This is a genomic window from Brevibacillus invocatus, assembly GCF_003710915.1.
In the GTDB taxonomy this organism is placed as follows: Bacteria; Bacillota; Bacilli; order Brevibacillales; family Brevibacillaceae; genus Brevibacillus; species Brevibacillus invocatus.
In genome coordinates, this window is the sequence record NZ_RHHR01000060.1 from 1 (window position 1) to 41,350 (window position 41,350).

38 protein-coding genes, 1 rRNA gene, 1 pseudogene and 1 riboswitch are annotated in these 41,350 nt (G+C 50.6%); of the genes and pseudogenes, 14 read left to right on the plus strand and 26 right to left on the minus strand.

The window, feature by feature from the left end:
- Window positions 1–165 (minus strand): 16S ribosomal RNA (locus EDM52_RS22985); the annotation flags it as partial.
- Between the two features lie 249 nt (window positions 166–414).
- Window positions 415–1,284 (minus strand): hypothetical protein, encoded by an 870-nt coding sequence (locus EDM52_RS22990; RefSeq protein WP_122911239.1) that lies wholly within the window; start codon window positions 1,282–1,284, stop codon window positions 415–417.
- A 122-nt stretch (window positions 1,285–1,406) separates the two neighbouring features.
- Between EDM52_RS22990 and EDM52_RS22995 the strand changes: the two genes are divergently transcribed.
- Entirely contained in the window at window positions 1,407–1,778 is a 372-nt protein-coding gene (locus tag EDM52_RS22995; protein ID WP_122911240.1) for a YgzB family protein, read from the plus strand.
- 77 nt (window positions 1,779–1,855) lie between these two features.
- On the opposite strand, the gene EDM52_RS23000 is transcribed toward EDM52_RS22995, so the two are convergent.
- The 3 genes from EDM52_RS23000 to nth form a co-directional block, all read right to left on the minus strand.
- On the minus strand, window positions 1,856–3,592 hold the full coding sequence (locus EDM52_RS23000; protein ID WP_122911241.1) for a glycosyl hydrolase family 18 protein: 1,737 nt from the start codon (window positions 3,590–3,592) through the stop codon (window positions 1,856–1,858).
- A 252-nt stretch (window positions 3,593–3,844) separates the two neighbouring features.
- Entirely contained in the window at window positions 3,845–4,279 is a 435-nt protein-coding gene (gene perR / locus EDM52_RS23005) for a peroxide-responsive transcriptional repressor PerR (protein ID WP_122911242.1), read from the minus strand.
- A gap of 148 nt (window positions 4,280–4,427) precedes the next feature.
- Complete coding sequence (gene nth / locus EDM52_RS23010; protein WP_122911243.1) at window positions 4,428–5,114, minus strand: endonuclease III; 687 nt, start codon at window positions 5,112–5,114, stop codon at window positions 4,428–4,430.
- A gap of 138 nt (window positions 5,115–5,252) precedes the next feature.
- Here nth and EDM52_RS23015 point away from each other — a divergent pair, with 138 nt between their 5' ends.
- Window positions 5,253–6,158 carry a complex I NDUFA9 subunit family protein gene (locus EDM52_RS23015; protein WP_122911270.1) on the plus strand — a complete coding sequence of 302 codons (906 nt, stop codon included), beginning with the start codon at window positions 5,253–5,255 and terminating at the stop codon, window positions 6,156–6,158.
- A gap of 66 nt (window positions 6,159–6,224) precedes the next feature.
- Here EDM52_RS23015 and EDM52_RS23020 read toward each other — a convergent pair whose 3' ends face one another.
- Genes EDM52_RS23020 through bcp form a run of 5 tightly spaced genes read right to left on the minus strand, consistent with a single transcriptional unit; the run spans window position 6,225 to window position 9,959 of the window.
- Window positions 6,225–7,013, minus strand: coding sequence for a GNAT family N-acetyltransferase (locus EDM52_RS23020; RefSeq protein WP_122911244.1), 789 nt, complete (start codon window positions 7,011–7,013; stop codon window positions 6,225–6,227).
- Between the two features lie 21 nt (window positions 7,014–7,034).
- Entirely contained in the window at window positions 7,035–7,583 is a 549-nt protein-coding gene (locus EDM52_RS23025; RefSeq protein ID WP_122911245.1) for a cob(I)yrinic acid a,c-diamide adenosyltransferase, read from the minus strand.
- Between the two features lie 44 nt (window positions 7,584–7,627).
- Window positions 7,628–8,389, minus strand: a complete 762-nt coding sequence (locus EDM52_RS23030) for a class I SAM-dependent methyltransferase (protein ID WP_122911246.1) — start codon at window positions 8,387–8,389, stop codon at window positions 7,628–7,630.
- Window positions 8,390–8,411: 22 nt separating this feature from the next.
- Window positions 8,412–9,461, minus strand: coding sequence for a M42 family metallopeptidase (locus EDM52_RS23035; RefSeq protein ID WP_122911247.1), 1,050 nt, complete (start codon window positions 9,459–9,461; stop codon window positions 8,412–8,414).
- 33 nt (window positions 9,462–9,494) lie between these two features.
- Window positions 9,495–9,959 carry a thioredoxin-dependent thiol peroxidase gene (bcp, locus tag EDM52_RS23040; RefSeq protein ID WP_122911248.1) on the minus strand — a complete coding sequence of 155 codons (465 nt, stop codon included), beginning with the start codon at window positions 9,957–9,959 and terminating at the stop codon, window positions 9,495–9,497.
- 182 nt (window positions 9,960–10,141) lie between these two features.
- Between bcp and EDM52_RS23045 the strand changes: the two genes are divergently transcribed.
- The 5 genes and pseudogenes from EDM52_RS23045 (at window position 10,142) to EDM52_RS23065 (ending at window position 13,894) form a co-directional block, all read left to right on the plus strand.
- Window positions 10,142–10,759 carry a winged helix-turn-helix domain-containing protein gene (locus EDM52_RS23045; protein WP_122911271.1) on the plus strand — a complete coding sequence of 206 codons (618 nt, stop codon included), beginning with the start codon at window positions 10,142–10,144 and terminating at the stop codon, window positions 10,757–10,759.
- 104 nt (window positions 10,760–10,863) lie between these two features.
- Window positions 10,864–11,154 (plus strand): annotated as a pseudogene (locus tag EDM52_RS23050) (HAD-IA family hydrolase); the annotation flags it as partial.
- A gap of 12 nt (window positions 11,155–11,166) precedes the next feature.
- Window positions 11,167–12,168 carry a cation diffusion facilitator family transporter gene (locus tag EDM52_RS23055; RefSeq protein WP_122911250.1) on the plus strand — a complete coding sequence of 334 codons (1,002 nt, stop codon included), beginning with the start codon at window positions 11,167–11,169 and terminating at the stop codon, window positions 12,166–12,168.
- 107 nt (window positions 12,169–12,275) lie between these two features.
- Window positions 12,276–12,839 carry an RNA polymerase sigma factor gene (locus EDM52_RS23060; RefSeq protein WP_245997335.1) on the plus strand — a complete coding sequence of 188 codons (564 nt, stop codon included), beginning with the start codon at window positions 12,276–12,278 and terminating at the stop codon, window positions 12,837–12,839.
- The gene (locus EDM52_RS23065) at window positions 12,830–13,894 is read left to right on the plus strand and encodes a hypothetical protein (protein ID WP_122911251.1); all 1,065 of its coding nucleotides are present in this window, start codon (window positions 12,830–12,832) and stop codon (window positions 13,892–13,894) included. Before EDM52_RS23060 ends, EDM52_RS23065 begins: the two co-directional genes overlap by 10 nt.
- Before the next feature lie 55 nt (window positions 13,895–13,949).
- Here the strand turns inward: EDM52_RS23065 and proS are convergent, their stop codons facing one another.
- The 8 genes from proS to EDM52_RS25560 form a co-directional block, all read right to left on the minus strand.
- Window positions 13,950–15,416 carry a proline--tRNA ligase gene (gene proS / locus EDM52_RS23070; protein WP_122911252.1) on the minus strand — a complete coding sequence of 489 codons (1,467 nt, stop codon included), beginning with the start codon at window positions 15,414–15,416 and terminating at the stop codon, window positions 13,950–13,952.
- 311 nt (window positions 15,417–15,727) lie between these two features.
- Window positions 15,728–16,336 (minus strand): ECF transporter S component, encoded by a 609-nt coding sequence (locus EDM52_RS23075; RefSeq protein ID WP_122911253.1) that lies wholly within the window; start codon window positions 16,334–16,336, stop codon window positions 15,728–15,730.
- A 253-nt stretch (window positions 16,337–16,589) separates the two neighbouring features.
- A riboswitch (FMN riboswitch) is annotated at window positions 16,590–16,744 on the minus strand.
- Window positions 16,745–16,833: 89 nt separating this feature from the next.
- Complete coding sequence (locus EDM52_RS23080) at window positions 16,834–18,876, minus strand: molybdopterin-containing oxidoreductase family protein (RefSeq protein ID WP_122911254.1); 2,043 nt, start codon at window positions 18,874–18,876, stop codon at window positions 16,834–16,836.
- A gap of 138 nt (window positions 18,877–19,014) precedes the next feature.
- Complete coding sequence (locus tag EDM52_RS23085; RefSeq protein WP_183185319.1) at window positions 19,015–19,821, minus strand: ABC transporter permease; 807 nt, start codon at window positions 19,819–19,821, stop codon at window positions 19,015–19,017.
- A gap of 3 nt (window positions 19,822–19,824) precedes the next feature.
- A complete protein-coding gene (locus tag EDM52_RS23090) occupies window positions 19,825–20,619 on the minus strand; it encodes an ABC transporter permease (protein WP_122911255.1) in 795 nt (264 codons plus the stop codon).
- Window positions 20,612–21,622 carry an ABC transporter ATP-binding protein gene (locus EDM52_RS23095; RefSeq protein ID WP_122911274.1) on the minus strand — a complete coding sequence of 337 codons (1,011 nt, stop codon included), beginning with the start codon at window positions 21,620–21,622 and terminating at the stop codon, window positions 20,612–20,614. Before EDM52_RS23095 ends, EDM52_RS23090 begins: the two co-directional genes overlap by 8 nt.
- 152 nt (window positions 21,623–21,774) lie before the next feature.
- A complete protein-coding gene (locus tag EDM52_RS25555) occupies window positions 21,775–22,179 on the minus strand; it encodes a hypothetical protein (RefSeq protein ID WP_338068342.1) in 405 nt (134 codons plus the stop codon).
- Window positions 22,134–22,484, minus strand: a complete 351-nt coding sequence (locus EDM52_RS25560; protein WP_338068343.1) for a hypothetical protein — start codon at window positions 22,482–22,484, stop codon at window positions 22,134–22,136. Before EDM52_RS25560 ends, EDM52_RS25555 begins: the two co-directional genes overlap by 46 nt.
- Window positions 22,485–22,544: 60 nt before the next feature.
- Here EDM52_RS25560 and EDM52_RS23105 point away from each other — a divergent pair, with 60 nt between their 5' ends.
- The 5 genes from EDM52_RS23105 (at window position 22,545) to EDM52_RS23125 (ending at window position 31,540) form a co-directional block, all read left to right on the plus strand.
- Window positions 22,545–23,834 (plus strand): glutamate-1-semialdehyde 2,1-aminomutase, encoded by a 1,290-nt coding sequence (locus EDM52_RS23105; protein ID WP_122911256.1) that lies wholly within the window; start codon window positions 22,545–22,547, stop codon window positions 23,832–23,834.
- Between the two features lie 471 nt (window positions 23,835–24,305).
- Entirely contained in the window at window positions 24,306–28,841 is a 4,536-nt protein-coding gene (locus tag EDM52_RS23110; protein WP_122911257.1) for a glutamate synthase-related protein, read from the plus strand.
- Between the two features lie 224 nt (window positions 28,842–29,065).
- Entirely contained in the window at window positions 29,066–29,746 is a 681-nt protein-coding gene (locus EDM52_RS23115) for a zinc metallopeptidase (protein WP_122911258.1), read from the plus strand.
- Between the two features lie 97 nt (window positions 29,747–29,843).
- Entirely contained in the window at window positions 29,844–30,653 is an 810-nt protein-coding gene (locus EDM52_RS23120) for a pyrroline-5-carboxylate reductase dimerization domain-containing protein (protein WP_122911259.1), read from the plus strand.
- Between the two features lie 29 nt (window positions 30,654–30,682).
- Window positions 30,683–31,540 (plus strand): NAD(P)-dependent oxidoreductase, encoded by an 858-nt coding sequence (locus tag EDM52_RS23125; protein ID WP_122911260.1) that lies wholly within the window; start codon window positions 30,683–30,685, stop codon window positions 31,538–31,540.
- 54 nt (window positions 31,541–31,594) lie between these two features.
- Here the strand turns inward: EDM52_RS23125 and EDM52_RS23130 are convergent, their stop codons facing one another.
- Complete coding sequence (locus EDM52_RS23130; RefSeq protein ID WP_122911261.1) at window positions 31,595–32,152, minus strand: helix-turn-helix domain-containing protein; 558 nt, start codon at window positions 32,150–32,152, stop codon at window positions 31,595–31,597.
- Window positions 32,153–32,276: 124 nt separating this feature from the next.
- Between EDM52_RS23130 and EDM52_RS23135 the strand changes: the two genes are divergently transcribed.
- Complete coding sequence (locus EDM52_RS23135; RefSeq protein WP_122911262.1) at window positions 32,277–33,494, plus strand: MFS transporter; 1,218 nt, start codon at window positions 32,277–32,279, stop codon at window positions 33,492–33,494.
- 163 nt (window positions 33,495–33,657) lie between these two features.
- On the opposite strand, the gene EDM52_RS23145 is transcribed toward EDM52_RS23135, so the two are convergent.
- From EDM52_RS23145 to fabL, 7 genes are all read right to left on the minus strand, one after another.
- Window positions 33,658–34,200, minus strand: a complete 543-nt coding sequence (locus tag EDM52_RS23145) for a flavodoxin family protein (protein ID WP_122911263.1) — start codon at window positions 34,198–34,200, stop codon at window positions 33,658–33,660.
- 77 nt (window positions 34,201–34,277) lie between these two features.
- On the minus strand, window positions 34,278–35,471 hold the full coding sequence (locus EDM52_RS23150) for an MFS transporter (protein WP_122911264.1): 1,194 nt from the start codon (window positions 35,469–35,471) through the stop codon (window positions 34,278–34,280).
- 124 nt (window positions 35,472–35,595) lie between these two features.
- On the minus strand, window positions 35,596–36,813 hold the full coding sequence (locus EDM52_RS23155; RefSeq protein ID WP_122911265.1) for an MFS transporter: 1,218 nt from the start codon (window positions 36,811–36,813) through the stop codon (window positions 35,596–35,598).
- Window positions 36,814–36,896: 83 nt separating this feature from the next.
- Window positions 36,897–38,654 carry an ABC transporter ATP-binding protein gene (locus EDM52_RS23160; RefSeq protein WP_122911275.1) on the minus strand — a complete coding sequence of 586 codons (1,758 nt, stop codon included), beginning with the start codon at window positions 38,652–38,654 and terminating at the stop codon, window positions 36,897–36,899.
- A gap of 158 nt (window positions 38,655–38,812) precedes the next feature.
- Complete coding sequence (locus EDM52_RS23165; protein WP_122911266.1) at window positions 38,813–39,349, minus strand: DUF402 domain-containing protein; 537 nt, start codon at window positions 39,347–39,349, stop codon at window positions 38,813–38,815.
- 47 nt (window positions 39,350–39,396) lie between these two features.
- A complete protein-coding gene (locus EDM52_RS23170; RefSeq protein WP_122911267.1) occupies window positions 39,397–39,810 on the minus strand; it encodes a GNAT family N-acetyltransferase in 414 nt (137 codons plus the stop codon).
- A gap of 110 nt (window positions 39,811–39,920) precedes the next feature.
- On the minus strand, window positions 39,921–40,679 hold the full coding sequence (gene fabL / locus EDM52_RS23175) for an enoyl-[acyl-carrier-protein] reductase FabL (RefSeq protein WP_122911268.1): 759 nt from the start codon (window positions 40,677–40,679) through the stop codon (window positions 39,921–39,923).
- 199 nt (window positions 40,680–40,878) lie between these two features.
- Between fabL and EDM52_RS23180 the strand changes: the two genes are divergently transcribed.
- The gene (locus EDM52_RS23180) at window positions 40,879–41,103 is read left to right on the plus strand and encodes a hypothetical protein (RefSeq protein WP_122911269.1); all 225 of its coding nucleotides are present in this window, start codon (window positions 40,879–40,881) and stop codon (window positions 41,101–41,103) included.
- Window positions 41,104–41,350 lie beyond the last annotated feature (247 nt).

Here is a 41,350-nt window from a genome sequence, read left to right on the forward strand (position 1 = left end):
ATCCGGTATTAGCATAAGTTTCCCTATGTTATCCCGGTCTTATGGGCAGGTTGCCTACGTGTTACTCACCCGTCCGCCGCTAGGGTCCGAAAACCCTCGCTCGACTTGCATGTATTAGGCACGCCGCCAGCGTTCGTCCTGAGCCAGGATCAAACTCTCCAATAAAGTTTGTATCTGGTTCAAAGCTGGCAAAACATTTCATGATAGACTCATCAACGCTTTCGCTGTTCAGTTTTCAAAGAGCATTTTGTTCTTCAATCGCCCAGAGGCGACTTTCTTAATTTATCACACATCCACTTGTGAAATCAAGTGTTTTTTTCATTTTTCTTGTTGCCATTTGTTTCAGGTGTTTAGCAGCAACGTTTGTAACTATAGCATGTTTCCTCAACAGAAGTCAACGGTATTTAAAAAAATTTACTCCGACAATATAAATCCGATCTCTTCGTTCCCATCTCCATCTAATGAAAGGGAAACTTCACGGAGCAAGGATCGCTGCACCATTTTCTCCAGTAACAAAGGAAGCTCGATATCAGCCCGCTTGATTTCATCATGCATCATCAACTCAGAAAAGCGCCACGGTCCAGTCTTCGTCTCCATAATCTCCATAACATAGCGCACAGATTCCTTCATTGAAGAAGATAGCCAGAATTCAATGGCAAGCTCCAAAAGTTCTATGCGCTTATCCAGAGCCTCTGCATTGATCGACAGCTCTTCGTACAGCTTGTATACAGAGGGATCGATCAGCTTTACCTGCGACCAAAGCCCACAGACTGGCTGCTCCCCCGCTTCATAGATAATACACCTGGCCCAAGCATGAAGGGACTGGATCACCGCATGATAAGCATCCAGATTCATCCCACGATTCAAACATTCCTTGGTTTGACAAAAAAAGCGGAGCAATCGGGAATACTCTCTGCAGATGTACATTTTTTGGAGTGGTTTCGGCATTTGATAAAGGCGTTGCTTCATCATACTCATGTAGCCGTCTTTCTCCCAAACGACAACTGCTGTCTTCAAAATGGCCGAGAGCTGTTCATCCAGACCACGTACCGCAGCTTGCTCCAACTGCCAAGTGCTCACTTGCTGCTCTACGATTGATTTTCCCTGAATCAGTATTCGCCTGGTCATACTCTCTGTCTGTGGCTGATTCACCACAATCAAATAGAAAGTCCCATCACGAAACGGAACAAGCATGTAAGGATCAGGCAACATCAAAACTGCTTCTACATCCAAACGCTTTCTCAAGGTTTGCAGGTACATTTCATTGCAGTCATCTGGTCCCATGCCATGCCCTCCTTTCAACTGATCCCAAGGTTGAATGTATGGATTCTACAAGCAGCTCAGGTTTCCTGCTTGTAAACAGATGAATCCTTTGTGTGCTATACTAGTGTGCAGGAGGAATGATGATGAAAAAAACTGAACGCCTGAGTAAAATAAAACGCATGCGCACATGGGGCAACTGGAGCATGGTTATTGGCCTTCTTCTTATGTATACAGGCTATGCGTTCTTTGCTGGATACTTGGACTTTATACCTTTGCTCGGACCTTTGCTCAAAGGCTCTCATATCTTTATGACGCTCCTGTTAATCATCGGCTTTTTGCTCACAATGGCGAGTACGGTACTCTTTATGATTTCCGGAATGGTATCGACTTCTGCCCCCCAGGTATCGTGCCCGTCTTGTCAGAAAGTGACCAAGATGCTCGGCAAGGACGACGCCTGTATGTTTTGTGGACAGCCTTTGCGACTAGAAGACGAGCAACCCCAAAACCAGACATAATCCTTAAACACATACAAGCCACCTGACTTGCCGATGTAACTCGACTAGCAGGTGGCTTTCTTCTATCTACTTGCGCATTATTTGTTTAAGCCTTCTTGAATTGCATCCCAAATCTCCGGCTCTTCAAAACCGCGGCGCCACGCAGCTATGCCCGCCAGGTTGTACTTCTCCACCAGTTCGACCCGTTTTTTCATAGAGACAGTGTCCTCAATCCACATTTTGTACGTATTGCCATCCTTCGGGTCTTTGTACTCTACATAATTTTGTCCAGAAGCCTCGTCCAGCTTAGGCGTCAGCTTACGCTCCTCGATCCATTTCTTCGCGCCAGACATATACAGCGCCCTGGAGCTTACCTTTACTTTTCCGTCAGCCTGCTTTGCTTCTGTCCACAAGCGCGTGTAAAAAGGGACACCAAGCAGCAGCTTTTCGGCCGGTACTTCCTCCAGCACGCCTTTCAGACCGTTCTCTGTCCAAGGCAGAGAAGCAACAGACCCTGCTTTCGGACTCGCAGCCCAATGCTCGTCGTAAGTCATGACTGCTACATAGTCCACGATTTTTGCGAGTGCTGGCCGATCCAAAAACATCGACCACGTCTCAGCCGTTGATTTGATCGTCACATCGATGCTGACCGTAAGTCCTTGCTCATGCAGATACGGAGTCAATTCCCGCATGAATTGAACCAGTCGTTCCTTGTCCGCCAGATAGACATTCTCAAAGTCAATGTTAATCCCGTCAAGATCGTATAAATGGGCATAATGGAGGAGCTGGGCAATCACTGTTTCACGCTTGTCAAAGCTGCTCAGCACGGAAGCGGTCCAATCCGGGTTGAATCCGTTCGTTACGAGTCCCCAGACCTTATAGCCCCGCTGATGCGCCCATTTTACATAGGCAGGGTCGGCTTTATTCGTCAAGTTCCCCTCTGAATCCTTCATTTCAAACCAGGTCGGGGATACGACATTGACGCCAGGCAAGGCGCCGATCTCAGCTGTATTGGGATTACGGTTCACGACATGCTCCCACACCAGATTAATCTTTTGTCCGAGTGGCTTCCAGGCAGCCTTTTTCTCAGTGGAAGCCGGACGTTCCAGCTGTACCTTGCGCACTTCAGTCAGCGTGACAGCCCCTTTGGGAAGAAAACCGCTTGTACCTTTTGGCGTCAATACCCGGTACCAGCCTTCCTTTTCACCCAATATATCGACTTTGTCTCCTGAAGAAAGCTCTGCAACGATCGGCTCGCGATGGGAAGCTCCGGTCCTCACCAGGCCCGCTTTTTCTTCGGCTACAATCTCAGCCTGCTGTACGGCATAGCCTTCCTTTTCTACCTGCAGCACACCGGAATCCTCAAGCTTCCGGAACGAGAATGAATACAGCTTTTCTACCGGTTCGAGCGGCACATAGCGTACTCCCTCCACGTCCTGAACAGGCACCTGCAGATTGAGAGGCTTTTTGTTCAGATAGGCCACCACCTGATCGCTCTGCATCCGGAGAACCTTGTCCTTGGTCGTGACAATCACGGATTTGGTCGGTTCATCCCAGAATAGATCCGGGTCGATGTGTTCTTTTATAAAATCAAAAGGGAGCAGCACCTGCTGCGCATCCAGCAGGTAAGGCGTGTCGATCTGCTCGCCCTGGAATACGATGACTTGCTTCTCTCCATTGTATGGTTCAACATGCTCCGTAGACGGACGCAGAAAAAAGTACCAATACATAGCGCTGAATATTGCGACGATAAATAGCATGAGCATGAGAAAAAAGCTGGCCAGACGGCTTCGTTTACGTCTTGGGCGAGTAGTCACTCCTCTTTCCGCTCTCATGGTCTCGACCCCCTTGTTGACGAACCATCACCACGACATAATAGGATGATATTCCGCTAGACTTATTTCTACGATCATATAGTGAATTCAATTCGTTCACAACCTTTTGTCTATTGGCAAATCTTGAACAAACTCCTCCCAACCAAAGACGTTTCAACTGATAAAACGTTACACGAAACGACAGAAAAACACCTTCCTCATCAACAAAGAGCTCATTCGTTGAATCAGAAGGTGTTTGCAGACAAAGCTGTTTTAGTGAGTAGTCTTTTGACAGGCCGTACAGATGCCGTAGACTTCCATTCGATGACCAGTGACCTGAAATCCGACGTCTTTTGCGGCAGAAGTTTCAGCATCCTTCAGGTAAGGGAAGTGAAAATCACTGATGGAGCCGCAGTTCATACAGATTGCGTGGTAGTGATCTTCTTCTACATTGGCATCAAAACGGCTGGAAGCATCACCGTAAGTCAGCTCCCGCACCAGGCCCGCATCCTTGAATACCCGCAGATTGTTGTAGATCGTGGCCACACTCATATTCGGGAATTTTCCCTCAAGCGCCTTGTATATTTCATCAGCAGTTGGGTGGGTCATCGTATCAAGCAGATAAGTCAAGATGGCATGACGCTGAGGTGTCATTCGGACTCCGGTGTTTTTAAGGATCTCGACAGCTTTTTCTACACGCTGTGTCATTTTGATACACCTCTCAGTCTTTCGCAAGACAACAGAACTTGTTTCTAGTGTCATTGATTAGAATTACTTTAAATAAGTGTACGTCTAGTCAACGAATACTGTCAATATGCATTACACGTATTTGGAGAAACTGGCAACAAAAAATTCTCTATGAACTATTCGTTGTGGTCTTCGGCTTCTTTTTCGATGCTGCTTTTTTGGCTTCCGTCTGAGCGAAACGGCACATCGACTGCAATGGACAAACCCCGCACTGCGGATTGCGAGCCGAACAGATTCTTCGACCGTACCAGATCAGCCAGTGATGAGCATCCGACCACTTTTCCCGGGGAATTCTTTTCATCAGCTGGCGTTCCACTTCGTCTACGTTGTCGCTTTTGGCCAAGCCCAGCCGGTTGGCTACACGAAACACATGTGTATCGACTGCGATTGCGGGTATGCCATAGGCGTTGGACAAAACGACATTGGCCGTCTTTCTGCCTACACCCGGCAATTCCTCCAGCTGCGCGTGAGTCTGCGGAACTTCACCGTTGTACTTCTCAAACAGGATTCTACAGGTCTCCAGGATGTTCTTACTTTTATTCTTATACAGCCCAAGCCCCTTTATATGCTCTTCCATTTCCTCTTGTGTCAAATGAAGATAATGCTCGGGTTCGTTCAAGCTTTCAAACATAGGGGCGGTAATTTCATTCACTCGTTTATCTGTACACTGAGCTGACAGAATCGTCGCGATCAACAGCTCGAATGGAGATCTGTAGTTCAATTCACAATGCGCGTCTGGATAAAGCTGCTGCAGGGTATCCAGGATTTCGGTTACAGGTACTTTCCGCTGTGCCATTGGTATAACCCCCTTCTCCCTCCATTATACAGGGAGATGCCAACTCGACAATCATCTATCGCCGATTCGAATAGCATCCGGCAATGGAAGTAAGGTAGAATGGAGGATAAATGGATCAGATTGACAGGGGGGATCGAGATGAAAGTCTTCCTGACTGGATCAACGGGTTTTGTGGGAAAAGGAATGATGGCCCGCTTGCAAAAAGAGGGGCATGAGATCGTCTGTCTCATCCGGCCGGGATCGCAGGGCAAGATCGGACAAAACGATGGTAGTGCCGCAAATATCTCGTGGGCGACAGGCGATTTAATGGATACACAGTCACTTGCATCTGCCATGCGGGATTGTGATGCGGTCATCCATCTTGTCGGCATTATACGGGAGAAGCCTGGCAAAGGTATCACGTTTTCCCGCATTCATGTAGAAGGGACCAAAAACGTGCTTGCCGCAGCCAAACAGGTCGGAATTAAACGCTTTGTCCACATGAGTGCATTGGGTGCCCGGGAAAATGCGACAAGCGCCTATCATCGAAGCAAATACGAAGCAGAACAGTTGGTGCAGAATAGCGGGATCCCGTATGTAATCTTCCGTCCATCCGTGATATTTGGCCCTGGTGATGAATTCGTCAACATGCTGGCCGATTTGGTCCGTCTGCCTGTCACACCTGTCATCGGCGATGGCTCCTATCCGTTGCAGCCCGTAGCTCGGGAAACCGTAGCAGATGTTTTTGTCCAAGCGCTCTCGCTGGAAGCATCCACCCAGCAAATCTATGAAACAGGTGGCCCATCATCCATCACGTATGGTCAAATCCTGGATGATATCGGAGCTGCTATTGGAAAGCATCGCGTGCGCAAATTCCATATCCCGCTCGGACTGATGAAGCCTGTCATTAACACGATGGAGGGTTTCTCCTTTTTTCCGATCACCAACACACAGCTGACGATGCTGCTGGAAGGAAACGACTGTAAAGACGCTCAGCGATTGTACGACACGTTTTCAACTGCCAAGATCCCTTTCCGTGAAGGGATTTCCACCTATTTGTCCTAACAGCGAAAAGCCCTGCTCGCGACCATGCAAGCAGGGCTTTATTTGCTTTCATACCATCGTATCAACTCAGCGAAGCTCCAAAATGCCTTTTCCACCTCGATAAGCATGCTGAAAATGGATTTTGTCCATCGTCACAAACCCGTAGCGGCTGTATACCTTTTCGACCTGCTCGTTGATCGGGCAGACCCAAAGCTGCGTTCCTCCCGACAAGAGAAACTGCTCCTGTACATGTCGGATCAGATGACCGATCAAGCCTTGGCCGCGAAAAGCAGGAAGGGTAGCCACATTTTCTACCCGTACGATCGGTCCTGCGAGCAACAAGCACAAGGTCGAAGCTGGTTCCCCATTGACGCGAAGCAAAAAATGCTGGAAAGCCGGATGGGCGAACTCCTGTGCGAAAGCTTTTTCCCGGATCTCTCTTCCTCCAAGCTCCGGTACGGATTCGACCAGGAGACAATCCTCGTAGTTCCCTGTGGTTACAGGCTCAATTTCAATATCAGCCCGTGGTTTTGTCTCTGCCAATTGTCCCTGCCAGAGCTGAATGGGAGAAGGCAAGGACTCCGTTTTGAAGCCCTGCTTCTCCAATTCATCCAAAAGAGCCTGTTGCTTGGCTGGCTGATACAAATAAACACGTGGAAAGATTCCTTTGGGCTCAAAGAAGTCGACCACTTCTGCTACAATTTGCTTTGCTTCCGACTGATCGATGACCGCTTGGCTCAAATGTGCATGGTTGGCATCGTAGTGAAGCGGATTTTCTTCATTTACAAACAGATATCCCCAAGCTCTCTGCTCCATGCTAGAAAATACACGTTTGTAGGCAATATCGGATTCTTCCACAATAGACAGGATATTCATGTACTCTTCCCTACTTTTGCATCAGTCATGTAAATACTGTTCTGGAGCTCCAGTCTGATGATTGACATGACGAGCTACTACAAACAGGTAATCAGACAAACGATTCAAATATTTGACAACAGCAGGGTTCACCTTCTCCTGCTGCGCCACGTGCACCGCTTTTCGCTCTGCACGCCTGACTACCGTGCGCGCCACGTGGAAGGTCGAGGATGCCGGATGCCCGCCAGGCAAGATAAAGTTGGTCAAAGGCGGTTGATCCGCTGCCAGGTTGTCGATCTGCTCTTCCAGGTAGGTGACGTCTTCCTCCACGATCGGCCAGCCTACATTTTTTCCTTCTGGTGTAGCCAGCTCAGCACCGACGTGAAACAGCTTGGTCTGGATCACATGAAACACTGCACGCAGTTCTGCCCACTCATCTGTCTGGGGCAATAGCGACAAAGCGAGTCCGATCTGTGAATTGGCTTCATCACAAGTGCCGTAAGCCTCGACCCGATCTGCAAATTTGGGCACGCGCATGCCATGAACCAATGAGGTTTCCCCTTTATCCCCTGTCTTCGTGTAAATTCTCATCCCGATCCCTCCTACATAGCTATTATCAAACTAAAAAACAACCCCTACAGTGCCTCTGCTACCAGGATACATTCATTGCTACTGGCATCAAGAGGCGTTTTGGCAAAGGTTCCGTAGCGCTCCACGACTTTCAAGCCGTTCAGACGCAGCAGATGATGCAGCTCCGCCGGAAAAATGTAGCGCAGCGTAAACGTTCCCTTCACGCGCTCTGTCACGACACCTGCCGGATTGCTGCGCTCGTAGATGCGTGTCACTTCCGACCATTGCTGGAAGTGATCATAGCGGGTGTAATCCCACATCGCCAGTTCATCCCCGTCATCCATTCGATACGTTCCGCGCAGTGACATTTTCTCGCTTTCTTCAGCAAAATGACTGATCTTGGGGACGAAGACGTTCATCACGAACTTGCCGCCCGGCGCCAGATGCTTTCGTATGCAAGTCAATGCTTTCATCTGCTCGTGAATGTGCATCAGGTGAAGAAAAGAGCGAAACGGAATCATGATCAGTGAAAACGACTGTTCGAGCTGAAATTTTCGCATATCCCCCTGCAGCAGCTTCAGGTTGTCGGCTACACCAGCTTCCAATGCTTTGGCTCGTGCCTTCTCCAACATGTCTGATGACAGATCGATCCCTGTCACCTTTACCCCTGCTTGAGCAATCGGAATACTGATTCGACCGGTTCCGCAGGCCAGATCTAAGACCGGGCCGCCTGCTTTTTTGGCCATTTCCAGATAAAACTCTACATCTCCTGCCACTCCGCGCTGCGTCAAATCATAATAATCCGCCCAGCGGTACATGTCACTCATGCTTGTCGTCTCTCCCTCTTCATTACGCTTGCAAGGCTTCAGACATCAAATAAGCCATGACCAGCTTGGCCGTGTTGTCCAGCGCTTCCTTGTGAGTCCGTTCATGTGAATGCGACGCATCAACCCCTGGTCCAATCAATCCATGTACGATGTCGTAGCCTGCTCGCAGGGCTGCACTAGCGTCAGAGCCGTAGTAAGGGTAGATGTCGACTTGATAATGGAGGCCATTTTTCTCTGCCAGCTCAGTCAAATGACGGCGTAATCCGTAGTGATATGGACCGGAGGAATCCTTGGCGCAGATCGAGACACAGTACTCGTCGGTCGTCTGTCCATCCCCGATCGCCCCCATATCCACAGCCAAATATTCGACGACTTTGGAGGGCACACTGGAGTTGCCGCCGTAGCCAATCTCTTCGTTATTGCTTACGAAAAAGTGAGTCGTATACGGAAGAATCTCGTTGGACTCTTTCAAATGCTTGATGACTCCCAGCAAAATCGCGACACTCGCCTTGTCATCGATGTGGCGGGACTTGATGAAGCCGCTCTCTGTGACGGTTACGCGGGGATCAAAGGATACGAAGTCTCCCACGCTTATTCCTAAGTCGATTACGTCCTGCTTGCTCTTTACTTTTTCGTCCAGACGAACTTCCATGTTCTCTTCGCTTCGCTCCATTTTTCCGGATTCCCGGTAAACGTGAACAGACGCCTTGGTAGAAAGAATCGTCCCTGTTACGATTCGGCCGCTGGAGGTTTCTATCGAGCAATGCTCTCCTTCCACAGCGTTAAACGTAAACCCGCCAATCAAGGTCAGCTTCAGACGCCCGCTTGCCTTGATTTCCTTTACCATTGCTCCCAACGTGTCGACGTGTGCGGTCAAGAGACGCTCCTTTTCCTGATTGCGTCCAGGCAAGGTGGCGATAATGGCCCCTTTGTTCGTGCGTTTGTGTTCGACGCCCAAAGAAGTCAGCTCTTGAGCGACCCACTCCATCACTTTGGCGGTATTACCTGATGGACTTGGAATATTGGCCAATTGGCAAAAAGAATCTACCATATAAGGGACAGAAACAGTCATGATCACATGCCTCCTCAACCGTATGTATTCGTTTTACAATTCTTCCTTGATAAATTGAAGGACTTCTTGCACGTGTCCTTTCACCTTCACTTTTTTCCATTCCTTCGCGATCTTCCCTTCCGGATCAATCACAAACGTCGACCGCTCAATGCCCATATACTCCCGGCCATACATTTTTTTCAATACCCATACGCCATACGCTTCTGCAACCTGATGATCGGGGTCTGCCAAAAGCGGGAATGGCAATTCATGTTTGGCGATAAACTTGTCATGGGATTTGACATCATCCGGACTGATTCCGAGGACCACCGTGTTCAATTCGGAAAACATCGGATGATAGTCGCGAAAATCGCAGGCTTCCGTCGTGCATCCGGGGGTCATGTCCTTCGGATAAAAATAAAGTACCACATGTTTTCCGTGATACTGGGATAGCGAGATGGTCTGGTTGTTGTTGGCTTGCAAGGTAAAATCAGGCGCTGCTTGACCGACAGTCGTCATGGATATCCCTTCTTTCTACTCAGTTCCATTCCTTGATAAATTCCATTTTATCACAAGCTGCCAGTCACTTCATCCAGTATACGCATTGCGCTTTTTGTCAGAAAACGCTAGAATTGATTGATAGTATTGAGAAAGAGGAATTATTAAAAATTGGCTTAGTCAGTTGGATGGTGAATGATGGCATGAAAGAGTTTTTTGAAGTAACCGACCCAGAAGCGCTAAAATCCCTTGCCATACCGGAACGCGTAAAGATTTTGGAACTCTTCGAAGACCTGGAGCCCCGAACTGCCAAACAAATCGCTACAGAACTGGGCGAAAACGCTGCCCGTCTTCACTACCACGTGAAAGAGCTGGTACGAGTTGGTTTGTTGGAACAGGTAGATACGCGAGTAAAAGGTTCTATCGTAGAAAAATACTACGAGCCTGTTGCCAAGGTGATTCAAGTAAAACTTCAGCTTATGATCGAGGAAAACGCACAGCAATTGAGTGACATCATGTTTACTCCTTTCCGTACGACAGAACAGGATTTACTGCGTACACTGAACCGTTTGGTTGCCAGCGATACAGATGTTCGCAAGGAGTACAAGAACACATTTGCTTTCAACTTGTCTGAATTTTACTTGAGTCAGGAAGAACGAAATCAGATGGTTGAAGAAATCAATGAGCTGATTCAGAAGTACAAAGCTTTTAAAAACGAGCCCGGCAGACGAAAATTGAAGTATTTTAACATTCTCTTTCCGCACACTCCTGCTGATCCTACGGATGATGTTGACGATGGATTCGAGGATACGCTGGATTAGAGATGTTCGTCGCTGCATAAGAATTGAAGATCAACACGAAAACCATCGGGCGAGGATGGTTTTCTTTTTTTATCCCTATTTAAGGATGGGAATCGTCACAGGAAAATGCGGATATCTCGTTGCGGGAATGGGGACTGGAACGCTTTTTCGAAGTGGTGATCACTGGTGTCGAGGTTTCCACTCCCAAGCCGCATCCTGAAGGGATTCTACTTGCAATGGAGCAGATGAAAGCTATTCCTGCCGAAACCATCTATGTAGGCGATAGCCATGCAGATGTCATCGCCGGAGGATCTGCCGGGTTAACCACTGCGAAACAAACATTCAAACAATTACTTGAATGTTTGTTTATAAGCCACTATAATCAGAGCTACATTAGGAAATATTATCCGATTTAAGGAGGGCTTACTATGGGGCTCCATCACGGACATTCCCATGATCATGGACACACGCACGGAAAAGGTGCGAACAAAAAAGCACTGCTGATATCCCTATGTATCACGACTACTTTTCTCATCATCGAAGTCATCGGAGGGTTTCTCACCAACAGCCTTGCCCTACTGTCAGACGCAGGGCACATGCTGAGTGACTCTTCCGCGCTCTTTCTCAGCTTGATCGCGATGTATTTTGCCTCCAAACCACCTTCGCCTGCCAAAACCTATGGATTTTATCGTTTTGAAATTCTGGCAGCTCTTATAAACGGTGTGACTCTGGTACTGATCTCCCTCTACATCTTCTGGGAGGCAATCGAGAGACTGGCTGCTCCACCTGAGGTATCCAGCCTGTCGATGATGGGGATCGCTTTCGTCGGGTTGCTCGCCAATATTGCCGCTGCTTTTGTGCTGATGCGCGGCGACTACAAAAACAATCTCAACATGCGAAGTGCTTTCCTTCACGTACTCGGGGATATGCTTGGCTCAGTCGGTGCGATCGCGGCCGGATTCCTGATGTGGATGTTCGGCTGGTATATTGCCGATCCTATCATCAGCATCGTCGTCGGGGTCCTTATCATGATCAGTGCATGGCGGGTAACCAAGGAGTCCGTGAATGTTTTGATGGAAGGAACGCCATCTAGTATCGATACCCAAAAGGTATCTGAGACATTAGGAATGATAGCGGGTGTTACATATGTGCATGACCTGCATATATGGACGGTTACTTCTGGCTTCGATGCACTGACAGTCCACCTTGAGGTGAAGGACGATCTTCCGAGCTATCCTGTGCTGCAAGAAGCTTTACACGTACTACGCGATCAATTCGGGATCACCCATGCAACCGTACAAATTGAAAACTCAGCCGTCCGGCATGATGAAATGATGTGCCAAATAGGACCAGGACTTGACGCTCATGATCATAGCCATGACCATGCGCACGACCATTCACATCCCGCACACAAACATGAGCACGATTAACACATCACGAAACCATCCTGGCTGTAGAAACTTCCCTATCTTTTTTTAAGAGCATCTGTAAGGTTTTCCCTCCAGATGTATCTAATAAGGGAAGGGAGGAACGAAGGTTGGAAGAAAAATCGATGTTGTCGCCACCGGTCACCCTGCTTGCACAAACAGACACCTACGCTTTTGAAGAATTGATGAATACGCATATGCCTGACGTATACCGACTTTGCTGTTGGCTGGTCAAGGACCCGGTGGCTGCCGAGGATCTGACTCAGGAGGTTTTTCTACAGGCGTATAAGCATATCGGTTCCTTTCGCGGAGAAAGCCAGTTGGGAACGTGGCTCTATCGGATTGCTGTAAACGAGTCGAAACGGTATCTGCGTTCCTGGAGCTTTCGCAAGCTGCTGTATTTCTCCCCATCCCACAATGCCTTTGAGTCTGTCACTGCCAGGCATGTGCCAGACAGAGAAGACGAGAGCATCCTGGTTCAACTGGAACAGCTCGTCCACGCCCTTCCCTTTCGCCACAAGCAGATCATCGTCCTGTACTACTATGAGGACTTGCCTGCTGAGTGCATTGCCGAAATTTTAAACATGAAGGTCGGGGCGGTGTACACCCGTCTGCATCGGGCGAGGGAAGCATTGAAGAAAAAGGCTGTGGAGGTGGGCAAGGAATGGATTTGAATCAACGATTGCACGATCTCGGAGCCGAAAAACGACAAGAGGCTTTGTCTGATCGTGAACAGATGGAGCGAATGAAAAAGGCGGTCCAGAGTAAAATATCTCATCGCATGGTTAACAAGCGATGGATGCCTATGCCGGTGGTTCTCAGTCTTCTGCTCACATGCTTCGGAATGTGGTTTATTCTGCCCAGCATACATTTGGATCAGAAGCAATTGCCCTCTTCGACTGAGGCACCTACCTCGGAAGTATCGAGATTAGACACAGAATCGCCGACGTTGGAAAAATCAAAGTTCCTTGTATTGGATCAACGCTTCTCTTTTGCCTCTGATTTTGTAAAATGGATGCAAAGATACACAGATTATGAAATCAAGCAGGTAACGGATTCACCTTTTGCTAACGTTTTCCAATCTACGGATCAGGCTGTTCTGTTAGAAACAAACAAAGGTACGGTGCATGTCGTTTTTTTTCCCAACTCTGGAGAAGCAGAAAGGGTGGAAATAGACGAGGATTTTACAGTTCGCGGTCAGATTACCTTTACGTTTACCGGAACAAAACTGAACGAAGGCGCAGCTCCACTTCACGCAACCGGTCCTACCTACCAATACAGCCATAACAATCTACTGATTCTATCATCCAATAGTGATTTTGTAACAACCTTCCGCAGTCGGTTTGCAGAATTTGATACTTATAGGAGCATCTTCGAGAACTTTGAACTGAACTTCTCCGAGTATACATACCTAAATGATCTTAAACTGAAAAAAATCAAAGTCACACCTGAAGAAATTAAACAAAAACCGGAACGAGCAATATTTAGATTACGCTCTTCTTGGTGGGCAAACCCACGTTTAAAAGATAATCCTTTCATCCCGAAAGTAGGAGACCGCACCCCCGGTTTGTTCGTCCGAACTGGAACCTACGACGATGTTCTCAGCATCTACGCTGCCGCTGACGGCACTCACCATTTGTTTCGGCTGAGTTGGGACCACGAGAACTGGATGTGGGCGCCAGTCGAGCACAAGCAAAAGCCTGGAAAAACCAAACAAAGCTCCTCATAGCCGCAAAAAGACCACCTGATCCTTGCATGAACAGGTGGTCTTGCTCGTTTTCTAATCAATAAGCCCTTCCAAACCAAGCCGTATGCTTCGCGTCCGCTCCGCACGTGATGCACGTCTTCTTCTCCATAGGCGGCTCAAACGGTATATTGCGGGAGGTGAACTTCGTGTCTTCCTTCACCTTCGCCTCGCAAGCATCCTCACCGCACCAGCCTGCCAATAACCATCCACTCGGCTTGTTTTCGCTCTCACAATTGGCGATATGGGCGTGCAGCTGCTCCAGCGTGTCGATCTCCAGGTGGGAGTGCTCATCGCGGAAGGCGACGGCCTTCTCATACATGTTCTGCTGAATCTCCGCCAGCAGCTTGGTCACGGCTTCTGCAGCACCCTCAAGCGGCACCGTTACCTTCTCTCCCGTATCACGCCGTGCTAAAATCACCTGTCCGTTCTCCACATCGCGTGGACCAATCTCCAGTCGAATCGGCACGCCACGCATCTCCCACTCATTGAATTTCCAGCCTGGCGTTTCTTCGCGCAGGTCAGCTCGCACGCGGATTCCCGCTGCTTTCAATGTATCAAAGAGCGGATCAAAGGCCGTCATCACCTGTTCACGCAGCTTCATCGGACCTACTGGGATCATCACCACCTGAGTCGGCGCCATGCGCGGAGGGAATGCCAGCCCTCTGTCGTCTCCATGCACCATGATCATCGCCCCGATCAGACGGGTAGAACTGCCCCAGGACGTCGTGTGCACGTACTTGAATTGATTGTCGCGATCGAGGAACTTGATCTCGAAGCCTCGTGCGAAGTTTTCCCCCAAATAGTGCGAAGTTCCCGCCTGCACAGCCTTGCCATCCTTCATCATCGCCTCGATGGAATACGTATCGACAGCACCTGCGAATCGCTCACTCGGTGTTTTTTGCCCCTTCCAGACCGGGATCGCCAGCTCCTGCTCCACCACCTCGCGATAAATCTCCAGCATCTGCATGGTTTCTTCCCGCGCTTCTTCCTCCGTAGCGTGAGCCGTATGTCCCTCCTGCCAGAGGAACTCGGAGGTGCGCAGGAATGGCATCGTCCGCTTTTCCCAGCGAAACACGTTGGCCCACTGGTTGATCAGCACTGGCAAATCGCGATAGCTCTGTATCCACTGGCTGTACATGTGCCCGATAATGGTTTCCGAAGTCGGACGCAGCGCCAGCTTTTCTTCCAGCGGCTCTCCACCCGCCTCTGTCACCCAAGGCAGCTCTGGATTGAAGCCTTCGATATGCTCCTTCTCTTTTTGGAAAAAAGACTCGGGGATCAGCATCGGGAAATAGGCGTTGCGATGGCCCGTCTCTTTAAATCGTTTATCCATCGCCGCCTGAATTCGCTCCCACAGCTCAAATCCATCAGGCTTGAACACGATACAGCCGCGAACCGGTGTGTAGTCCATCAGCTCCGCTTTTTTGATCGCATCAATATACCATCTGGAAAAATCCTCGGACTGCGGCGTAATTTCCTTCACAAACGCTTTTTCCTGCTTCATTCCATGTCACTCCTTTTCAGAATAAAAAGCAAAAATCCCCCATCCCAAAAGGGACGGAGGATTAACTTCCGCGGTACCACCCTGATTAACGATTGGCCATAAGCCCCTCGCTCACTCAACGAACCCGATAACGGCGGGTATCCGGCACAGTTCTTCACCAGCGGCTTCAGGATGGGGTGCAGGTATGCCTGTGTATCAGCCTTCCAGACGTGGGCCGACTCTCTGGGACATGGCGAATAGCTGCGAGTCCTTTCATTGCCTTTTCAATCAGTGTTTTTAAGTAAACATCTTAGCAAGCTGATGACGCGTTGTCAATTAATGGTTCTCACTTGCAAGCGCAGCGCCAGCTTGACGTACACCGGATAAGCGACCAACGCAAGCATGGCTCCCTTAAAGATATTGAACGGAACGATACCGTACAGGATCAGCGACCAGACACTGTCAGCTCCAAAGCTGGCGAGCAGCTGCTCCATCGGCATTTGATAGAGTGCTGCATAGGCAGGCAGCAGGAACCAGGCGTTCATGAATGCCATCACGACTGTCATCAGCAAAGCTCCGAGTGCCAGACCGGTGAGGAAGCCTTGCTTCCCTTTTCCGATTCGCTGCATCAGCACAGCTGACACAACGAAAATCGATCCAGCCAGCACATTGGCGATTTCACCAATGATCAGACCATCTGTATTTTTAAACAGCATGTGCAGTGTGTTTTTCATAACCTCAATAATAATTCCCGCGACCGGACCGTACATCAGCCCGCCGATCAGAGCTGGCAAGGTGCTGAAATCCAGCTTCAAAAACGAAGGCATCAGCGGAATCGGAAACTCCAGGTATTGCAGAATGAACGCAACTGCAGCCAGCATGGGGATTGTCACCAGCCGTTGGGTTGACGTTCGCGATGAGTGCATCGCTGTTTCTTTCATGTGTACCATCTCCTCATTTTTCCTACTCCTTCTTGAGGAATGGCAACAGCTGCCGTACTTCACGCCTTGATCACCAAGCAAACGAACGAAAAAGCCCTGAGGAATATAAGTCCCCAGGGCGGTTTTGCAGGCGTCTGACAAAGCATGTACAAAAAAGGGTACAAGAAACCAAGAGGGCTATCCAAGACGAAGCTCCCCCCTGCTGCTTCTCCCGTTTGCACAGGCAAACAAGCACGTGTCATACCGTACTGTCGTCATCCTTCTCCCATCCAGACTGTACTGTCGGCTCTGGAATCACACCAGATCCTGCACTCCGTCGCTTTTGACAGCTCGGGAGGCTCGCGGGCTTAACATGCACAAGGCACGATCACCGCCGGTCGGGAATTTCACCCTGCCCCGAAGGAATGTGTAGTTGTTTTACAAGGTTTATTATATAGCGATTGTTTTTCATTTGACAATAGCTGAATGTTACCTATTTCCGATCAAAGTGTATGGAATTAATTCCGCTTCTCTACATCCACGCGTCCCGAGAAGAAGGTCGCCCCGCCTCCCATATCTGCGACGCGCCCCGGCGTAAGCGCGTTGACGAAGTGCTTTCCTCCCGGCACGTCCGCCCACAAGCCTTGGCTAACTACGACACCCGGCAGTACACTTTCCCCGACAGAGACCGTAAGCTCGCACTCCCCACGATCGTTCCAGACTCGCACCAGATCCCCGTCATGGATTCCAGCAGCCTGTGCATCCTCCTGGTTCATGTACAGGCGCGGAATCTTCTCCATGCGGACATGCTTTTCGTTATTGGAAAACGTGGAATTGAGGAAGTTGTGGTTCGGCCCTGGAACAAACAGGTATGGATAGTCGTTATCTTCTGGCAATGGAATATACGTCGGCAGCGGCGGATAGCCTGCTGCTTCCATCCGGCTCGAATACAGCTCGATTCGACCGCTCGGTGTCGGCAAATTTTCGATAAAGCCGCGCTCTACCCGTGCCTTCGCGAATTTCTTCTCGCTCAGCACTTCAAGGTCAATTCCGTGCAAATAAGGATTTTGCGGTACGTCGAGCGCCTGCCGGATCATGTCTTCCTCTGTATCGTCGAACATAGCATCCTCAAAGCCCATTCCTTTGGCGAGCAAGCGAAATACTTCCACGTTTGACTTACTCTCCCCGTACGGAGCAATAACCGGCTGTTGAAGCTGAATGTAGTGATGCCAGTACGACGTGTAAAAATCCGTATTTTCATAGGATGAGGTCGCTGGCAATACGATGTCTGCATACCGTGCGGTTTCCGTCAGAAATAGATCATGCACGACCGTGAACAAATCCTCACGTTCCAGCCCCTGCCTCACTTTATTGCCCTCAGGTGCTACGAGCGCCGGGTTGCAGCTGTAGACGTACAGGGAGCGTACCGGGGGATCCAGCTCCAATAGCGCTTGGCCAAGCAAATTCATGTTGATGCTGCGTGTCTGTTTGTTCAGCAGTACATCCGGTCGCTGCATAGCGGTCTTGTTGTGCTCCAGAAATCCTTTGTTTCCCTTGATTGCTCCGCCGCCTTTGACCAGCCATTGGCCCGTGAGCGCAGGGAGACAGGCAATCGTCCGAACACACATGCCACCATTATCGTGATGCTGCAAGCCATTGCCGATGCGGATGAATGCTGGCGACGTCTCCCCGTAGAGTCTTGCCAGCTTGTAAATATCGTCGACAGGAACCCCTGTAATCGCGGAAACGGTAACTGGATCGTAAGCACGAACATGCTCTCGCAATTCCTCGTGACCTACCGTGTGCTTGTCTAGAAAGCCCAGGTCCACCATGTTCTCTGCAAATAAAACGTGCATCATGCCGAGAGCCAAAGCGCTGTCAGTCCCGGGTAGAATCGGAATAAACCAGTCCGCCCACTGCCCTGTCCGATTTTTGTGTACGTCAATGACCACGATTTTTGCACCATTCTTGCGTGCCTTTTCCGCCAAAACCACCTGATGCATATTCGTGCTGATCGTGTTGATTCCCCACATGATAAACAGCTTTGCATGCACTGTATCTTCTGGATCAGTCCCGAAGGCATTCCCCATCGTATAGCTGTAGCCTACCCCACCAGCTGAATTGCAAATCGTACGCTCCAAGCGACTGGCGCCTAGCCGATGGAAAAAACGCAGGTCCATGGACTCGGCATTCAATCTGCCCATATTTCCATAGAAGCTGTACGGCAGTATACTTTCAGGCCCGAAATCGGAAATCAGTGCCTTCCACTTGGAGGTGATCGTCGCAATCGCTTCTCCCCAGCTGATCGGCTCAAACTGGCCGCTGCCTTTGGGTCCTGTGCGCTTGAGAGGCTGCTTAAGCCTTTTCGGGTCATAGATTCGTTCCGTCATATTGCGCACTTTGTTGCAAATATTTCCTTGTGTCACCGGATGATCCGGGTCTCCTTCTACCTTGACGACCTTTCCATCCTTCTTGTGCAGGAGTAGTCCGCATTGATCCGGGCAGTCCAGTGAACATACTGCCGGAAACACTCCATCAGGTTGATCTACGTACGATTTCATGACCGATCTCCCTCTCCTTTTTCGATGACCACACCGCGTCATCGTATCTCGTATGGGCATCATGGGCCTCATCTTCGGAGGCTTTTTTTATACCAGTATATACCTCGCTATGTGTTTTTCCTACCAAAAAGAGCGGGATTAAGATCCCGCTCCTCGATACTTGCTGACTCCCCAGTTCCACACCACCACGCCAATCGTGAAAAAGATCACGCCCATGACAGGTGTCATCGCCGCGTAGGTATACCAGGTCTCCTTGCGCAAAAAGTATGCGGCAGGATAGACCCCCACGAAGGCAAACGGCAAAATGTAGGTCAAGACAAAACGAATTACTTTGTTGTAGACATCAACGGGATAGCGGCCGTACTGCTGAATGTTGTAAATCATCGGTGTAATCCCAGTGCGTGAGTCGGAGAAAAAGCTGATCGCCGAAATCGCCGTATACACTCCCCCGTAAATGAGAGCGCCGCTGATCGCCAAACCAACGAACAGAAACGGATCGTACCAGGTAAACGACAAATCCAGCTGGATCGCGGCATAGCCCATGATGATCAACCCGGAGATTACGCCAAAGATGCGATCAGGCGCAATGGATTCCAGGCAAACCTGTGCCAGATTGTGTATCGGCCGAGTCAGGATACGATCCATTTCTCCGCGAATGATGTATCGTTCATTAAAGTCCCAAAAGCCGAAAAACATCGAGAACAGTGCGTACGGAACCAGGAAAAAGCCGTAGATGAAAATGATCTCATCGCGCGTCCAGTCCTTCATCAGCGGCACATGCGTAAAGACGACTACAATGAAGACCAGATTGATCAGCTCGGAGACGAGATTGGAGATCAGATCACCGAGAAAGTCAGCCCGGTAGGCCAACCTGGTCTTGAAGTACTGACTCAGGTAGTCAGCAAAGATCTGGAAGATGTGTTTGGCGTTTTGTATGCTTTGCATGTTCTACCCTCCCTGCACGACCAGTCTGTGCCTAGCCTTTCTCCACAGAAACAAGATCGGAATCATAATAATCAGTACCCACGCGACCTGCAGCCCGATGAGCTCCCAAGCGCGTCCCGTGGAAATAGCTCCGGTAAAAATCAAGCTGGGGTAGTAGTTGACCGCCTGAAAGGGCAAAAAGCCCATCGCGGTCTGCGCCCAGCCCGGGAAAAAGCTGATCGGCAGCACCAGACCGGACAACAGATCGACAACCACACGCTTCGCCCGCATCATGCCGTCATTGCGTAACAGGAAGAAGGTGAGCAAGCCCGTCACCAGATTGATCTGGGTATTAATCAGGAAGGCAAACATGAGACTGATCAGGTACAGTCCCCAGTCCTCTCCGCTGGCAGGAAAACGAAACGGGATGACGAGACTGATCAAGAAAATACCCGGCCCTGCGAAAAAGAGAAAGCGGAAGATCCCTTCCCCAAAAGCCTGCGCCGTTTTGACGGAGAGGTAGTTGTAGGGGCGAATCATCTCGATCGCTACCTTGCCCTCCCGCACGTCCTGCGCGATTTCCATGTCGATGTTGTTGAAGTAAAAAGCGCGCGACATCCAGGCGATAGCCACGTACGAGGTCATCTGCTCGACCGTCAGCCCACCCAGCTGCTGCTGTCCGCCGTAAATCGCCGACCATAAAAAGAAGTACGCCCCGATATTGATCCCGTAGATAATAATGCCGCTGTAGTAGTTGACCCGATAAGCCAGCATGGTCAGAAACCGCATGCGGATCAGTTCCATGTACAACTTACGCATGGCTGGCTACCTCGCTGTCCGTCGAGTAGATATTGCGTACGATATCCTCGGTGCTCGCCTCCAAAATCTTCACATCGCTTACTTCAAACGTCGACATGACCGTGGAAAGTACAAAAGGCAGCATTTCCTCGCTCCGTGCCACCTTCACACGCAGCGCATAGTCATTGATCTGCTCGATCTCACAGGGAAGCTCGCCCAATGCTTGACGCAGCTCACCTGCTTGCGTGCGCTTTTTCATCTGGAACGAAATCTCCGTGCCATTGCCCCATCTTTCCTTCAGATCCGTCAACAGACCATCGAAGATCAGCTTTCCTTTGTCCATGACGAGCACGCGCTTGCACAATGCCTCAATATCTGTCACGTCGTGCGTGGTCAAGAGGATCGTCGTGTTCTCGGTCTCGTTGAGATTGAGCAAGAACTCCCGAATTTTTTGCTTCACCAGAACATCCAGACCCACCGTCGGCTCATCGAGAAACAAGAGTCTCGGCTTATGGATCAGGGACGCTGCAATCTCACAGCGCATCCGCTGCCCCAGACTCAGCTTGCGTACCGGCTGACTGACGAAGGAGGTGATGTCCAGCTCTTCGATCAACCGCTGCAGCCACTTCTCCCCCTCGACTTCATCCACCTTGTAGACACTCTTCAGCAGCCGAAATGATTCCATCGGGGACAAGTCCCACCACAGCTGCGAACGTTGACCAAAGACGACTCCGATCGAGCGAACATATTCCTCACGTTGTTTGAAAGGCACGAATCCGTTAATGCGGATATCTCCTTCGCTCGGCGTCAGGATTCCGGTAAGCATCTTGATCGTCGTCGATTTACCTGCCCCATTTTCCCCGATCAGGGCGAACATCTCGCCTTCCTCAACGTGAAAGGAGAGGTCATCGACTGCCTTCACTACTTTGTATTCGCGACTGAACAGGTCACGAAAAGCACCACCAAGACCGGCTCTGGCCTGATGGATGCGAAATTCCTTTTGCAAATGTTTAACTTCAATCATGGAAAACCGTCCTTTTTGCTCTTCGTTGAATTCCATTTGTAAGTGTATATGAGGCCATCCATTTGTGCAAAAAGCAATGTGCTGGAAACTGCATTATGCCAGTTGGATGTAGATGCCTGTTTTGTCATCCGACTTTTTGAATCGCACGTATTTCATACATTCGGGATCACTGTTTTCCAATGCCAAAAGCTCATCTGTATAATGTATGCACGAGGCATGAACAAGCCGTCTGTCAATAACACCATCGCTTTCAGATCGGTACGATTAATTTTTCCATACTCTATATACTGGCTACAGGCTGAATCGCCGTTGATCACGCCGTACCCTCCCTGAATATTCGCCTGATAGCGATTTTCTGCCAAAATGCTCCTGCAGCTCGCAAGCAACGCTTCTCGCGTCGAGAGTCCCTGGCTGATCCCTTCTTCCCACTTGGCGAACGCGATTCTCTCCAGATGATGGACTTGCGGGTAGGTGAGCGGGCGCACAGCATCGTCTGCATACACGGCAAAAATCATGCAATCACCTGTCTGGGCGTAATCAATATGCTCATCCTGCACGCGAACGACAGCGGCAGCTGCCCCCAAAGGTATTCTTTTTTCTGCAGATCCACTTCAGCCAAAAGCATTTCCTCACGCAGCGCATCATTGGCTTCCACTAGACAGGCTGTCAGCAACTCTTTGCCATCCACGGCTTCCAATTTGCGTTTCACCAGCTCGGCAGCACGTGCTCCGGAGGTTCGTGCTGCTTCTGACTCCTGCACGCCCGTACTAAGCGAAGAGACCCCGTCGATTACCGCAAACACACGCTGTTCCTGGTTGATCACATACGCATTCATCAACCAGATGCCAGCGTTCATATCCACGCTTCTTCCCCTTGTGGTAAGATAGGGATTGACTTTTGGGAACAGAAAAGAGGGAAAACGATGAAAAATCGTGAACGATCTGCACAACTTCACGAACAAGCGATGGATGTCATTCTCGGGGGTGTCAACAGCCCATCCCGCTCCTTCAAGGCTGTGGGCGGGGGCGCACCTGTCTCGATGGAACGCGCGCAGGGTGCTTACTTCTGGGACGTAGACGGAAATCAATACATAGACTACCTGGCCGCGTATGGTCCGATCATCACGGGACATGCTCACCCGCATGTGACCCAGGCGATTACGGAGGCAGCAGCGAATGGAACTCTCTACGGTACACCTACGCCATGGGAAATTACCTTTGCAAACATGATTCGCAAGGCCATCCCTTCGATGGAGCGAATCCGCTTTAACAACTCCGGTACGGAAGCCGTCATGACGTGCATCCGTGTCGCTCGGGCGTACACCAATCGGATCAAGGTCATCAAATTCGCCGGCTGCTACCATGGACACTCGGATCTGGTGCTGGTGGCTGCTGGTTCAGGGCCATCCACCCTGGGCATTCCAGATAGCGCTGGCATCCCGCAAAGCATCGCCAACGAAGTCATCACTGTTCCGTTCAATGACAAGCAAGCCTTCGCGGATGCGATCGAAAAATGGGGCAGCGAAACAGCTTGCGTTCTCGTCGAACCGATCGTCGGCAACTTCGGAATCGTGGAGCCAGAGCCTGGCTTTCTGGAAGAGGTCAACCGCTTGACGCATGCTGCAGGCGCTTTGGTCGTCTACGATGAAGTCATCACCGCATTCCGATTCTGCTACGGTGGTGCACAAAATCTGCTGGGCGTGGAACCGGATTTGACAGCTCTGGGCAAGATCATCGGTGGCGGATTGCCGATCGGTGCCTACGGTGGACGCAGAGAAATCATGGAGCAGGTAGCACCACTCGGGCCCGCCTACCAAGCCGGAACGATGGCTGGCAACCCAGCCTCCATTCGTGCCGGAATCGCCTGCCTGGAGGTCCTGTCACAGCCTGGTGTTTATGAGGAATTTGAGCGCCTGGGCGAGATGCTTGCAGCAGGTATTCGCGAAGCTGCACAAAAACACGGCGTGAAGATTCAGCTCAACCGTGTCAAAGGCGCGATGGCCGTCTACTTTATAGATGAGCCCGTGTACGACTACGATACCGCTCAAAAGGCAGACAGTGAGGTATTCGCCCGTTTCTTCCGCCTGCTTTTGGAAGAGGGCATTTGCATCGCTCCGTCCAAGTATGAAGCTTGGTTCATCACCACAGCCCACACGGAGCAAGATATTGTGAAGACCATCGCGGCTGTGGATCGCTGCTTTGCCGCGCTGTAGGTCAATTGGAAAAGATTACGCCTTCCTGCGCTGGATGACACGGGCATACTATCCATGTTCGTATCCAGCAAAGGGGGATCTTTATGTCTAAAGGCGGAAATATTTACCCGAAAGCACCTGAGAAAACCCTGGACTCTAAAATGAGTTCGAAAATGTTGGAGGTCGTTGGTTTCCAGAATCCACGAAAAACCGAACATCACAAAACACAAAATCACGATCGCTAGACCCCGAAAACGGACGTATCTGCCATTGGTAAATGGTGGTATACGTCCGTCTTTTTAACATGAAAAATGTGAGTTCTTATCAATAAACAAAATTTTATTAAAATTAAAACGCTTACATTCTTAGAAATGCTTTTCACCTTTATTGTGCTGATTCCATGTTCGTGTTATTCTAAATTCCTACATTATTTTTAGAAGTTTCAGAATTGTTTAAAGGAGGTGGGTGGTCAGCCTAGACTGACCGGAAATCATGCTAAACAGAGACAAAAAAGAAACCATTGAAAGCTTTCAAAATTACCACCATATCGAACACGACAGCTGTGGGATCATCTGCATCGTCGAAAAATCAGGAACACCTACTCGCAAAAATCTCGAGGAGACCATCCGCTCTTTGATCCAAATGGAGCATCGCTCTGGCTTTATTGACGGCGAAGGGGACGGTTGTGGCGTCTTGACAGATATTCCGCGCGCCCTGTGGTCCAGCTATTTGGCAGAAGCTGGCTTGGACGGCAGTCTTTCTTCTGACTCCCGCTTTGCCGTAGCCCACTTGTTCGTGCCACGTACCGGACACGATGCAAATGACGTTCAGCAACAGATTCGCACCCTGTTTGCCGATGACGGACTCACCATTCTATTGGAGCGTGAAAATTCCGTAAATTCCCAGGTACTTGGCAAAAACGGCAAGCGCGATGAACCGATCTTCTGGCAGCTGGCTATTCTCGCTCCAGAAGGCTTGACGGACGCTGTTTATGCCAGCCGCCTGTTTGACATTCATGCCGCGATCGAAGCGGCACACCATGTACACGTCGCGTCACTCAGCCCGGTCACCAGCGCTTACAAGGTGATGGGTGCCGCCAATATTTTGCCTCTTTACTTCCATGACTTGGCAGATGAGCGCTTCCTCTCTTCTGTAACGATTGGTCACAACCGTTACTCCACCAATACGCTGTCCAACTTCTTCCGCGTTCAGCCGTTTTCTTTGCTCGGCCACAATGGTGAGATCAATACGATCAGCAAGCTGGAAGAAGAAGCCCACATGCTTGGAGTGCCTCTGGTAAATGGCGGCAGTGACTCGCAAAACGTCAACCGGACCATCGAAACGTTCATTCACCGCTACGGCTTGAGCCTTTTCGAGGCGATGGAGGTGGTTTTCCCGCCGATTCATCATGAAATGAAAAACCTCCCTGCCCATCTGCAGGATCTGTACGTTTACTTGCGTCAGGCATGGGGGCATTTTGCCCAAGGACCTGCCGGCATCGTCTCTCGCTATGCCAATGAATGTGTCTTCAGTGTCGATGCGCTCGGCCTGCGCCCACTCTGGATGGTAGAAAGTGCGACTTCCCTATACTTCTCGTCTGAGCAGGGCGTCATCCTCGCGCGAGATATGGCAAGCGAGCCAAAATCACTGGCACCAGGAGAAAAAGTGGGTGTCGTGCTGCACAAGGACCAAGATGTCGAAATCATCGCACATCATCAGCTCCAGCAAGCTATTTTTGAGCGTTTTTCGCAAAAAATTACGCCAGAAGGCTCTAGCCAGCACCTGCATTACGCCTATCAGTTGGAAACCTTGTCAGCTGAACCGGATGCGACAGCTCCTACTGCTCCTATCTACAGCGCATTCGGCTGGGATCGCGAGCAGGTGCAGCTGGTGGAGCAGATGGCTTCCAACGGCGCTGAACCGATTCGTTCCCTGGGTCACGACGGACCGCTCGGTGCTCTCTCCAAAGAGCGGCAAAATCTGGCCGACTACGTAAAAGAAAGCGTCGCGGTCGTAACCAACCCTGCGATTGACCGAGATCGTGAAATGGAGCATTTCTCCACCCGCGTGGTGATTGGCTCCCGCGTGCCGCTCTCAGGCAAAGAAGGCAACTATCCGCGCATGGAGCTTCCTTCCCCGATACTCATGGAGGGCAAATCCCTGCAGGATGAAGCGAAAAAACAGGGCACACATTCGCTTGAGCAGGTGATCCACTACTTCAACAATACACCGCACAGTATCGCGATTCTGTCGACGCATTTTACTGAACAGGACGGCATTCAGGCTGGACTTGCACACTTGCAGGAATCCGCTCTGAAAGCGGTGAACAACGGTGCTATTCTACTGATTTTGGACGATACCGAAACGCATCAGCAGGAAAAATACTGGTTCGATCCTTTGCTCGCTGTCACCGCTGTGGATCAGGGCTTGAAAGCAGCCTTTGACGAACAAGGCATCAGCTTGCGCCGCAAAGCGAGCATCATCCTGCGCTCTGGCGCAATCCGTTCCTTGCACGATCTGGCACTCTCCATCGGCTCTGGCGCAGATGCCATCTCGCCATATCTGATGTTTGCGACTGCCTTTGCCAAGGACGCAGCAGCCTCCGCTGGCAATCTGTACAGCGCGTTGAACAAAGGACTGGAGAAGGTCACTTCCACCATCGGTATTCACGAGCTGCGCGGCTACGGCAAGCTCTTCTCGTCCATCGGTCTTCGTAAAAATGTGGCCGAGGCGCTTGGCATCGTCAACTTCTGCGGCTCCGAACAGGCTGGTCTATCCTTTGATGAGCTGCAGGCAGACAGCTTGAAGCGCCATGCGGATTATTCCAACGAGGCTGCACGTGAGTCCAAGACCTTCCACATCTTCCCGCGTCTCTGGAAAGCGATCGGGCAAATGGCAGCAGGCGATATTCCTTACTCCGATTACGCTTTGAAACTGGATGAAAACGAACGGGAGAATCCGATCGCGATTCGCCATGTGGCCGATTTTGCCTTTGATCAGGCCGAGGAGAAAGTGGCTCCTGAGACCGTAGACATCAGTGTTGGTGATCATTCCCTGCCATTCCTGATTTCGTCCATGTCCTTCGGTTCGCAAAACGAGACCGCATTCCGTGCATACCCGGAAGCAGCCGATCAGCTCAACATGATCTGCATGAACGGGGAAGGCGGGGAGATCAAGGATATGCTGGGCCGCTATCGCCATACACGCGGCATCCAGGTCGCATCTGGTCGCTTTGGAATTAACGTAGAGCTGGCCAACGCAGCCTACATTCTGGAAATCAAGATCGGCCAAGGGGCAAAACCAGGCGAAGGCGGACACCTGCCAGGCTCCAAGGTGACTCCTAAAATTGCCGCGGCGCGTAATGCAACTGTCGGCTCTGACCTGATCTCGCCATCCAACAACCACGACATCTACTCGATTGAAGATCTGGCTCAGATGATCACCGAATTGAAAACCGCCAATGATAAAGCAAAAATCTGCGTCAAAGTGCCGATTGTTCCCAATATCGGAACGATTGCAGTCGGTGTAGCCAAGGCTGGAGCTGACTTCATCACGCTCTCTGGCTTTGATGGCGGGACAGGTGCAGCTCGTGTGCATGCTCTGCAGCACGTAGGCTTGCCAGCTGAAATCGGCGTCAAGGCTGCTCACAACGCCCTGCTGGAAGCTGGCCTGCGCGACAAAGTCGAGCTGTGGGCAGACGGCGGCGTGAAGAGCGCTGCAGACGTCGTGAAGCTGATGCTCCTGGGCGCCAACCGAATCGGTTTCGCTACCCTGGCAATGATCGCAGTCGGTTGTACAACTTGCCGTGGCTGCCACCTGGATACGTGCCACGTCGGGATCGCGACACAGATCGACTCGATGGAGGAAGCGCATGAAAAAGGCTTGCGCCGCTTCGTGCCTCGTCAGACCGATCTGGCTGTATCCGGTCTGAAAACATTCTTTACCGCGTTCGGCGATGAAGTACGTCGCATCACGGCAGAGCTGGGCTTTAGCCGTACCCAGGACCTGGTCGGACGCTCTGATCTGCTGGTACAGACTCGCTTGCAGGAAAAAATCGATTTGACTGCCCTCCTCGCTGTGCATCCGCTCTACAAAGCAGCAGCTGCATCGGCAGCAGTCGAAGAGGCAGAAGAGCGTGTGCTGGTAGCCGCAGGCTCGGTAGCTGTCGCGAGCGATTCCCGTTACTTCAGCGCTGACCGTCCGATCAAGGAGACGTTCACCAGCATCCTCTCCGGAGAGCGTGTGCTCGGCAGCCGCTGGGCAGGTGCTCGCGTGGAAAACCATCTGGATGGCAGCTACAGCTCCCTGCCTGAAGTATCGCTCGACTTCATGGCTGGCAGCGTGCCTGGCAACGGTCTGGCTGCCTACAACGTAGCTGGAGTCAACATCCGTGTACAAGGCGGCGCACAGGATGGCGTCGGCAAAACCAGCTTTGGCGGTCGCGTCTCCATCTTGAAGGCAAAAGGATTACAAGGCGAGTACGTCAATGGCTCTGTCGGCAAAAGCTTCTGCTACGGTGCACAAAAAGGCTTGTTCATCGTGCAGGGCAATGCGGATTCCCGTGCCTGTATCCGCCTTTCCGGAGCAGACGTGGTCTTTGGCGGCGAAATCAAAGAGCCGATCAACGACCAGCTCGGCGGCATCGGCGCTCGCGCCAACCTGAAGGGCTTTGCCTTTGAATACATGACCAATGGCCGTGCAGTGGTACTGGGCGATCCAGGTCCTTGGATTTGTGCAGGGATGACCGGAGGGGTCGTCTACGCCAAGCTCAATCCGGAAATGGGCTTTGATCAGGCCGCACTGGAACGCCGGATTGCAAAAGGTGCCAAGGTATTCCTCTACAAGCTGGATGAACAGGGCAAGAACGATGTGGCTGAATTGCTCGGCGCCTACAAGGAAGAGCTGCTCGCCACCGAGCAATACGAAACAGCCAGCCGTGTCCAGCAATGGATCGATGACGCTGCTTCTCACTTTGTCATGATCACACCGAAGAAGGAGCAGGCTGACCCGTCTGTTTCCACCGAGTAATCAACGTGAACAACTTGTTTCGCACATGCGCGCTTCCCCCAGTCGGGAAGCGCGCATTTTTTCTTCAATATAAGCCTTCGTTTATATTGTCAAAGTTAGTCAGGGATTGTACAATAATAAATGAAACTGACAGCTGGTTATTTCGTAAACATAATACGTACACGCATTGCATGATAATAAAAAAAGCAAACATGAAGCTAACATACATGAAGGAGTGATTTTGCGTGTTTTTTCACCCGATGGACTTTCTGATTCTCATCGCCTTTGGTCTTTCAATCTGGGCGCAATTCCGTGTCAAAGGGACCTTTAAAAAGTTTGCGGAAGTTCCAGCTTCCTCTGGCATGACCGGAGTCGAAGCTGCTCGCCGCATGCTGGATGCAAATGGCTTGACCAATGTTCCGGTCGAGCACATCCCTGGTACGCTGACAGACCACTACGATCCAACTTCTCGCGTCGTGCGCCTGTCTGATCCCGTTTACTTCGGCAACTCGATTGCAGCGCTTTCCGTCGCTTGTCACGAGGTTGGCCACGCGATTCAGCACAAGGTTTCCTATCCGATGCTGGTCGCTCGTCACCGCATGTTCCCGGTAGTCAACCTGGTTTCCGGTTCTGCGCCATTCCTCTTGCTGGGAGGATTGCTGTTCCAAATGTCAGGACTTCTGCTCCTGGGGATCATCTTCTTCTCCGGTGCGGTCGCTTTCCAGCTGGTGACCCTGCCAGTCGAGTTCAACGCCAGCAGCCGTGCGAAGCAGCAGATGGTCAAAATGGGCTTCATCCGCAATACAGAGGAAGGCGGAGCCAACAAAGTTCTCGGTGCCGCAGCACTCACTTACGTAGCGGCTGCCCTGATCTCCGTTCTGGAGCTGATCAAGTACATCATGATCTTCCGCAGCTCGGACGAATAATGGGCTTCGTTTAAAACGCAAGGTACAGCCCTCCTTTTCATGGGGGACTGTACCTTTTTTTCATGGGCTGCGCTACAATAGGACAGGGGGTGTACCAATGAAAATCGGAATAATCGGATTAGGCAGTATGGGACAAATGCTGGTCAACGCTTTTTGCAAAAGCGGAGCCGTCCTGCCGAAAGATCTGATCATCTATAATCGATCCCGTGAAAAAGCGGAGAAACTGCAAAAACCATACAACCTGGAGATTGCCTCCTCTGCCCAAGAGGTCTGTGAACGCTCAGAGCTTCTCTTTGTCTGCACCAAGCCTCTGGATATTCTCCCGCTACTCCGGGAGCTGACTATTCCTGAACCCGTACATGTCGTCTCTGTGGCTGCCGGTGTCCGTATAGAAGACCTCGAAGCTGTACATACAGGAGCTGTGAGCAAGGTTATTCCGACGGTGACGTCACAGGAATTGCGCGGTGTCTCTCTCTATACCTGCAGCAGCCGGCTTTCAAGTGCACAAAAACAGCAGCTGGTCGCCCTTTTATCGTCGATCGGCGTGGCAGAGGGTATCGGAGAGCAAGAGATCGAGACCGCGACGATTCTGACCAGCAGCGCACCAGGACTGCTCGCCGGAATCATGGAGTCCTTCGCTCAGGCTGCCGTCCGCAAAACACCTGGACTTTCGATTGATTCGGCCCGCGAGATGCTTGTAGAAACGATGTTAGGGACAGCGAAGCTGCTGCAAGCCGAGCAGCTCGGGTTTGATCAATTGATCGAGCGTGTTGCCACCAAAGGCGGGATTACGGAAGAAGGGCTGCGCGTACTGGACCAAAGACTGCCCGACGGATTCGACGAGCTTTTTGACATGACAGAATCCAAGCATGCGATGCTGAAAGAAATGGTAAAAAAACAGCTGTAGTAAATTTCGTACAAAGGAGACATTTCGTCATGAAAATCGGTTGGATCGGCTTGGGGAATATGGGAGTACCGATGGCGAGCAATCTGCTTCAAGCAGGTTATGAGCTGTACGTGTGGAATCGAACGCCGGAAAGAACAGTGGCATTACTCGAAAAAGGGGCTAAAAACACTGATTCTCTTGCACATCTGGTAGAAATCTGCGACGTACTCTTTACGATGGTCAGCGATGATGCAGCCGTGAAAGAGATCTATACCGGGTCTCAGGGCATCCTCTCTGCATCCGGCGTGCAGGGCAAACTGGCGGTGGATATGAGCACAATCTCACCCGAGACCTCGCGCCTGATCGCCGAGCAATCGAAGCGAGTCGGCTTGCGCTTCCTCGATGCACCTGTTTCCGGCAGTGTCGGACCTGCCAAGGAAGCGACGCTGGTCATCATGGCAGGAGGAGAACAGCAAGACTTTGAGGAAGCAAAGCCAATGCTGGACAAGCTGGGCAAAATCGCTCTTCACCTGGGACCGAACGGGGCTGGCACATCCGCCAAGCTGGCGATCAACCTGCTACTGGGCATAACTGTCCAGGGTGTTTCGGAGACCATCCTCTTCGCTCGTTCCCTCGGGATCGGCACCGAACAAATGCTGCAAATCATCTCAGAGAGCGCAGTAGGGACACCACTCATTCGCGGAAAAGCACCGTCCATCCTCGCTGACGACTATCCTGCCGCTTTTGCTTTGAAGCATATGACCAAGGATTTGCGCCTGGCTCGGGAAGCCGGCGTCGCGACTCCCTTGGCTGAATCCGCTGAAGCCAGCTACCGCCATGCTTTGGAGAACGGCATGGGTGACCTCGATCTGATGGCGATTTTACGGTACTTGAGCAACCAAAAGTGAAGAAAAAGGAGAGCATCCAGAACAAGACGCGTTTGGATGAATCTCCTTTTATGTTTACGCATTTGTATAGGCAAGGGACAGCATGAGATACACCTTTTCATCCGTGCTGTTGATATACGTATGCTGCTCCTCACCCTGAAAGCGGATCACGTCCCACTTCTCCAAATGATAGGTCTTCCCCCCGACCATCAGCTCCAGTTGACCGTTTAATACAAAGACGGTTTCCTCTGATCCTTCCAGGTGGAATTCACGGTGCCTAGTGTGAGGCTCGATACAGGCACGATACCATTCCATCGTCCCGTTCGTCTTGTATAAGGGCTCCACGAACCAATCATGATTGTGCCCCGCCAGCGAATGTCTGTCTGCAAAGCGATACAGCGCTATGTCATCTTGAAACGACAGCAATGATGACAAGGGAATCTGTAACCCTCTCGCTATTTTCCACAAGATTTGAAGCGTCGGATTGGCTTCTCCTCTTTCGATTTTTCCCAAAGTCAATTTGCTCACATCACATAAGGTGGCCAGCTCTTCTAGACTGAGCTTTCTAGCTTTGCGAATATCTCTTAAATTGCTTCCGACCTGTCCCGTTACGTCCTGCTCTGCGTCTTTCACAATTTACCTCCATCAAAAAGTATACTATACTATACAAAATGATTAATTATATGTGTTCCCCATTCCCTATAGTATACCAGACAGATAACCCGAGACGCATATAAAAAAAGAAGAGAGGCCTATCATGGTACAACCTAACAAACGCACAATCCTGTGGAGCATCTTCGCTTTGTTTGTGATTTCCATGAATTTGCGTGCGGCGATTACCTCCATATCCCCGGTGTTGAAAGATATACAGTCCGACTTGCATATTTCTAGCATAACGGTTAGCCTGCTCACTTCTATCCCAGTTTTTTGCATGGGAATTTTTGCACCAGTCGCGGGAAAGCTTAGCGATCGTTGGGGAATCGAACGGACCATTGCTTTAGCCATTTTACTGATCGGGGCATCTACAGCTTTGCGCCTCGTGTCCACATTTTCATCCCTTTTATTGCTGACAGCCGTTTTGGCAGGGATCGGAATTGCGATAGCAGGTCCATTGATTTCCGGCTTTATCAAGGAACACTTTCCGCAACACTCTTCCGCCATGATCGGGGTATACTCTGCCGGAATGGGCATTGGCGCTTCCCTGAGTGCTGGATTGGTCGTGCCTGTCATGGAGCTTTTTCATCAGTCATGGAATATTGCTTTAGCCGTTTGGTCGGTATTTGCGGTCATGGGCATCCTCGTCTGGATTCCAATCATGAAAAAGTCAGCCCAGAAGAAAACAGAATCCGCCCTTTCTCCCCAGCCTAAAACCACACTGCCTTGGGGGAATCGATACGCATGGCGCCTGACGCTCATGTTTGGCCTTCAATCAGGTACCTACTATTCCTTCGCTACCTGGTTGGCACCGAAAGCCCTAGAGATGGGATACACCAGCTCGTATGCCGCAACGACCGCTACTGTTTTTTCCATCGTTCAGATGTTAGGCAGCTTGATCATACCCCTTTTCCTGGATCGCAACGTAAATCGAAAGCCTTGGCTGATCCTCAGTGCGATGAGCTCGATGCTGGGTATCGTCTTACTGCTGACTGGAATGGCTTCACCTGTGCTTTGCGCGGTACTGATGGGAATAGGCGCCGGTGGACTGTTTCCCTTGACGATGATTCTGCCCCTAGATGAGACTTCTACACCAAAAGAAGCCAGTCAGTGGACGGCGATGATTCAATTCGGCGGCTATTTGATTAGCGGGATTGTGCCGATCGTCGTGGGAGCTGTGAAAGATATGACGAATACCTACAACTATGCCTTCATGGCCCTGCTCTTCGTTTTTGCAGCGGTGATTCTTCTATCGTTAAAGGTGCGAAAGAAAAGAGAAGCTCCCATCCCGCTCCAAGAAGAAAAAGCTGCCAGCCTGTAAAACGGGAAAAGCCAGTGAGAACACGAGAAAGTGTCACACTGGCTTGCTTTTTTTCTTAAAGGTCCAATACGACCGCCATTTCTTTTCCAAACCGGTCGCCGCGATCCACAAACCCCAACTGAGCGTACAGCCGATGGGCAATCCCCTTTGGCTGTTCATGTATCTATGTAGCTAGCAAGCGATCACGCAGTCGCTCGGCATCTGCAACGGCTTTTTCATCCTCCATAATTTCGCCCGGCTTGTTTCCTTCCCCGATGATGTAGCCTGCAAATGGCATTCCCACGAAGGAAAAGATGTACTGAAACTGCTGGATGAGGGGCAGGCCTTTGATACGCGGCTCATCTCCGCCTGTCGTAATGACATACGCCTGCTTTTGTCCGAGTGCATCCTTGAACGCATAGCGCTTGTCACGTAGGCTCTGAGACCAGCGATCCACGAAGTTTTTCATGTGACCGGACATCCCGTACCAGTAGATCGGCGTGGCAAATACGAGGGTATCGTGGGCAAGTACGGCTTCGATCACTTCATCATAATCATCTGCAACTGCTGCAAAGCCGTCCGGTTCATGTCTTTGGTCCAGAATCGGCAGGATCTTCTTTTCCCGTAGCCGAATCGTCGTGTGTGGAATCCCCTCTACGGCCAGGTTGGCCAGCAGCTCGGTGTTGCCATTTTCGCGGGAGCTTCCTTGCAGTACCAGAACTTTCATCATCCTTCACTCCTGTCCATGAATGGAGCAAAGATCCCCCTGACTGATCAGCCAGAGGGAATCTGAAGCTTTCTGTCTTATGCGCGCACAGATTCTACTGAACGGGCCTGATAGAGCCGTATGGCGATGACCACAGCTCCTCCCAGCATGACAGCAGATAAATAATAGACGGCTCGCGGTCCCTGCCATTCTGCAAAAGCTCCCATGAGCAGAGCAGACAGGCCGAACATGAGGGAGTCAATCGTATCTTTGGCAGACAGGACGTATGGCAGCCTAGACTCCGACACCGCTTGCTGCAACACGGTTTGCTTGGCAATCAGCTGCATTTGAAATACAGGTCCGAGCATAAAGGAAAACAGCAAGGCGGCCAACGGTTCGCTGCTGCTGGCAAATAATACGGTAAGTACGCTTGCGCCAATCGTCCCTATGATGATCCAGCGATACAACTGCTGCTGCATTCGCTGTGCAGCCGCCAAAAGGGCGGTTACACCGACGATGGAGCCAAGCATGTAGCCTGCATTGATGTACCCCCACCACTCCTCGCCCTGCCCCAAGACTTTCAGGACAAAAGGCAGAATGATCGCAGCAATCCACACTCCTCCAGACAAAGCAACCAGCACATCCATCATGACGATGAGCCGCAGTCTGGGCTCTCTTCGAATCCATTGCCAGCCGGTCAACAGGCTTGTTTTTTCCGGCTGCTCCGCAAGCTCCGTCCTCTGTGTCGAACCGATGAACAGCATGGCCCATGCAGCCATCGCATAAGCAGCAACCGTTCCCCATAGCACATCCTCAGCGCCAAGCCAGACAACCGCTATACCACCTGCTGCCCAGCCTGCAAAGTACACGGTCTGATCCGAAGCCGCAAGCAGTCCGTTCGCCCGAAGCAGCCTATCACGACTGACCAACCGAGGAACCAGGGCATTTCGCGCAGGGGTAGCCCACCCGTCCAGATAAGCGATAGCTGCAATCAGGATGAACAGGAGCAGCTCCCGCTCAATCGCTGCAATAGCCACGATGACGAGCAGTCCGGTCTTCAAGGTTTGCGAGATCAGAAGCAGGCGCTGCAAGGAAAATCGTTGAAAAAGCAAAGGAGCCGTCAAGCTGCCCAATGACCGCATGGATACGTTCACGACCGGCACCAGTGAAGTGAAAAAAATCGAGTCCGTCGCCGTGAAGATAATCGAAATGATCGCGACAATATAAAAAACATCCCCCAGATTGGCCAAAGATTGACCCGCCCAGAGGAATAAAAAACGTTGATTCCACATGACTTGCAACCCCCTGTCGGTTCGTAAACACGCTCATCGCTGCGTTTCAATTGGAAACCAGTTTCCCAACCGACATCTTCTTACAATGGAGTTGCACCTCATTTCCTTTTTCAAAGTAGCACCATTATATTCCAGCTTCTGGTTCCTGTACAGAGCGCTTTCTGAAAAAGCTGTAGTAGACCCAGCCGGCATTGATAAGCAAGAAGGCACTCGTCATCCAGAACACACCGCTAATGCTGATATAGCCAGCGACGAACCCACCAATCATCGGCCCGAGCATGCTTCCGATGCTGACAAAGCTGTTGTTGTAGCCATATACCCGACTAACCATATGGGTTGGAGTCGCTCGACGCAGAAGCGCATTGACGGAAGGCAGCAAGCCCCCTAGTGATAAGCCCAATAAGAATCGGAGCAGGATCAACTGCCACACGGCTCCCACAAATCCTTGCGGGATAAACAGCAAGCCAGCAACCACCAGCGAGCCCAACAGCACTTTTTGCGATCCGTATCTGTCGCCAAGCTGCCCGAGCCGCGGAGCCGCAAAGACATTGGCCACGCCCATCGCCGCCTGTACGATCCCTGCCCACAGCGCTACCTTGGTTCCCTCGTGTCCCAGCAGCTGCGAGATGTAAATGGGCAGCACAGGCATAATGCTTAACAAGGCGAACTGAATCATGACTGTGACAAAGAAAAGAGTAGGCAGTTCCTTCGAGGAAAAAATGAGCTGAAAGTCTTCACGAAGACTGGAACGCTCCTGTTTTTCAGGTGGGGTAAACTTCTCATGCACCGTAAAGGTGATGACCAGCGTCGAAACGAACAGCAAGCTGCCCGTCACCACAAATATCATTCGAAAGCCGATATAGTCCGCCATGATCCCGCCAAACAACGGCCCCATGATCGTCCCCGCGGTAATAAACGATTGCAGCAAGCCTTGCGCCCATCCGATTTTTTCCTTCGGCACAGATGACGCTACAAGCGCCGTACTGGCAGGTATAATCCCGCCGACCAATCCATTGATCAAACGCAGGCCGAGCAGCTGCCACAAGCTTCCTGCAAAGCCTGTCAGCGCTACGGTAATGGACATGAAGTAGCCAGAGCGCAAAATCATGATCTTGCGCCCGTGCTTGTCAGCAAGGTTTCCCCAGATCGGTGAAACCAGTCCCGCTGTCAAAAAATTGGCTCCGAAAATAATACCTGCCCACATCGTGACCTCGTGGGGATCTTCGACGCCAAAATCCTGCTGAATAAAGAGTGGTAAAAACGGCATGACCATGCTCATGGCCAGCATGCAGAAAAAGAGGCATCCACATAAAACGTACAAGTTCCGACGCCATGTCTCCACCGGCATCTCCTCCAATCCTCTGCCCCTCACAAGTGCTGCTCTCTCAAGCTGCGGGCAGATTCCTAGCTAACCCGTTACGGCCTCTATTGTGGCTCGGTTGCATTTCCCAAATCCTGCACATGCCACAGTGTGTGGTAGACACCGTGCAGCTCCAGGAGTTCTTCATGTCTTCCCTGCTCTACGATTTGGCCGTCCTTCATGACCACGATTTTGTCGGCATGGGTAATTGTAGACAGTCGATGAGCGACGATGATCGTCGTTCTTCCCTTGGTGAGTCGAGACAAGGACTCTTGAATCATGTGCTCGGATTCCAGATCCAGCGCGGATGTGGCTTCATCCAAAATCAGAATGCCCGGATCACGCAGAAACACACGCGCGATGGCAATTCGTTGCTTCTGCCCACCCGACAGCTTCACGCCGCGCTCTCCCAGTTCGGTCTCATACCCATCTGGCAGCTCCATGATAAAGTCGTGTGCATTGGCAGCCTGTGCTGCATGAACTACTGCTTCCTGGTCTGCCTCGGGATTGCCCATCAGGATATTTACCTTTGCTGATTCACTGAACAAAATGTTGTCCTGCAATACCATCCCAATATGATGGCGCAGGTTGCGCTGTTTCACGTCACGAATATCGATGCCATCGATGGTGATCCTGCCCTCGGACACATCCCAAAAACGCGGTACCAGACTGATCAGCGAGGATTTTCCTCCGCCTGACATTCCAACGATGGCTACTGTTTCCCCAGGCTCAATCGTCAAGTTGATCCGATCCAGAACCACGGGTCCCTCATCGCGGTAACGGAATGACACATTTTCAAAGCGAACTTCACCACGAATCCGTTTGGTTTCCGGATCGACAGGCATTTCCTTGGCATCTGGCTTGTCAGTTATATCATACGCTTCATCGAGGAACTCAAACATTCGGTCCATCGAAGCGATCGACTGTGTCAAGACTGTAGATGAATTGACCAGTCGGCGCAACGGTGTATAGAGACGATCCAGATACACGTAAAACGCGACCAGCGTACCTACACTTAATCCCCCGCCGACGACCTGGTAACCGGCATAGGCAATGACCAGCAGCGGTGCAATATCTGTCACAGTATTGATGACCGCGAACGTCTTTGCGTTCCAGCGTGTATGGTCCAGCGCCTTTTGCAAGAAGTGATTGTTCTCCTTGGCAAAGTGCTTGCTCTCATGTTTTTCCAGAGCAAAGCTGCGGATCAAAGACATGCCTCCCACACGCTCATGCAAATGTCCCTGCAAATGGGCGAGTGCTGCCGATCGATCCTTGGTTACCTGACGCAATCGCTTGTAGAAATATTTGACTGCGATGCTGTACAGCGGAAATACAATGATCGCAACGATGGTCAACTCCACATCCATGTAAAACATGACGCCTAGGGTAAGAACGATGGTGATCAGATCGAGCCAGATGTTCATCAACCCGGTCTCGATAAAGCTTTTCGTCGATTCGACATCGTTGATGACGCGGGAAATCACTTCACCCGTCTTGTGATTGTTGTAATAGCGCATGGAGAGGCGTTGCAAGTGACCAAACAGCTGATTGCGAATATCAAATAAAATGCGACTGGATACCCACTGGGCGTAGTACTGACGGACGTACTCAACAGGCGCGCGCACCACTGTAAACAGCAGGAAAGCGCCCAGCATCAGCCAGAACAGCTGTCGGAGCTTTTCTTCCTGAGGCAAAGGACTGGGTAGAAGATCATCAATCACGTACTTGATTAAGAGCGGCAACAAGAGAGGAATTGCAAATTTGACGATGCCAATCAAAATCGTACCGGCGATCTGCTTCCAGTATGGCTTTACATAGCTCATATAACGCCGGATGCTGCTCAACCAAAAGTCCCTCCTTTGGCAAAATGTAGATTGTTCTCCACGAAGCGACGACCATACTTCAGAAGACGATATTCACACTTGCGCATACGTAAACATTCTGATACAAGGAAATCCCTCCCCCGATTACGGGAAAGGGATTATTCCTCATCATCTCTTACCAGCTGATAACGATCGTACCAACGCTGAACAAAACCATTTTGAAACGGCCCGCGACGTGCACGCACCCATTCCACTACCTCGCGCAATGCAGACTGTACGCGCTCCACCACAAATGGAGGGTAATTCATCTGTTTGCTGTGCAAAAGGAATTCCTCTTCATCCAGGATGGAATACGTCATATCCGGATATACTTTCACGTCCAGATCATAGTCTATGTAGCTAAGCAGTTGACCTTTCATGCTGAATGGCGAACCGAGATTACAGTAGTAATAAATACCGTCGTCACGGATCATCGCAATGGTGTTGAACCACTGACCACGACCAAATGTACAAATGGCCGGCTCACGAGTACGCCACTCCCGTCCGTCTGCCTCTGTCACCTTGACCCGATCGTTACCCCCAATTACCACTGCATCACTGGTATGGATCAGCGTAGTTTTGTCCCAGATACGGTGCAACGAATGGTCATGTTTATAACTTTCAATGCGGAAATTGGAGCCTGGAGTTGGCGACATTGACTCTCCCCTTTCTTCTCTTCTCTATCTGATTGGGGACAAGCCTTTCAAGAAGAGAGTTTTTTGGAAAGTGTAACATATTTTTGTACTTCATAACCAAGCGAATGGTAAAAAGGAAGCACTCCTGGATTGTTCTGGTTGACCATGATAAGCACGCGATTCACGCCTCTTTGCTTGAAGCGCTTCTCGATTGCTTCTACCAGTTGGCGACCAATCCCGGTGCCTTGCATAGTGGGAAGTACAGCCAATCGATGAAAGTAGGCACGTGCTCCATCAATCGTGCCTACAACAACTCCGACAACCTTGCCATCCTGTTCTGCAACCATTACCAAATCGCTGTCCCAAGCCAGTTGCTGGGCCAAATCGTTTAACGACTCTGTTTCCGATTGGTCCAAACCGGTTTCCTGCCAAATACTTGTAATAGCCGAGTAATCACCGAGTCGAAACGGACGAATCAGCATATGCTGCCTCCTTCGTAGCCTTCTTCACCTATTGTACACCAGATGGACAACTTTGTCTTGTCTGTGAGCAATCCTATCTCTCCATATCGTGCCCAAATATCCAGCCGTACTTAGGTCAACAGGGAGATGCCGCCGTCAACAATCAGCGTTTGACCACGAACCATCCAAGCCTTGTCCGAGAGCAGAAACATGACTGCATTCGCCAAATCCTCTGGCTCGACGATCCGGCCAGCCGGTGTACGTGCAGCTGAGCTTCCCAGCAATTCTTCACGATTCGGGAAGTGACGCAGTGCATCCGTATCAACAGCACCGCCAGATACGGCATTCACCACGATATTATGCTGCGCCAGCTCGACAGCCAAATAACGAGTGATCGCTTCTACCGCTGCTTTGGAAACACCCACAGCTGTGTAATTTTCCAGTACGCGAATAGATCCCAGGCTGGATAGCGAAACGATCTTCCCGCCGTTTCCGCCCTTGATCATTAGTTTTGCCGCTTCTTGTGCACAAAACAACAACGCCTTGCTATTAATCTCCATGGTCCAATCCCAGTGACTTTCTTCCAGCTCCATCAGAGGGCGGAGAACACCGGACGCAGCATTGTTTACCAATACGTCCAAACGACCAAATTCCTGATCGATTTCAGCAAACAGCTCCTTGATCTTGGCTACATCCCCTACATTGGCTTTCACCAGATGCACACGAGCACCCCTTGCCTCCAGCTCGGCTGCTGTTTCTCTTGCCGCGCTTCGATTGCGCAGGTAGTTCAACACCAGATCATAACCCTGATCAGCCAATTGCAGCGCAATGGCTTTTCCGATTCCGCGCGTTCCACCTGTTACGAGTGCTACTTTTTTTCCTGTACTCAAATTGAAAGCCTCCTATCACACCAACTATTAGTATCTGGTACTAAATTCTGAAATCCCGTTATCATTATACATCTCTCTTCCCGCTTTTGCCACCAGATGCTCTCGTTACACATGATTGCAAAGCTAAATCAAGAGCATACTAAGCATGATCCACCAAGCCGCACTTGCTACAAAAGGAACGTGAAGGGGGAACAAAAGGATGTACATAGGACGGGAACTCGATGAGTTGACCATGACATCAATCGACCGTTGGGAAACCACCGAACTGCTGTATTATCATCACATCTTTTCCCAGCTGGCACCCTATCTCAGTGCGGAGGGAGCATCCCTTCATGTAAAGGTGATCCGCGAGTTGGAATCCAGAGGCCCTGTCGGAGGGGACAGAGGCGGATGGGATCATTCCTCTTCCCCCATCTACGACTAGTTGATAAAGGAGGAGATCGACTTGAAGACAAAATCCACTTCCAGTCAGGTTGGAACGATAGTAGGTCTTGTCTTGTTCAGCATTCTCGCGATGATCGGCTTGATCTACATGTTTTGGTAGAATAAAAGGCGGGTTGCGGCCAAAAGGACGGCTGTAACCCGCTTTTGATGTTGAATAGTTATCTGAATTAACTTTCTTTTTTAAAACAGGCAAAAAATCCTTTACATCGAATCAATTTCATAAATTA

What these genes read in the sequence shown, in the direction of transcription:
- EDM52_RS22990 (WP_122911239.1), bottom strand. Translation starts at nt 1,284, where the DNA reads ATGGGACCAGATGACTGCAATGAAATGTACCTGCAAACCTTGAGAAAG.
- EDM52_RS22995 (WP_122911240.1), top strand. Translation starts at nt 1,407, where the DNA reads ATGAAAAAAACTGAACGCCTGAGTAAAATAAAACGCATGCGCACATGG.
- EDM52_RS23000 (WP_122911241.1), bottom strand. Translation starts at nt 3,592, where the DNA reads ATGAGAGCGGAAAGAGGAGTGACTACTCGCCCAAGACGTAAACGAAGC.
- perR (WP_122911242.1), bottom strand. Translation starts at nt 4,279, where the DNA reads ATGACACAGCGTGTAGAAAAAGCTGTCGAGATCCTTAAAAACACCGGA.
- nth (WP_122911243.1), bottom strand. Translation starts at nt 5,114, where the DNA reads ATGGCACAGCGGAAAGTACCTGTAACCGAAATCCTGGATACCCTGCAG.
- EDM52_RS23015 (WP_122911270.1), top strand. Translation starts at nt 5,253, where the DNA reads ATGAAAGTCTTCCTGACTGGATCAACGGGTTTTGTGGGAAAAGGAATG.
- EDM52_RS23020 (WP_122911244.1), bottom strand. Translation starts at nt 7,013, where the DNA reads ATGAATATCCTGTCTATTGTGGAAGAATCCGATATTGCCTACAAACGT.
- EDM52_RS23025 (WP_122911245.1), bottom strand. Translation starts at nt 7,583, where the DNA reads ATGAGAATTTACACGAAGACAGGGGATAAAGGGGAAACCTCATTGGTT.
- EDM52_RS23030 (WP_122911246.1), bottom strand. Translation starts at nt 8,389, where the DNA reads ATGAGTGACATGTACCGCTGGGCGGATTATTATGATTTGACGCAGCGC.
- EDM52_RS23035 (WP_122911247.1), bottom strand. Translation starts at nt 9,461, where the DNA reads ATGACTGTTTCTGTCCCTTATATGGTAGATTCTTTTTGCCAATTGGCC.
- bcp (WP_122911248.1), bottom strand. Translation starts at nt 9,959, where the DNA reads ATGACGACTGTCGGTCAAGCAGCGCCTGATTTTACCTTGCAAGCCAAC.
- EDM52_RS23045 (WP_122911271.1), top strand. Translation starts at nt 10,142, where the DNA reads ATGAAAGAGTTTTTTGAAGTAACCGACCCAGAAGCGCTAAAATCCCTT.
- EDM52_RS23055 (WP_122911250.1), top strand. Translation starts at nt 11,167, where the DNA reads ATGGGGCTCCATCACGGACATTCCCATGATCATGGACACACGCACGGA.
- EDM52_RS23065 (WP_122911251.1), top strand. Translation starts at nt 12,830, where the DNA reads ATGGATTTGAATCAACGATTGCACGATCTCGGAGCCGAAAAACGACAA.
- proS (WP_122911252.1), bottom strand. Translation starts at nt 15,416, where the DNA reads ATGAAGCAGGAAAAAGCGTTTGTGAAGGAAATTACGCCGCAGTCCGAG.
- EDM52_RS23075 (WP_122911253.1), bottom strand. Translation starts at nt 16,336, where the DNA reads ATGAAAGAAACAGCGATGCACTCATCGCGAACGTCAACCCAACGGCTG.
- EDM52_RS23080 (WP_122911254.1), bottom strand. Translation starts at nt 18,876, where the DNA reads ATGAAATCGTACGTAGATCAACCTGATGGAGTGTTTCCGGCAGTATGT.
- EDM52_RS23085 (WP_183185319.1), bottom strand. Translation starts at nt 19,821, where the DNA reads ATGCAAAGCATACAAAACGCCAAACACATCTTCCAGATCTTTGCTGAC.
- EDM52_RS23090 (WP_122911255.1), bottom strand. Translation starts at nt 20,619, where the DNA reads ATGCGTAAGTTGTACATGGAACTGATCCGCATGCGGTTTCTGACCATG.
- EDM52_RS23095 (WP_122911274.1), bottom strand. Translation starts at nt 21,622, where the DNA reads ATGATTGAAGTTAAACATTTGCAAAAGGAATTTCGCATCCATCAGGCC.
- EDM52_RS23105 (WP_122911256.1), top strand. Translation starts at nt 22,545, where the DNA reads ATGAAAAATCGTGAACGATCTGCACAACTTCACGAACAAGCGATGGAT.
- EDM52_RS23110 (WP_122911257.1), top strand. Translation starts at nt 24,306, where the DNA reads ATGCTAAACAGAGACAAAAAAGAAACCATTGAAAGCTTTCAAAATTAC.
- EDM52_RS23120 (WP_122911259.1), top strand. Translation starts at nt 29,844, where the DNA reads ATGAAAATCGGAATAATCGGATTAGGCAGTATGGGACAAATGCTGGTC.
- EDM52_RS23125 (WP_122911260.1), top strand. Translation starts at nt 30,683, where the DNA reads ATGAAAATCGGTTGGATCGGCTTGGGGAATATGGGAGTACCGATGGCG.
- EDM52_RS23135 (WP_122911262.1), top strand. Translation starts at nt 32,277, where the DNA reads ATGGTACAACCTAACAAACGCACAATCCTGTGGAGCATCTTCGCTTTG.
- EDM52_RS23145 (WP_122911263.1), bottom strand. Translation starts at nt 34,200, where the DNA reads ATGAAAGTTCTGGTACTGCAAGGAAGCTCCCGCGAAAATGGCAACACC.
- EDM52_RS23150 (WP_122911264.1), bottom strand. Translation starts at nt 35,471, where the DNA reads ATGTGGAATCAACGTTTTTTATTCCTCTGGGCGGGTCAATCTTTGGCC.
- EDM52_RS23160 (WP_122911275.1), bottom strand. Translation starts at nt 38,654, where the DNA reads ATGAGCTATGTAAAGCCATACTGGAAGCAGATCGCCGGTACGATTTTG.
- EDM52_RS23165 (WP_122911266.1), bottom strand. Translation starts at nt 39,349, where the DNA reads ATGTCGCCAACTCCAGGCTCCAATTTCCGCATTGAAAGTTATAAACAT.
- EDM52_RS23170 (WP_122911267.1), bottom strand. Translation starts at nt 39,810, where the DNA reads ATGCTGATTCGTCCGTTTCGACTCGGTGATTACTCGGCTATTACAAGT.
- EDM52_RS23180 (WP_122911269.1), top strand. Translation starts at nt 40,879, where the DNA reads ATGTACATAGGACGGGAACTCGATGAGTTGACCATGACATCAATCGAC.